A 52,815-nucleotide genomic window follows, 5' to 3' on the forward strand; every position below is an offset into this window, starting at 1 on the left:
TCGTATAAGGAGGTGATCCAGCGCCAGGTTCCCCTAGCGCTACCTTGTTACGACTTCACCCCAGTCATGAACCACAAAGTGGTAAGCGTCCCCCCGAAGGTTAAACTACCTACTTCTTTTGCAGCCCACTCCCATGGTGTGACGGGCGGTGTGTACAAGGCCCGGGAACGTATTCACCGTGGCATTCTGATCCACGATTACTAGCGATTCCGACTTCATGGAGTCGAGTTGCAGACTCCAATCCGGACTACGACGCACTTTTTGGGATTCGCTCACTTTCGCAAGTTGGCCGCCCTCTGTATGCGCCATTGTAGCACGTGTGTAGCCCTACTCGTAAGGGCCATGATGACTTGACGTCGTCCCCACCTTCCTCCGGTTTATCACCGGCAGTCTCCCTGGAGTTCCCGACATTACTCGCTGGCAAACAAGGATAAGGGTTGCGCTCGTTGCGGGACTTAACCCAACATTTCACAACACGAGCTGACGACAGCCATGCAGCACCTGTCTCAGAGTTCCCGAAGGCACTCTAGCGTCTCCGCCAGATTCTCTGGATGTCAAGAGTAGGTAAGGTTCTTCGCGTTGCATCGAATTAAACCACATGCTCCACCGCTTGTGCGGGCCCCCGTCAATTCATTTGAGTTTTAATCTTGCGACCGTACTCCCCAGGCGGTCTACTTAACGCGTTAGCTCCGAAAGCCACGGCTCAAGGCCACAACCTCCAAGTAGACATCGTTTACGGCGTGGACTACCAGGGTATCTAATCCTGTTTGCTCCCCACGCTTTCGCATCTGAGTGTCAGTATCTGTCCAGGGGGCCGCCTTCGCCACCGGTATTCCTTCAGATCTCTACGCATTTCACCGCTACACCTGAAATTCTACCCCCCTCTACAGTACTCTAGTCTGCCAGTTTCAAATGCTATTCCGAGGTTGAGCCCCGGGCTTTCACATCTGACTTAACAAACCACCTGCATGCGCTTTACGCCCAGTAATTCCGATTAACGCTCGCACCCTCCGTATTACCGCGGCTGCTGGCACGGAGTTAGCCGGTGCTTCTTCTGTCGCTAACGTCAAATAATGCATCTATTAAACACACTACCTTCCTCACGACTGAAAGTGCTTTACAACCCGAAGGCCTTCTTCACACACGCGGCATGGCTGCATCAGGCTTGCGCCCATTGTGCAATATTCCCCACTGCTGCCTCCCGTAGGAGTCTGGACCGTGTCTCAGTTCCAGTGTGGCTGATCATCCTCTCAGACCAGCTAGGGATCGTCGCCTTGGTGAGCCCTTACCTCACCAACTAGCTAATCCCACCTAGGCATATCCTGACGCGAGAGGCCCGAAGGTCCCCCTCTTTGGCCCGAAGGCATCATGCGGTATTAGCCATCGTTTCCAATGGTTATCCCCCACATCAGGGCAATTTCCTAGGCATTACTCACCCGTCCGCCGCTCGCCGCCCAACAAATCCCCCGAAGGTTCAATGTTGTCGCTGCCGCTCGACTTGCATGTGTTAGGCCTGCCGCCAGCGTTCAATCTGAGCCATGATCAAACTCTTCAATTTAAGATTTTGTCGGCTCAATGAATACTGAACATTACATAAGTAATGTTTGAATTGACTGTGCTCCTTATTGGTTTTTACTTTTGAAAAAGTAAAACAAAACAGCTCAAGGCTGCTTTCCAATTTGGAATGGTCACTTCGTATCATTGAAACCTAATTTGATACCGAGGTATCGAATTGGATTATCATCAACGAGTGCCCACACAGATTGATAGGTCTATATTGTTAAAGAGCTAATCTTCCTTGCGATTCGTATCACTTCGGAAGAGGCGGCCATTCTAGCGAGATAATTTTTTGTGTCAAACACTTTTTTCAAATTATTTTGCTTTTCTTTTTGACCTTGCCAACTTGACTTGGAACCCTTGTGAGCTCTGCCCTGTCGACGAGGTGGCATTATAGAGATCGCGCTCACATTGGCAAGCGTTATTTTTCAAAAAATGCAAAAACAATGGTTAAACGGTGACTTTTCGATCAAACCCTTATTTATCCAACTTTACCCCTAGTAATCGAACAGCTTATCCACAGAGTTATCCTAAAACTAGCCATTTTCATTCGCGTATAAATAAAGAAAGCTGCTTAATAGCAGCTTTCTTTCATTTGGGACTCTATCCCTACATCTATATACCCGAGCCATCTTGCTCAGAACCATCGTCCTCATGAAGGCCACATTCTCGTTTCAATCCAAAGAATCTGGTTTCCTCTTCTGACATTCCTGGCTCCCACTTACGTGTGGTATGAGTATCACCAACAGAGAGGTAACCTTCATCCCATAGCGGATGGTATTTGAGACCATGCTGTTCCAAGTAATAATGAACGTCTTTATTAGTCCAATCTATTACAGGCAAAAACTTAAACACGCCGTTCTGAATAGACAATATAGGTAAACCTGATCGAGATTTACTTTGTTCTCTGCGCAAACCAGAAAACCAAGTACCTACATTCAACTCTTTCAATGCACGACGCATTGGCTCTACTTTATTTATTTTGTTGTACTTCTCAATTCCCTCAACGCCTTGCTCCCATAACTTGCCATAGCGAGCTTCTTGCCAATGAGCACTTTCTTTGGCTTGGTACACTTTGAGGTTGAGGTTGAGTTGTTCCGTTAATTCATCAATAAAGCGATACGTTTCTGCAAACAAATACCCGGTATCCGTGAGGATAATTGGGATATCAGGTTTTTCTTGAGTCACAAGATGAAGCATGACTGCAGCTTGGATACCAAAGCTAGACGAAACCGCGAACTCTCCGTCTAGGTTTTCCAAAGCCCACTTTACACGCTCTTGTGCCGACAGCTGTTCAAGTTCGACATTGATTTGAGCAAGACGGAGAATTTGCTCCGTCTTAGTTAATGTCAGTAACTCTGCCAGCTCCGGTTTGGAAGCCACAGAATCAAGCATAGAAGTCCCTCTTTGATACGAGCACTTCCTGGATAATGCCAGCTCGAATCGTGAAGTCGCCAAACGCTTCTCCGTCTTCACGCTCTTCAGCCCATCGAGCCACCAGCAAATCAATCTCTTCTAAGATCTGCTTATCCGTGATGTTCTCTTTATACATTTTAGGTACTCGGGTACCCGCACGGTTACCACCTAGATGTAAGTTGTAACGACCAGGTGCTTTACCAACCAAACCAATTTCAGCCAACATTGCACGGCCACAGCCATTCGGACAACCAGTCACTCGTAAGATGATGTTGTCATCTTCCGGCAAACCGTGTTTTTCCAGGATGCCTTCCACATCTGTCACGAATTGAGGTAGGAAACGTTCAGCTTCTGCCATCGCAAGCGGACAAGTTGGGAATGCCACACACGCCATTGAGTTTTTACGTTGCTCACTAACGCTATCATCCATTAGGCCATGGTCACGAGCGATCTTCTCGATTACCTCTTTTTGATCAGCAGGCACGCCCGCTACAATCAAGTTTTGGTTGGCTGTCATGCGGAAATCACCTTTATGGATCTTCGCGATTTCAGCAACGCCAGTTTTCAGTGGCTTACCTGGGTAATCTAGTAGTCGGCCATTCTCAATAAATAGCGCTAAATGGAACTTACCATCAATGCCTTCTACCCAACCGATTCTGTCACCACGCTCAGTAAACTCGTATGGGCGGCTTTCTTCAAACTGAATGCCCGCACGTTTTTCTACTTCTGCTTTAAATACATCAGTACCTACGCGATCAAGCGTGTATTTGGTTTTTGCGTTTTTACGGTTTGAACGGTTACCCCAATCGCGTTGAGTCGTTACTACCGCCGCCGCCACATCTAGCGTTTTCTCCAGAGGGATGAAACCAAAGTCGTCAGCTCGACGCGGGTAAGTCGATGTATCACCGTGAGTCATCGCCAGACCACCACCCACAAGTACGTTAAAGCCAACCAGCTTGCCGTTGTCTGCAATCGCTACGAAGTTCAGATCGTTCGCATGCACATCAACGTCATTTTGCGGTGGAATTACGACTGTAGTTTTAAACTTACGTGGTAAGTAAGTTTTACCCAGAATCGGCTCGTCTTCTTCTGTTGATTCGACTTTCTCACCGTCTAGCCAGATTTCTGCATAAGCGCGAGTTTTTGGTAGAAGATGTTCACTGATTTTCTTCGCCCACTCGTACGCTTCCTGATGTAATTCAGATTCTACCGGGTTAGTCGTACACAATACGTTTCGGTTAACGTCACCCGCAGTTGCGATCGAATCAATACCAATGCTGTTCAGCGTTTGGTGCATCAACTTGATGTTTGGCTTCAGCACGCCGTGGAACTGGAACGTTTGACGCGTAGTCAGACGAATACTTCCGTATAGCGAGTGCTCGGTAGCAAACTTATCAATCGCCAACCATTGTGTAGGCGTGATAATACCGCCAGGCATACGTGCACGAAGCATCACGTTATGTAGAGGCTCAAGCTTTTGCTTTGCACGCTCGTTACGGATATCGCGATCATCTTGCTGGTACATGCCGTGGAAGCGAATCAACTGGAAGTTGTCTGCGGTAAAACCGCCAGTAATGCGATCCTGCAGGTCTTGCTCAATCGTGCCGCGTAATAAGTTACTTTCTCTTTTCAGGCGTTCGTTATCAGATAGTGGTCCTAACTCTTCGCCTAATACAACCTGCTTATTATTCTCAGTAGAAAAAGTCATTAGTACACATCCCTCTGATAACGTTTCGCTTTACGTAAGTCATTGATAAATTGTTCTGCATCATTACGAGACAGTTTGCCTTCTTGCTCAGCTACGATGACAAGTGCGTCATGTACATCTTTCGCCATGCGAGTTGCATCACCGCACACGTAGATGTAAGCGCCATCTTGAATCCACTGCCATACTTGAGCTGCGTTTTCCAAGATGCGATGTTGTACGTAAACCTTTTCAACCTGGTCACGGCTAAAGGCAACATCCAAACGACTTAGCGCACCTGACTTAAGGTATTTTTGCCATTCAACTTGGTACAAGAAGTCTTGCGTGAATGTACGGTCACCAAAGAACAACCAGTTTTTGCCCTCTGCATCTCGATTTTCGCGCTCTTGAATAAAGCTACGGAATGGAGCAATACCTGTACCTGGTCCCACCATGATGATCGGCGTATTGTCGTCTTCTGGTAGTTTGAAGTTATTGTTGTGTTCAACAAAGACTTTCACTTCACCACCTTCTTCAAGGCGCTGTGCCAAGAAGCTGGATGCACCACCGAAACGTTTCTCTTCGTTGTGATCGTACTCGACCAAACCAACCGTCAAGTGTACTTCTTGGTCCACTTCAGCCTGGCTTGAAGCAATAGAGTACAGTCTAGGTGTCAAACGACGAAGTAAACCAACCAATTCGTCGGCAGTTAACTTAGTCTTCTTCTCCGCTAGCACGTCGACGATTTGTGTGTTCGCTGCGTATTCACGAAGTTTATCTTTATCTTCGACCAGCTTTTGTAGCTTCTTACTACCAGACAGCTCTGCAAACTTTGTCACCAACTGTGGGTTAGACGTCGTGATTTCGTATTTACTTACTAGAGCGCTATGGATTGAAAGACTCTCACCATCGACTTCTACAGTTTCAACGCCTGATAAACCAACTTTGCCTAGAATCGCGTTAGCAAGTTCAGAGCTGTTTTCATACCACACACCCAGAGCATCACCTGGTTGGTAAGTCAGACCCGAACCATCCAAATCGATCTCGATATGGCGAACGTCTTTGCCTGAATCACGGCCAGTGATCTTTTGACTGGTCAGTAGTGTCGCTGCGTAAGGATTCTGTTTGCTGTATTGGGAATGTGCAGCTGCAGCCTGCCCAACAGGAAGTTGAACTACTTGAGCTTCGCTACCCGAAGAGAGCGTCTCTTTTACTTTCTCAAGTGCAATCTTACGCCACTCTGCTGCAGGCGCATCGTAGTCAACATCACAGTCGATACGATCAATAAAAGGCTTCGCACCCAACTTTGATAGGTAGGTATCAAAATCTTTACCTGTCTGGCAGAAGAACTCATAGCTCGAGTCGCCAAGAGCGATAACACCATACTGCAGGTTAGGCAGCTTAGGCGCTTTCTTCGATTGCAGGAACTCATGCAGCTCGATGGCATTGTCTGGAGCTTCACCTTCGCCATTTGTAGAAGCCACGATAATAACGTGCGTTTCTTTGGCTAAGTTTTTGCCCTTGTAATCGCTGGCATCAAATAGCTCAACCGCAATTCCATTTGCTTTTGCTTCCTGCTCTAAGGCTTCAGCAACACCTTTGGCATTACCGGTTTGAGAAGCAAAAATAATCGTCAGTTTACCTGCTGGCTTTGCTGATACTGCAGCCGCAGCTTGAGCGATTGGTGCCGCCGCTGCACTTGGTTGATGTTGAGCTAAACCCCAAAAGTAGCCACTGACCCAAGCGAGTTGTTGTGAAGACAACTCCGAGACAGTTTGTTGGAGTGAATTAAATTGTTGGTCATTCAGCGGGCTAGCGATTGGTGGATTTCCACCTTGCCCGTTATTATCTTCAGACACATTATTGTGTGAATACTCATTCTTTTGAAAAGACATTATCACGACATCCCTATTCATTGCGTGACGATAGAGTACCCACTCTCCTTAATAACAAGAAAGAATAGAAGTGAATGTTTTATAACTTTTTGGAAGTAAGAACGGCTTACTTTTTGCTCAGCGATCTTCAATGCGGACCTGCTGAAAGCCTACAGCCATTGCCGATTTTGATGCTGCGTCCAAATCTTCATAAAGACATTCTTCACCATGATTGTCTGTCAGAAACACGAATCCACCCCGTGCATGCCTAAACTCTACGACCCAACCACCCTCTTGGATAGACGGTTCGATAATGGCTTCCACAAGCTGGTTTTCACGAAATAGATGTCTTAATTCATTTATTGTCATCGCTATCCCTGCTCCAACTTTTCACATTGATCCTAGGTAAGCATGGTCTAACTGAGGAAAATAGGGAGAAAATTTCGATTACATATAATGAAGAGATATAAAAAAACGTCGCTTATAACGCGACGTCTTAAGGAAAGAGGAGTTAAAACAATTTAAAACGAGTATGCAGCACCCAAGAAGAAGCCATCAGCGAAAATGTATTCTTTACCGAGGCTAGAGGTAAACTGATCCGATTCAAGATCAATCACTCGGTAACCACCGCGAAATGCCAGTTGATTCTCTTGTAAAGGCAGCGTGTATTGAATGCCAGCCATTAGGTCAGTGCTTTTAATTCCTTTACTGTCACCAAAATTCATTTCACCAATCACATCGAAGTTTGTGTTCGGTACCATGATTTCTGCGTAGCCGTACCAAGCCCAAATGAGATCATCAAAATCTTCAGTACGAGTTGACGTGCCTGCATCGATGTACTTAGTGTCGCTTAAATTACTCAAAGTAATCCCAGCATCAAAGTGCAGTAAATCATGCTCTAGAATTTGGTAATAAAGCGTCAAATCGAGCTTATCGAACCCCATGTAATCAGCATCAACACTAGAATAACGCAAGCGCGCATTTGGTACGTACTTGACGTCATGCTCAAGCGCCGCATAGAAAGAGCCGGTAGTACTACTATCTCTTCTTACTTCGTTAACTTTGGTATCTGCAGCCCATACTTCCGCGCCCACCTTTGTGGAAAAAGAAGACTCTGCAAAAATAGGAAAAGAGACTGTCAACGATAGTGCCGTTAAAGCGATGCTCGCTTTATTTGTCATGTAGTGGGTACTCCGAGATAGCTGATATTCAACAATAAGGGTATGAAGGGGAAATATACCATATTCTCATACCCCTCAATCAACTAAATCTCGGAGACCCGCTATTTATAACGAGGTTGGGAAACGAAGTTTTTAAAAAACCAAATACCTAATGCGATAACGATTAGCCAAGGTAATAATTTAAGCACAGCGCCCACCATACCTAGTAAAAACATCACAACCAGAGCAATACCTGCTGCCGCGAATACCGTCATCATCGTGATGCCCGTTACTAATAGCATCGCCGCAAATACTAAAATAAAGATCAGCTCTAACATAATTACTTCTCCATATGTTTTTACTGTACTACAGCAGTTTCCATACCAACTTATAAAAACAGCAACAAGGCTTTGATCTTTAATAAAAAACAAAGCCAGACCGTTGAAACGCGTCTGGCTTTGTATCTGTTAATTGGCGATTATTACCAACCAGTGGTGAATTTTACACATTCAGTTCTTTAGGAATTTTAGCGAGTGCATCTTGCAGCACTTCTAAGCCTGAGCCCGGCTTATGCGCATTTTCACTGATATGACGACGCCACTGACGAGCTCCGGGCATGTTTTGAAATAGCCCCAGCATATGGCGTGTGATATGCCCCAGGTACGCACCTTTTGCAAGTTGCGCTTCTATGTATGGGTACATCTCTTCCACAATCTCACTGCGCTTTTTCACTGCCGTATTCGAGCCAAACAACTCTTGGTCTACAGACGCAAGGATGTATGGACTTTGATATGCCTCGCGACCGATCATCACACCATCAAGATACTGTAGATGTTCTTTTGCTTCTTCTAACGATTTTACGCCACCATTAATTGCGATGGTCAAATGAGAGAAGTCCTTCTTCAATTGATATGCACGTGGGTAATCCAATGGTGGAATTTCACGGTTTTCTTTCGGGCTAAGACCACTTAACCAAGCTTTACGCGCGTGAATGGTGAACTGCTCACAACCACCTTTCTCAGATACGGTAGAAACGAAGTCCGTCAGAAACTCGTAAGAGTCTTGATCATCAATACCGATACGAGTTTTCACTGTAACAGGGATATCAACCACATCTTTCATTGCCGTCACACAATCTGCGACCAGCTGAGGTTCCGCCATTAAACATGCGCCAAAGCGACCATTTTGCACACGGTCAGATGGGCAACCCACGTTCAGGTTGATCTCATCATAGCCACGCTCCTCGGCAAGTTTGGCACACTTGGCTAAATCTGCTGGATTTGAGCCACCCAGTTGAAGCGCTAACGGATGCTCCTCTTCGTTATAAGCAAGGAAATCTCCTTTTCCATGAATGATCGCGCCTGTGGTCACCATTTCAGTGTACAGCAGGGTTTCTTTGGTCATTAAGCGATGGAAGTAGCGACAATGACGATCGGTCCAATCTAACATTGGTGCTACAGAGAGCCTGCAAGAATGAGTCATGATTTCAACACCCGTTTTTATGTTACCAAGGTCGAGCGCAGCAGTACGCTCAAAAAATAAGTCGGGTATTGTATACCTACAACCCAATGGATGCGAGTATTGTCGGCCCATCGAATAAAAGTGTTCGCTAAAACAATTTGACGACCGTTATCTCATTCTGTGATGACCATTACGTATTCATGCGATAACCAATCGGCTTTATTTCATGATTTTCGTAGTGATAGTGGGTAAAATGAAGCATTTCTAAACGAAGTTCGTATAGAAACAATTTATAATAGAGTACGTCCAATAGTTATGGTGAAACGTTTGAACCCAACAATCATTGAACAAGTTGAAAGTATCTGCGCTGAGCGTGGAGTAAGATTGACTCCTCAACGCAGACGTGTGTTTGAACTCATCTGTTCGAATCGCAGCGCATCAAGTGCGTATGAACTATTGGAGCAACTAAAAGAGAGTGAGCCACAGGCTAAACCTCCAACAGTTTACCGGGCACTAGATTTTCTCCTGGAACAAGGCTTTATCCACCGGGTGGAATCAACCAATAGCTTTATAACTTGTTGTTCTTTCAATACTCAGCAGCACTTTTTTCAATTATTAATATGTGATAAATGTGGTGCTGTCGTAGAACTCGAAGACGACACTTTGATGGCCTTGTTAGCTAAGAATGCCGAGAAGCATGGATTCAAACTAACCAATCAAGTCATCGAAACGCATGGTGAATGCCAGGCATGTTCCTCCGAAAAGAAAGAAAAAGTATAGAAGAACAATATGCGTGCTGAATTTGTAAACCCGTTTTTAGCCTCTTTAATGAATGTGCTAAAAACCATGGCTTCGCTGGATCTGAAACCACAAAAGCCTCGAATAAAGAAAGATGAAGTCGCACGGGGTGATGTTTCTGGTCTGATTGGCATGATTGGCCCACAAACTCGTGGCTCGATGTCGATTACCTTTGATGAAGCGCTAGCACTTGAAATCATGCAAAACATGCTTGGTGAGCGCCCAAACGGACTCAATGAAGAAGTCACCGACATGGTCGGTGAAATCACCAACATGGTAACAGGCGGCGCGAAGCGCATTCTGGCCGATAGCGGATTTGACTTTGATATGGCGACGCCTGTGGTCGTTTCAGGCCGAGGCCATACGATTCGACACAAGTGTGAAGGCTCAATCATCATCATGCCTTTCTCATCCCAATGGGGAAATGCCTTTATCGAGATTTGTTTCGAATAGAATGTCTAACGGTTGATGTTCACAAGTCAACTCAGTTCAAGAGATATAAAAAAGGTCAGCCGTTGCTGACCTTTTCGTTTCCTAATCACACATTATGCTTTGAATGCTTTGAATGCTTTGAATGCGTTGATCAGACCATTAGTAGAGCTGTCGTGAGAACTGATTTGAGACTCATCAGCCAGCTCAGGCAGGATTTGGTTTGCTAGTTGTTTACCTAGCTCAACACCCCACTGGTCAAAGCTGAAGATGTTCCAGATGACGCCTTGTACGAAGATCTTGTGTTCGTACATCGCGATCAGGTTACCTAGCGTACGAGGTGTGATTTGCTTAACTAAGATTGAGTTAGTTGGGCGGTTACCTTCAAACACTTTGAATGGTGCAATTGCCGCTACTTCTTCTACATTTTTACCAGATAATACCAACTCTTCTTTTACTGTCTCTACACACTTACCAAAAGCAAGCGCTTCTGTTTGAGCAAAGAAGTTCGACATCAGTTTCTGATGATGATCGCTCGCAGGGTTGTGGCTGATTGCAGGTGCAATGAAGTCACATGGGATCAGCTTAGTGCCTTGGTGGATTAGCTGATAGAACGCGTGCTGACCATTAGTACCAGGTTCGCCCCAGATGATTGGGCCAGTTTGGTAAGTCACTGCATTACCATCACGGTCAACGTACTTACCATTTGATTCCATGTTACCTTGCTGGAAGTACGCTGCGAAACGGTGCATGTACTGGTCGTAAGGTAAGATAGCTTCAGACTCTGCACCGTGGAAGTTGTTGTACCAGATACCGATTAGCGCAAGGATAACAGGGATGTTGCTTTCAAGGTCTGTTGATACAAAGTGCTTATCCATCTCGTGAGCACCGTCAAGCAGCTCAACGAAGTTGTCAAAGCCAACCGCCAATGCGATTGAAAGACCGATTGCAGACCATAGAGAGTAACGACCACCGACCCAGTCCCAGAATTCGAACATGTTATCTGTATCGATACCGAACTCAGAAACAGCAGAAGCATTAGTTGAAAGCGCTGCGAAATGCTTAGCAACGTGTGCTTGGTCGCCAGCAGTCTCAAGGAACCAATCACGAGCAGAGTGCGCGTTAGTCATCGTTTCTTGAGTGGTGAACGTCTTAGAAGCGATCAGGAATAGCGTCGTTTCTGGATTCACTTTCTTCAATGTTTCAACGATATGAGTACCATCAACGTTAGACACAAAGTGAAGGTTTAGATGGTTTTTGTATGGCGCCAGTGCTTCAGTCACCATGTAAGGACCCAGATCAGAACCGCCGATACCGATGTTTACGATATCTGTAATTGCTTTACCTGTGTAACCTTTCCATTCACCGCCGATTACGCGCTCAGTGAAAGACTTAATTTTTTCCAGAACGGCATTCACAGCAGGCATTACGTCTTCGCCATCAACCATTACAGGTGTGTTAGTGCGGTTACGTAGTGCAGTGTGAAGAACAGCGCGACCTTCTGTTTGGTTGATCGCTTCACCACTGAACATCGCTTCAATTGCAGATTTCAGCTCAGTCTCTTTAGCAAGAGAGAACAGGTGCTTCAGAGTTTCCTCGTTAATGAGGTTCTTTGAGTAGTCGACTAGGATATCTGAGCCGAAACGTGCAGAGTATTTGTCAAAACGAGCTGCGTCTTGAGCAAATAGCTCTTTAAGATCCATATCTTGTGCAGATTCGAAATGCGCCGTTAACGCTTTCCAAGCTTGTGTTTGCGTTGGATTGATATTTTTCAACATGGTCTTTATCCCGATGTTACAGTAGGTTCCATTCCTTACAGTCTAGCGAAAACTGTGGAATCCCCGATTTAGCAATAAGAATTTAAATTGAGATGTTTGGGCGTTTTGCCACAAAACAAGTCTTTGTAATTTTTTTTCAGGCAACAATTATGAACGAGAGCTTTTACCCTCACATTGAGTTAGGTCACGTTCGCCGTCCTGAATTTGAACAATTCATTCATAGGTATAGAATAATATCATCAACTAATGACAGGCTCTAATTGGATTAGAATAGACGCCAAATTAGAAATGTCCAAAGGAACACTTATGTGGACACAAAAAACACTACAATTACAAGCAAGAAATCGTGGTTTTCACCTGATTACTGATGAAATTGAACAACAATTACCGCAAATTAGCTCTCTTTCGGTAGGTTTGTTACACCTATTTATTCAGCATACCTCCGCCAGTCTCACCTTGAATGAGAATGCCGATCCGACCGTTCGCATGGATATGGAGGCGCATTTTAATAAGTATGTTCCCGAGCGTGCGCCCTATTATCAGCATACCTATGAAGGGGATGACGATATGCCAGCGCACATTAAAGCATCACTACTTGGCAGCAGTGTGACGATACCGATTCAGAATGGTCGCCTAGCGTTAGGCACGTGGCAGGGTATTTACTTAGGTGAACACCGCGACTTTGGTGGTAGCCGTCGCCTCATCGCAACGATAAATGGCGAGTAAATAAAAAAGGCTAACCACAAGAAGGTTAGCCTTTATCGTTTACTTGTTGTATTCCATTTCAACGCGCGGCGTAAGTTTGGTTACTAACTCATACGCGATAGTGCCAATGTGGCTCGCGACTTCTTCTACAGGTAACTCCTTACCCCAAAGAATCGCTTCATCACTGACTTTATCTGTGGCGTCAGGGCCAAGATCTACGGTCAGCATATCCATCGATACCCGACCTGCGATTGGTACTTTACGTCCGTTGACCCATACCGGTGTACCATTTGGCGCACTTCTTGGGTAGCCATCACCATAGCCAACCGCAATCACACCGATTTTAGTGTCTCGTTCACTGGTCCAGATACCGCCATAACCCACGCTCTCACCTTTTTTCACTTCACGAACCGCGATCAGGTGAGACTTAAGGGTCATAACAGGCTCGTAGCCTAACTCTTGCGCCGTATTATCACTAAACGGAGACACGCCATACATAATGATACCTGGTCGAACCCAATCGAGCTGACTTTGTGGCCACGCCAGTAACCCTGCCGATGCCGCAAGCGAGCGTTCACCATGACAGCCTGCCGTCAATGACAGAAACAGCTCTATCTGTTGCGGTGTGATATTGCTATTCAATTCGTCCGCACAACCGAAGTGACTCATGTAGCGCAGCGGTTTAGCCACATTCGGGCAATCTTTAAGACGCGCAACCAATTCATCATATTGTTCTGGACGCACGCCCAGACGATGCATTCCGCTATCAATTTTGAGCCAGACCACCACAGGAGTTTCTAGTTCAGCTTGCTCAAGCGCAACCAACTGCTCTTCGCAGTGCACGACAGTCTGGATGTTATTAGTCACCAAAACAGGTAAATCACCAGGCGAATAAAAACCTTCTAACAGCAAGATCGGCTTCACCACACCACAAGCTCGTAGTTGCAGAGCTTCTTCGATACGCGCAACACCAAAGGCATCAGCATCCTCAGCGTGTTTTGCAACGTGACGCAGACCATGGCCATAACCATTGGCTTTTACGACAGCCATCACTTTACTGTCAGGCGCTTGAGCTTTGACTCGACGTAAATTGTGTTGCAACGCAGACAGATCAATGCACGCCTTCGCGGCTTTCATGTAGCTCATTATATTACTCATCATCAATGTCGAATGCTGGACCCGCGTAATTGTCAAAGCGCGAATGCTGGCCTTGGAATGTCAAACGTACCGAACCGATCGGACCGTTACGCTGCTTACCGATAATAATTTCTGCCGTGCCTTTATATGCGCTGTCTGGGTGATAAACCTCGTCACGGTAGATAAACATGATCAAGTCCGCATCCTGCTCGATAGAGCCCGATTCACGCAAGTCCGAGTTTACCGGGCGTTTATCCGCACGCTGCTCCAAAGAACGGTTTAGCTGTGATAGCGCCACGACGGGAACATTTAACTCTTTGGCTAGTGCTTTTAACGAGCGAGAGATCTCAGCGATTTCCAGCGTACGGTTATCCGTTAATGAAGGAACACGCATCAACTGAAGGTAGTCGACCATGATCATCGATAATCCACCATGTTCGCGTGCAACACGACGAGCACGGGAACGTACTTCAGTTGGCGTCAGACCTGAGCTGTCATCAATGTACATGTTTTTCTTCTGCATCAGGATACCCATGGTAGAAGAAATACGCGCCCAGTCTTCATCATCTAATTGACCCGTACGAATTTTGGTTTGGTCAACACGCGACAAGGAAGCCAACATACGCATCATCAACTGTTCTGCAGGCATCTCTAACGAAAAAATCAGCACCGGCTTATCTTGCTGCATCGCGGCGTTTTCACACAGGTTCATCGCAAAGGTGGTTTTACCCATCGATGGACGCGCCGCCACGATAACTAAATCAGAACCTTGCAGACCCGCGGTCTTCTTGTTGAGGTCAGTAAACCCGGTATCCACACCTGTCACACCGTCTTGCGGCGTTTTGTATAACAGCTCAATTCGCTCGAGTGTTTTTTCCAGAATATTGTCTACGTTTTGTGGACCTTCATTTTCACTGGTACGTGACTCCGCAATCGCGAACACTTTACTCTCAGCCAAGTCGATCAGGTCTTCAGAACTGCGACCCTGAGGATCGTAACCAGCATCGGCAATCTCGTTAGCAACGCCAATCAAACCACGCACGATCGCTCGCTCAGCCACGATGTCCGCATAAGCGTTAATGTTGGCTGCACTCGGTGTATTTTTTGCCAAATCGGCTAAGTAAGCAAAACCACCCACATCTTCTAATTGCTCGTGACGTTCGAGGTATTCCGACAAGGTGATAAGGTCGAGCGGTTTCCCCGCTTCGAGAATGGTTTTCACACCTTCAAAAATCAAACGGTGTGGACGGCTATAGAAATCGCTGGCGACAACACGCTCAGCAACGGTATCCCAACGTTCATTGTCCAGTAAGAGACCACCAATCACTGATTGTTCAGCTTCCAGTGAATGAGGTGGCACTTTGATTGCGTCGACCTGAATGTCTGAAGGTTTGCGATTTCTGTTTTCCGCCATGACTTTGCTCAATAACTACGAATGACCCAAGATTATAACCTTAACCTCACTGAGATGCTTCACTGAAGAGAAAATTACTTGTTAAGAATCAGAACGCAGACGAAAGACAAAAATTTTATTATCAGGCTATCCTGATAATTCGGGGAATAAGATAACCCCCTACTTTATCGCACTTTTTTAAGCATATTTTCGCATTAATATCGGTCATTTTATTGGCGAAGTTAATCCAACTGGCTCTAATAAAATTTAACCTACCATTGACCAAAGCGAGCAACTGTATCAGTATCATGCACCTCCTATTAATGACGTTCGAGGTTTATGTGTCCCGATACTGGTTACTAAGCATGAGCATACTGTGCATGGGAGCATCGTACGCTGATGAATCAGTACAACCAGAGCAAGACATTGATGTGCCTGATCCACTACAAACAGAAGTAGAATTTGGCTATCAAGCTCACACAGGTAACACGGACTCTCGTTCCCTGAATGCTCGTTTGAGTGCTGAATATATATCTGGCCGACATCGTTCATATGGTGAGTGGAAATTCTACAACCTATATAAAGACGGTGAAGAAGATAAACGTTCTTCTACTTACGCAATGCAGAGCGACTACAAATTAGGTCCTAAAACCTATTTGTATAGCAGCTTTAAAGGCGTAGATTCACGCTACAGCGCTTACTTTAAAGATTACACCCTTTCTGGCGGTCTGGGTTACCAGTTCGCTTACACAGAAGATTTCGTTTTAGAAGTCGAGGTTGGTCCTGGTTATCGTTACCAAGAGCCTAACTTAGATGAGATAGACGACGATGATATTGTTTTTCCGGACATCGTCCGTGAAGGCATTTTTCGTGGCAACCTCAACACTACATGGCACGTGTTGGACAATTTAAGTCTGGCGGCAGATATTACGCTGGTTTCAGGACAGAGCAACACCAGTATGGATAGCGAACTGAGTGCCACCAATGCCATCACTGAAGACATTGCATTGAAACTGACCCATTCTCGTCAGTACCACGACAAAGTACCGGAAGGGTTAAGCAAAGCAGACAGTGTTTTCTCTGTGAACCTGCTTTTTGTTTTCTAATCTCACTAAAACTCTTCTTTGAAATTCAGCCATAAAAAAAGCACCTCCGAAGAGGTGCTTTTTATATTTCGTCTTGATACTGAATTACTCAGCAGCAACAACTTGTACGTTCACAGTTGCGAAAACTTCAGAGTGAAGTTGAACGCTGATCTCGAACTCACCAGTTGTACGTAGAGCACCTTCAGGAAGGCGAACTTCGCTCTTAGCAACTTCAACGCCTGCAGCTGTGATAGCGTCAGCGATGTCACGAGTACCGATAGAACCGAATAGTTTGCCTTCGTCACCAGCTTTAGAAGCGATAACAACTGCTTCTAGAGCGTTAACTTTCTCAGCGCGAGCTTCTGCAGCAGTTAGTTGCTCAGCAACTTTAGCTTCTAGTTCAGCACGACGTGCTTCGAACATTTCAACGTTGCCTTTAGTAGCCATAACTGCTTTACCCTGAGGGATAAGGAAGTTACGAGCGTAACCAGATTTAACGTTAACTGTATCGCCAAGACCACCTAGGTTACCGATTTTATCAAGTAGAATAACTTGCATTGCTTAATCCTCTTTCTTAATAAACGGAACCGATTACTGATGCTTGTCAGTGTACGGTAGTAGAGCTAGGTAGCGTGAACGCTTGATAGCACGTGCTAGTTGACGCTGGTACTTAGCGCTTGTACCAGTGATACGGCTAGGTACGATTTTACCAGCTTCAGTGATGTAGTTTTTAAGAGTTGCTACGTCTTTGTAATCAATCTCTTGTACGCCTTCTGCAGTGAAACGGCAGAATTTACGACGACGGAAGAAACGAGCCATGGGCTATCTCCTGATCTTAAATTTGAGTAATATTGTCGGCATGTAACACTAATTTCCCAACGCCATTTCGGCCGGTCTGATAAGCAACAAATCCACTTACCTTAATGTTACTACCTTGTACTAAATTCTGAGTTTGTGTTTGTGACCTAAGCCCGCTGATCACTACCGGCATACGACAATAAACTTGTCTCGGTAAATCAGCTTCGATAATAGTAGAGCGATGCTCCAGCCAAAATCGACAGTGTTCAATCCCACCAGGGCTTTTACTACGAATGGGCGGTTTGGCAATGGTGCCACTCAGCTCCATTCGGTTGGTCATAACAAGACTTACTCAGCAGCTTCTGATTTAGCTTCAGGCTTAGCTTCAGAACGCTCTTCACGACGTGGAGCACGCTCTTCTCTTTGCTTAAGCATGATAGATTGCTCAGTGATCGCTGCTTTAGTACGCATGATCATGTTACGTAGAACTGCATCGTTGAAACGGAAAGCAGTTTCTAGCTCATCAATTACAGCTTGGTCAGCTTCAACGTTCATTAGAACGTAGTGAGCTTTGTGAAGCTTGTTGATTGGGTAAGCCAGTTGACGACGACCCCAGTCTTCTAGACGGTGGATTTTACCGCCAGCTTCAGTGATAGAACCAGTGTAACGCTCGATCATGCCAGCAACTTGCTCGCTTTGATCTGGGTGCACCATGAATACGATTTCGTAATGACGCATGGGTTGCTCCTTACGGATTATTCAGCTTCCACAATTGGCTCAGTCGTCCAGAGGAAGCAAGGAACTAAAGATAATTGACTGAGTTTTAAGGAGCACGAATAGTACAGAAAGGGCGCAAAATAGGCAAGTGATTATTTACTCTGCACGATGGATATTTTATTTCCGACAATCCCAGAAACAACAAAGGCCGCCACTCAAGTGACAGCCTTGCAAATCAGCAGGTTAAATTGCTTATCTTACCTGAGATAGCTCTTCACGCATTTGGTCAATAACCGCTTTGTAATCTGGCTGACCAAAAATTGCTGAACCAGCAACAAACATGTCTGCGCCCGCTTCGGCAATTTCGCGAATGTTGTCCACTTTAACGCCACCATCGATTTCCAGGCGAATGTCACGGCCAGACTCATCGATCATTTTACGTACTGCTCGCAGTTTATCCATAGTATGTGGAATGAAAGACTGACCACCAAATCCTGGGTTTACCGACATCAGAAGAATCATGTCGACTTTATCCATGATGTACTGCAGATGTGCCAGAGGCGTTACTGGATTTAGTACCACGCCCGCTTTACAGCCGTGCTCTTTGATTAGCTGTAAAGTACGGTCAACATGTTCAGAAGCTTCAACATGGAAAGTGATCATCGAAGCTCCAGCATTAGCAAAATCAGGAATGATGCGGTCAACTGGCTTCACCATCAGATGAACATCGATTGGCGCAGTGATACCGTAATCACGTAGCGCTTTGCACACTGACGCACCAAAAGTCAGGTTTGGCACATAGTGGTTATCCATAACATCAAAATGCACCACATCCGCACCCGCTGCGAGTACTTTTTCTACGTCTTCACCTAGACGCGCAAAATCAGCCGATAAAATGGATGGAGCAATAAGAAAATCTTTCATACCTGACCTCAGTAGTGACGAGCAAACAGCAAACCAATTTGTGCGCAATTCTACCGAAGCCAGTGGGGAGATCCACTATTTAGAGAAAATAGTGTAAGAACTATGAAGCAGCGCTGTCTGAATCCGGTACTTTAAAAAGTGCCAGCAGTTCATCGACTTTATTGCGCCCACTGCCATTGCGACTGATAGTGCGCTTCACTTTCACTACACTCAAATCCGCACCATGGTATAAGCGGCGTGTGAGTGTCGTATCGTGGTTTGAAATCAGAACCGGAATACCGCGCTCTGTTGCGGTTTTTTCCGCGATATCAGCCAATGCCGCCTGATCATCTAGCGTAAAACCGTTACCAGCATACGAGGTAAAGTTCGCGGTATTTGACAGTGGTGCATACGGTGGATCGCAGTAGACTACGCTGCCTTTACGAGCGCGACGAAAGGTCTCTGGATACCCTTCGCAAACAAAAGTCGCTTTCTTGGCTTTCTCCGCGAAGAACTCCAGTTCCGCTTCTGGGAAGTAAGGCTTTTTGTATGACCCAAACGGTACATTGAAACCGCCTTTTTTGTTGTAGCGGCACAGGCCGTTAAAACCAAAACGGTTCATATATAAGAATGCCAGAGAGCGATACATCACATCATCAGTATTATTAAACTGTGAGCGAATACTCAGGTAAGCTTCTTTACGATTATTCTCTGCGACAAACCAACGCTTTGCTTCAGAGATATACTCTTCCGGGTGCTCTTTAAGCAGGTTGTAGAGATTGATCAAATCCGGGTTGATGTCCGCCAGTAAATACTGATCGTAGTCGGTATTAAGGAAAACAGAGCCAGCGCCAACAAAAGGTTCAACTAGCTTTCGAGCCGGTGGTAAATGACGTTGGATGTCTTCAACCAGTCCGTATTTTCCTCCAGCCCACTTTAGAAAGGCTCGTTGCTTTTTCATCTACTGCTCTATCTATCGACCCAAAATTAAGGTTGCGGAATGTAACATATTTTTCGGCGAAGCTCAGGTTTATTTCACGCGATCGATTTCGCGCTGAACTTGGCCTAAAGATTTTGCCCATGGACTGAGCGACTTAAGTGATGTTGGCAACGCGTCGACCGCATCTCGAGCCTCTTGAATCGTTGGGTAATCACGGTAAGTAATAATATACCATTCGGTTCCGCTACGAACCGTCGGATAGATACGAACTTTGTTATTCAGCTGATGCTGATCAAGGAATGCTTGCACATCTTCCATTGAGGTCATCGCGCCGAGTTGCAAGGTATAGGCTCGGGGTGATAACGCTTTCAGTTCTTCCCGTGCAAATGAAAACTTCACTACGGGCTTACTCGCGATGGTTTGCGATTCAGTACGGTTCGCAGAAGCAGCATCTGGCTTCACTACTTTGATCAACGACGAACTCGTCTCTCCTTGAACTGGAGACACTGGCTCTTCTTCTGCGGCTGGGCTGCTTTCACTATCCGATGTTTTTTCCTTTCCTTTCAACAAGGCGTCAACGACATCCGATTCAATCACAACACGCTTATGCTTGTCATCAATACCAACACTCGCCACTTCATCCGTCACCGATGGAGGCAGTGAGCCAGAATCATCACTTGCGTCTGATGAGCCTAGACCTGTTGAGCCGCCAGTCACTGAAGTCAATCTGGAGTCACTTCCTGAGCCATTTAAAGTAGGAATAGCCGTTTGCTCTAAATCGCCAGTAATTTTCTGCGCTTTATCATCAGGACTTGGTTGACTGAACATCCACCAATAACCACCAACGACCAGCAATAACAGCACCAAAACCACCAGCGCAATATTGAGAGGCTTTCCGACAATAGAGCGGATGATGACCCGTTTTTCCACTTTCATATCTCCTAATGCCATGATGTCACCCGGTATCGGATCGACTTTTTTAAATGCATCCCGAACACGCTTTTCAGAATCATCGTCCACATATCGAGCGACCAAAGACTCGAAGAAACGACGCGCTTCTACTTCAGATAACATATCGATATCTAATTCCACAGGCTTTAACTCTTGCCCATAGCTAATACGCGATAATAATCCTTCTAACCGACCAGATTGTGTGAACATTAAAACGTTGATAACCCAATTTGGTTTTTCCTGCACATGTAACACCAGTGCCCATAATTCGGAAACCAAGGTCTCACTCAACAACTGTGCATCATCAACCACGAGCGCGATATCACACGGTTCATCACCCAAGATGCGTTCCAGCGTATCGACTAAAGGCTCTTGTTGATTAAACAACGCCCCTGAAACTAATTGACTCAGAATGAGGATGCGATGCTGAAGATCATCTTGATTTCTATGACAAAGTAACAAACATTGATTTTTGTTACTTGCACCCACTTCAAGATATCGCTGTGCTAACCAAGTTTTTCCGAATCCATTGCCGCCATTAATCACAATCAGATTCGAACCAAAGTTGGTTAACAATCTCAGTCGATCTAATAACTCGGTTTGAGAGTCTAATTCCAGGACATGAGCAAAACTCATCTAGTAACCTTTAGTAACCTGTACTACACAAGAATGACGCCCAAAGGCGCCATTTCAAGGTTAAATATTCCGACCAAAATCGATAGCTTGCTTGAGCACATCCTGTGTCGTATCAGCGATGACTTCAGCTGTACCGATACCGGTAGGCAAGACTAATCTTAGCTGACCAGAAAGGACTTTTTTGTCACGCATCATGTGCTTGATAAAATCATCAAAGCTCATGCTATCCGGTGTATGCACTGGCAATTTAGCGCGGCGTAAGAGCGCCAAGATACGTTCAAACTGCTCCTCAGAAATGAGACCACGCAGGTGAGAGGTTTTAGCCGCCATCACTGTGCCAGATGACACCGCTTCGCCATGCAGCCAATTGCCATATCCAAGTTCAGCTTCAATCGCATGACCAAAGGTGTGGCCAAGGTTTAACAACGCGCGAATTCCGGACTCTTTCTCGTCCTGAGCAACAACTTCAGCTTTAATCTGACAGCAACGTGCAATGGCATAAGTCAGCGCTTCTTCATCCAGAGCGTACAGTCGGTCTAAGTTTTCTTCCAACCAAGCAAAGAACTCAGCGTCATAAATGATGCCGTACTTAATGACTTCGGCAATACCAGCCGCAAACTCACGTTCAGGTAGAGTCGACAAACAGTTGGTGTCGATGATCACTGCTTTAGGTTGGTAAAAAGCACCAATCATGTTTTTACCCAATGGGTGATTCACCGCTGTTTTACCACCAACAGAAGAGTCCACTTGAGAAAGTAAGGTCGTCGGAATCTGAATAAAGTCAACACCTCGCTGATAACACGCGGAAGCGAAACCAACCAAATCACCAATAACACCACCACCGAGTGCAATGATAACCACATCACGAGCATAACTTCCTTCTAGCAGAAAGTTCATCACTTGGTTGAACACATCCAAGTTTTTATATTGCTCGCCATCAGGCAGTTCCAATAACGATGCATTGCATCCGAGCTGCTCGAGTTGATTAAGAATTTTGTCTGCATACAAAGGCGCTACCGTGACATTGCTGATCACGACAACTTTTTGCTTTGCATTCTTGTTTGAGAGAACTTGAGAAAGGTACGCCGGGTCCTCAAATAACCCGGCGCCTATAGAGATTGGGTAGCTACGCTCTGCTAGATTGACCGTAATCCGTTCCATCGGTGTGCTCCAATTTATAAAAAGATAAAAACTTATCTCTCTTCTAGCATTTTTACGATCTGATTGGCTACCACTTTTGCACTCTGATCGTCAGTGCGAACAGTGTAATCCGCTACTTCTTCGTATAGTGGGTTACGTTCTTTAGCTAATTGCTCCAATACTTCACGAGGACTATCCGTTTGAAGTAGAGGACGCTTCTTGTCACGGTTAGTACGTGCAAGTTGCTTTTCAATTGTCGTTTCTAGGTAGACAACAATACCGCGTGCAGAAAGGCGATTACGGTTTTCTTTGCTCTTCACAGAGCCACCGCCAGTTGCGAGCACGATACCTTGCTCAAGAGTCAGGTCTTCAAGCACCGCTTCTTCACGCTTGCGGAAGCCTTCTTCACCTTCTACATCAAAAACCCAAGAGATGTCTGCACCAGTGCGTTCTTCGATCACTGTATCGGAGTCAACAAACTCCATATGCAGTTGCTGTGCTAGATGTCTACCAATTGTACTTTTGCCGGCGCCCATTGGGCCAACAAGGAAAATATTACGTTTCTCAGCCATGTTTAGCAGTAATTTACAACATTGATTCAATAAGATCGCCACAAGAAAACACAGCTAAGCCGCTGTTCTACAAGGCTTGTGGCACCAATTCCTCACAGATAATTCGTGATAAGACCCGAAATTATCCAAGCATGGTGCCACTAATGCAACTTTATTTTTGATCTAATCGTCTTTTTGCTCACTTATGGCTATTGAATAACAACCTTAGGAGTGACGAAAATTAGCAGTTCACTTTTACCAACATTTTCATAACTTCTGCGGAAAAGTGCACCCAACAACGGCAAATCACCCAACAAAGGGACTTTGTCGACTGAATTGGTAATGCTGTGTTGAAAAATGCCACCAAGTACTACTGTCTCACCGTTATTCACTAATACTTGCGTACCGATTCTCTGCGTGTCTATCGCAACCGCTTCGCCTGTGCCCGTTTTCACCACTTGCCCAGGTCTGTCCTGAGTAACGCTTAAATCCAGTACCAAACGGTTGTCAGGGGTAATCTGTGGCGTTACTTTTAAACTCAGCACCGCTTTCTTGAAGGTTATCGCTGTAGCACCACTCGACGAAGACTCTAAATAAGGTATTTCAGTACCTTGTTCTATATACGCTGGCTTTTTGTTGGTCGTAATTAAACGAGGGCTGGAGATAATCTCGGCTTTTGACTCCTGCTGTAACGCAGACAGTTCCAGATCAAGTAATGTGTCGCTACCCAGCTTAGCCACCTGGAAAGCGATGCTGGTAGCGCTTGGATTGGTGGCAGCCAGATTCACATTAAGGAAGTCATCAATACCGACACTGCTACCGTCACCACCATCTCCCTCGCCTTCATAAAGACCGATCGTTGCTAAGTTATTTTCGATCGAGCCACTAAGCGTATTATTGCCGTTGATAGAAGAGAATCCCCAGCGAATACCTAACTCATCCATATTACCTTCACGGATGGTGACAATTCGCGCCTCTATCTGAACCTGCTTAACAGGAATATCAAGTGACTCGACAATGTCTCGTATGATGTTAATGTTTTCTGGTAATTCTCGAATCAACAACGAGTTGGTACGCTCATCAATGGTCATACTTCCCCGCTCAGACAACATACTGATATTGCCTTCACCATTAATCATCTCCGCAATCTCAGACGCTTTGGCAAAATTCACTTTGATAATTTCTGACGACAGCTCCCCCATCTCCTCTTCGAGCTTTTGTTTCTCTAACTGTTGTTTTTCTCGAAGATCAAGCTCGTCCGTTGGCGCGACAAGAATAACATTGCCATCGACACGCTTATCCAGCCCTTTCACTTGCAAAATAATATCCAGAACCTGCTGCCAAGGGACGCCATCAAGACGCAGCGTCAAATTACCCTCGACCGAATCTGAGACTACTAAGTTGAACTGGTTGTAGTCGGCAATCAGCTGTAATACGTTGCGCACAGGGATATCTTGGAAGTTAATTGAAATCAGCTTACCTTCTTTCTCCAAAATGCTCTGATCAGGCACCTTATCATTTGGCTTGAGTTTACTCACTGTAATTTCAAGATAGCGTCCTGTCAGACGGTAATTATGAGTGTAGTCCTCGGTGATATGCGACACTAAACGTGTGGTTGAGGTATCGCGAAAAACTTCAATACTTTCCACTACCGTAGAAAAGTCCTTCACATCAAGCAGGTACAGCTGTTCATCTGTCACTGAGGTGTTCAGCAAGTCAATGCTTAAGCCTTCCTGCACCCGTTTAATATCGACAATCGCGGCCGGTGAAGTGAGCTCAACAACAATAACAGCATCTTTTTCTTTATTGGTGCGAAAGTCGATGCTCTTCAGAGCATTAGATGACATATCTTCTGCCGCAGCCAAAGGGGCTAAAAATAAAAACAACCATAAGGATAAAAGCCCAGTTAGCATCCTTGGTGTACGTGTTAATCCTTGTCTCATTTTCATTACTCAATATCAAAAATAAATGCAGGTATATCTATCTCAAAGCCAGCTTAACTTTACGTTTTTGCCAACACCCCAAACCATCAGGTAGGGTTTCATTGATCAGTAAATAGGAATGGGTAACCTGAGTGACTTTGCCGTTGTTTCGTCCCAGATACTGTCCTGGAGCTACTTTGTATACCGTACCGTTCGGGGCTTGCACCAGACCAGCAACAGTACTGCCAATACCCATTACCCCTTTCAGGCGCAGTTGGCTTAACGGGAAGTGCTCTAGCTTGCCTGAACGCGCTCTGCTGGGTGGCTGCCAACAATCTGTCCTCGCAATAGGCTGAGTGGCTATCGTCGCTTCTTGGGGCAGTTCAAAAGGTGCGCGCATTACTTTCGGAGCATAAGTGACCGCGATGTAATCATCGGCTGGTTTAAGTTTCTCTACATCGCGCCTTGCCTGATTTTCGATATCACGAATATAGTCAGACAGCGAGTCATCATTAGCCTGACATCCCACCAGCAATGACCCGATCAAAACCATCAGCAAAGATTTACTTTTCATCTTTCTTTTCCTCTGGTTTGAACTGGTAAGTATTCGCTCTTACACGAAAGTGCAACGTTTCACTTTCTTGACTGACACGCTGCCAAGTAACGTCTTTAAACGTGATAATGCGTGGCAAGGTGGCAATCGCTTGCGAGAAACGGCCAATATCATGAAAATCACCCGTTAACTCGATGTTAAGTGGCAATCGATATAAGAAATGCTCAGACTGCTTTTCTCCCCAGTCAATTCGGGTAAAAGTTAACTTGTTATCGATACCCAACTCATTCACTGATGCCAACATCGTCGCTAACTCTTTCTGAGCAGGCAGTTGCTGCAGCAGCAACTCGTAGCGTGTTGTCAGTTCATCCAACTGGGATTGAAGCTGAGGCAATGCGGCGACCTTATTCGCTTTAATCCGCAATGCGACTTTCAATGTTTCCTCTTGTTGAATAAGTTCATTCAGGCGCTCTCCTTTAGGTACCAAATAAAACCAGTAACCCAGCCCCTGAAGCAGAAGAACTAACAAACCAATGGTGATCAACTGAGGGAGTAAAGGCCACTCAGCGATTTCATCCATTTCCAGCTCTTGCCAATTAACCATTCTCGCCTCCCTCTACCTTCTCTATCGCCTTGAATATGAAGGACACCTTAAAGGTCTGAAATTCTTTGCCGAAACGCGCTTTACCATGAACAATGGAGTGCATTTCTACGTCCAGTAGTTTTGCTGAACGCTCCATGTTATCGAGCATAGTTGCCAGACGAGGTGTGCTATCTGAAATGCCTGATATTTCAATTTCCAGATCATTCATTTCGATCTTGTCGACATACACGCCTTCTGGAATGACGGAAGGCATCAGGTTCATAAACTCGGTGGTTTTGTTGCGTCCATTTTGCAACCCTTCAACCACCTTCAGACGCTCTAAGATCTTGCTGTGCTCTTGCTCTGCAATTTTCATTGCTTCGATACGTTGATCGAGCTCAGCGATATAATGAGTGAGATAATCAAGCCTCGCTTGCTGCTGGTCTTGCTGGTATTCATAGAACTTGCCAATGCTCCACTGAACACCTACCGCGACAAACAAACCTAAAACGATCAGTCCTACAAAGCGACGACGATGTTCTTCCCTTTGATTGTCCCGCCAAGGTAATAGGTTAATGCGATACAGCACGTAGACCTCCTAGCCATTGAATACCCCGCACCGCAAGTCCGGCGGCAGTGGAAAAGTGATGCCAATCTGCCGCCCGACGCTTACGTTTGGAAACGTTCATGTCAAACAGCCCTAGCGGATTGAGTAACTCGCACTCCAACGCTAATTGATGAGATAGCTCCTCCGCGAGCATGGGAGTCGCAGCTCCGTCTCCAGACAACCAGATTCCTTTGATATTTTGTGAGCCATTAATGGAGGTGTAGAGTTGTATCTGACGCTTCACGCGCTCGACCATCTGACGGTTGAACTGATCCGTTTGGGAGTGAGCGTCATCAGAAAGTAATGCTTGTTGAGGGGAAGCTGTTGTAGAGCCCGTTCCACAGGCAAACTCTTTGTGAAACAATTCACCTTGCTCGGTAAACATGGTGAACGAGCTCGCCTGCGTACCAATGTCCAGCAATCCGTATTTGTTCTTATCCGGAAAACGTTCCGCCGCCAGCTTCCATATCTGACCTAAACTTTGCGAATGGACGTCTACAAGGACAGGTTTAAGGCCAGATTTACGCAGTGCGTCGACGCGACTCTCGACGACATCTTTACGGGTAGCAAACACCTGATAACTGTCTGCCCCTCGTAAACTTTCTTCGGAGTTGAGGCGGACAAAATCAAGGCTCAGCTCTTCCACAGGGAAAGGAGACTGGTGAGAAAATGCCTGTACCACGGCATACTCAACCTCGTTTTCTTCGATGCTTTTCTCAATGTGCAGCTTCTTGCTGATCACCGCATTGTCAGGCACTGAAATTGCCACTTTTCTCGCCCCGAAAGGCAGCTCTTTTTTTATCTGCTTTAGGGTATTTACAATTTCTTGATGATTTATGGTGTTATTTTCAGCGACAATACCATCCTTTAGTAATATTTCTTTGTAACCCAATAAGGCGTATTGATCGCCACTGGGTTTAAGTACTACGGCTTTGAGGCTGTTATGGCCAATATCTATGCCGGTAACGATTAGCTTATCCATCTCTACTCTCGCTCCGAATTTTATTCGCGCAAAGGTTGTTATTAGCACCCAAATAAGAGTTAATATCTCTACGTGCTAAATTTTTGACCTAAGAGTACAAGGGTTTGCCGTTACACAGCCTCAACCAATCAGGGATTCTCCGGTGAAGTTCATAAAGCGTTTATTTTTATTAACATTGATTTGCATAATTCTTGGAGTCACCACTATTTTTGGCTTCTATCAGTACGTGAAGCCTGAATTGCCAGATGTTGCAACTCTAAAAGACGTTGAATTACAAACACCTATGCAAGTGTTTAGTCAAGACGGGAAGCTGATCGCACAGTTCGGCGAAAAGCGTCGTATTCCTGTCACTTACGATGAAATTCCTCAGGATTTAATTCATGCGTTAATCGCAACCGAAGACAGCCGTTTTTACGAGCACCCTGGTATCGACCCAATCGGTATCACTCGCGCTGCCGTCGTGGTTGCCATTTCAGGTTCAGCCAAGCAAGGTGCAAGTACGATCACACAGCAACTTGCACGTAATTTCTTCTTATCGAATGAGAAGAAGCTGATGCGTAAAATTAAAGAAATTTTTATCGCGATTCATATTGAACAGCTTCTGAGCAAGCAAGAGATCATGGAACTTTACGTTAACAAGATCTTCCTTGGCTATCGCTCATATGGTTTTGGCGCAGCAGCACAAGTCTACTTTGGTAAAAGCCTCAACGAGCTGACTCTAAGTGAAATTGCAACGCTTGCTGGTATGCCAAAAGCACCATCAACTATGAACCCAATCTACTCGTTAGAGCGTGCAACTAACCGTCGTAATGTCGTGCTAATGCGTATGCTTGACGAGAAGTACATTACCCAAGAGCAATACGACGAAGCACGTAACGAGCCTATCGAATCACGCTACCACAGTGCAGAAATCGAATTGTCTGCACCTTACGTAGCTGAGTTAGCTCGCGTATGGGCAGTCAAAGAATACGGTGAAGAAAAAGCTTACACGTCTGGCCTGAACATCTACATGACAGTAGGTTCTAAACTGCAAAGTGCAGCCAATGCTGCAGCAATAAATAACCTTCTTGCATACGATGAACGCCATGGCTATCGCGGTGCAGACAAAGTGTTGTGGAAACAAGACGAAAGCGCTTGGAGCACTGAGCAAATTGAACAACACCTTCAGAAGCAACCAACATATGGCGATCTTTCTCCAGCTGTCGTTATCAAAGTCGAGGGCCAAACTGCTCAGATTTTGGTGAAAGACAACCATGAGCAGACTATCCCATGGTCAGGTATGAGCTGGGCGCGTAAATATCTGACCGATAACCGTCAAGGCTCAGCACCAAAATCCGCGCAAGACATTCTTGCTGTGGGTCAACAAGTGTGGGTTCGTGAAGTGAACTCAGGCAAAGACGACGGTAATACTGCTCATAAGTGGAAGCTGAGTCAGGTCCCGAGTGCCAATACGGCGTTTGTGGCGATGGACCCTGAAAATGGTGCCATCCTGTCACTGGTAGGTGGTTTCAACTTTGTTCACAGCAAATTTAACCGTGCGACCATGTCTGTACGCCAGGTTGGATCGAGTATCAAACCCTTCATTTACTCTGCAGCACTGGATAAAGGTCTGACACTGGCGACGCTGGTCAACGACGCGCCGATCAACAAATGGGACGCAGGTTCAGGCTCTGCGTGGCGACCAAAGAACTCTCCACCAACATACAGTGGCCCTACTCGTCTTCGCATTGGATTAGCCCAATCTAAGAACGTGATGGCAGTCCGTACCTTGCGCGAAGTAGGTTTGGATGAAACTCGTCAATACCTTACTCGTTTTGGTTTTGATATTAATGAAGTACCTCGATCAGAAACTATTGCTCTCGGCGCTGGCAGTTTGACGCCAATGAAAGTCGCGCAAGGCTATTCAGTATTTGCAAACGGTGGTTACTATGTCGAGCCGTACTACATCGACCACGTTGAAGATGCATTCGGCGAAGTGCTGTTTAAATCGAATCCTAAGAGTGTCTGCCATCAAAATTGCCCGCAAATGCTAGAGCAATTTACTCAAGATCGATACGCCGATGAGTTTGGTGAGCAAGATGTCGCTATTGAAGGTTTCAACAACAATGGTACATCTGACGCTGACAGTGATGAGCCACAATATGCTCCTCAGGTCATTTCTGAGCAGAATGCATTCCTGATGCGTGAAATGATGTACAGCAATATTTGGGGTGGCGGTAGCTGGCGTGATGGTACTGGCTGGAATGGTACTGGCTGGCGTGCCCAATCACTGGAACGCAGGGACATTGGCGGTAAGACCGGTACAACCAATGACTCCAAAGATGCCTGGTACAACGGTTATGGACCTGGTGTTGTAGCTGTTGCCTGGGTTGGCTTTGATGATCACTCACGAGCTCTGGGTCGTACTACGGTGAACGGTAATCTCGGTCAAGGCCAAGTTTCTGGCGCTGAAGCTGGCGGTAAAACAGCCGAGCCAGCTTGGATCGACTTTATGCGTGTTGCGCTTGAAAACACACCGGAGCAGAGTAAACAGGTTCCAGACAACGTTGTGCAAGTACGTATCGATCGTAGCAGCGGTATGTTGACCGACAACGCAGATGGCAGCTCTATGATGGAGTACTTCGAGAAAGGTACAGAGCCAACCCAATACGCAGGTAGCTTACTGGAAGACAGTATTTACTCCAGCGGAGGCGGAACAACAGAAGAGTTATTCTAGTCTGCAATACAAATAATATAGGGGAGCCAGCGGCTCCCCTATTTGCTTTCTAAAACGGGTTGTTTCAATTAAGCGGCAATGCTTGATGGATAGTTTGCCAAAATATCTTTTATCTTTTTCGCTAATGCTTCAAAACGGGCGCGCAATGGCGATCCTGGGCGGTATACCAAGACAATCTTACGCGACGGTGTCGGATTCACCGCTGGGATGTAACAGACGCCATCTTTTTGCTTTTCATTAGGAAGCGATAACTGAGGTAATAACGTTATCCCACCGCCAGCCGCTACCATATTACGCAACGTCTCCAAACTTGTTGCTTTGAACCGCTCGTCGTCTTTTGCGCCAGCAGCAAAACAGAAACCTAATGCCTGATCACGTAAGCAGTGGCCATCACCCAGCGCTAATACTGTCTTACCTTTTAGGGACATCATATCGACACACTCCAACGATGCCCACTCATGATCACACGGCACTGCCACACTTAACGGCTCGTTATACACTTCAATTTCTTTAAACGGAGCCGTTTCTGCTACCGAAGCCAATACCAAACAATCCAGCTTACCGTCTTCCAACTGATGCACCAACTGCTGGGTCTGAGCTTCATGCAGGAACAACTCCAGCTCCGGAAATTCTACTTTTAGATCTGGAAGAATCTTAGGCAGTAAGTAAGGGCCAACGGTTGGTATAAAACCAATGTGTAATGGTCCGGTCATCGCACCGTTTTGACCACTGGCCATGTCCTTAAACATCTTCACTTCAATTAAAATACGTTTTGCTTGATCCACCAGTTGCAATCCGGAGTCGGTAAACAGCACACGACGACTGCTACGCTCCAGAAGCGTTGTTCCCAGTTCGTCTTCTAACTTACGTATTTGTCCACTGAGTGTCGGTTGGCTTACAAAACAAGCTTCTGCAGCTTTGCGGAAGTGTTTGTGCTCCGCTAGCGCGACTAGGTACTCAAAATCCCGAATATTCATAACACACGATTCGCTTATATCTAGTGATAGTTAACACCTATCAAAACCATAACACTAAACGATTACAGCTATCAAAATATTTTTACAATAATAACCCCAACCAAACAGGAAAATATAAGTCTGACACTCGTTTATTTAAAAGAATTTTAAGGGATAATATGTTGATATCTAAAGAAGGTCAAAACGTACCACAAGTAACTCTACCTACACGTCAAGGTAATACCTGGCTTAACCTAACCTCTGATGAACTCTTCAAAGATAAAACGGTTATCGTATTTAGCTTGCCGGGTGCCTTTACTCCGACTTGCTCTTCAAGTCATCTGCCGCGCTACAACGAACTTTTTCCAGTCTTCAAAGAGTTTGGTGTAGATGAAATTCTATGTGTATCGGTCAATGATGCTTTTGTCATGAACGCATGGAAGCAAGAACAAGAAGCCGACAACATTACCTTTATTCCAGACGGCAATGGTGAATTTACGGATGGTATGGGTATGCTGGTTGATAAAAGCGAACTGGGCTTTGGCAAGCGTTCTTGGCGTTACAGTATGCTGGTGAAAAACGGCGTGGTAGAAAAAATGTTCATAGAGCCAAACGAGCCAGGTGACCCGTTTAAAGTTTCTGATGCCGATACAATGCTCAACTACATTGCCCCTGATTACAAAACTCAGGAATCCATTACGGTATTCACCAAACCCGGTTGCCCTTTCTGTGTGAAAGCAAAACAGAATCTTATTGATAAAGGCCTTCAGTATGAAGAAGTCATTCTGGGTAAAGATGCGACGACGGTAAGCCTGCGTGCTATTTCTGGCCGTACCACCGTTCCTCAGGTATTTATTGGTGGCCGCCTCATCGGTGGCAGTGAAGAGCTTGAAACCTACTTAGGCTAAATTTCGTTGGGGAAGGCTTAGCGCATCCCTGAAAGTTAATAAGTGAAAAGCCTCGTCATCGGACGAGGCTTTTCACTTTACGCGGCCATCATGGCATAACGACTTACCAGGACAATAGCTGTCAGTCCAATCGTAAAAAAGCCACCAGCAACACCCAGCGCCATCTTGAATTCTGTCGACATGATTCCTTTCCTATTTTGAGTCTGATGACAAATCATACATTAATTACGTGCCACAACACTAGAGCAAATCAAATTTTGCATTTTTGCAGATATAATCTCAGCAACTAAGATTAAGCACGAAAAAACGAAATGATAGGCTTTGAATAACCTGAGTGCAGGTGATGAAAACGTGGAGATGTCTAATGAATTGTCATCGTTGCCAAACTCACTGGTTTTGGCAAAAGCTCGGTCGCTGTCAGCGCTGTATGGATCAACTGACTGTACTTTCTGTCTTATGTTGGATTATTTGGTGGTTTGTATTTAAAGATGATCCACAAAGCATTGAATCGATCGCGTTGATCTTTGCTGGATTCGCGTTCAATGGATTGCTGTTTCTACACTTATGGATGCGCTTTGTCATCTTGCCGTGGCAGCGTCGACGAGACAAACAGAATAAAGACAATCGTCACTCAGACGGCAGATAGAAAAAAGCCCCAAAATCAATCTCGATTCTGGGGCTCTCTTAGATTCTTCTAAGAAAAAGCAGTGGTACTTTAATAGACCCTGCTTCCTCTCGAAGGTTCCATATTTTTTCGATTTTTTTAGCAAATACTTATGTAACAATCCCTGAATTAAGGTATGTCATTGAATGCTAATAGAATCGAATATCTATGCTACATGACTTTTCTGGATCAACTGCTCCATCAGATTGATCTCTAGAGCCACTTCATCACAAGCATGCTGACGAGGGCACTGGTCACAATCTTTCAACACTTTCTCCGGTAAAAGTGATTTAGATGTTGGTAGGAATTTCTGCTTCATAAAGAACTCAGGCGTACGAGTTAGCACAAATACCTTTTTGATTGCCATTTGGCGGGCTTTATCCACCAAGTAGTTCACTATCGCACTACCCTGCCCCTGACCTTGCCAGCCAGCTTCAATGCCTAAAGAGCGAATTTCAGCCAGACCAGAATCATAAACGTAGAGTGATGCACAGCCTGTGACCTCACCATGATGCTCTGCGACCGCAAATGAGCCGATATCGCGAACCAATTCATTACGTGATCTTGGGAGATTTTCACCCAGATTAGCCCAGTAAGTAATCATACCTTCAAGGGTTTCAATGTCAGTCAAACGTGCAGGACGTACTTTTACAGCTGAGTTATCACGTTGGCTTAGACGTTTATCTGCCTGATCAACCGCATAGGCTACTTGCTGTGGTGATACACCACCAAGAGCACAACGTTTTTCCAGACAGGACTCAATGGTCAGAATCTCGTATACGTCGTCTTCAATTACCTCTGAGAATACTTTCAGCTCTTGCAGAGAAAGTTCTTCAAGCGCGCAACCTTTCTCAATAGCACCCACAACTGCCACACCGACGATATGGTGTGCTTCACGGAATGGAATACCTTTAGCTACCAAGTAGTCTGCCAGTTCTGTCGCGTTTGCATAGCCCTGCTTCGCAGCTTCCAGCGTTCTTTCTCCATTGACTTTGATACCGTCGAAACACAACGCTGCCATTTCCATACAGTCGTTCCAGGTATCTAACGCATCAAACAAGCCTTCTTTGTCTTCCTGCATGTCTTTGTTGTATGCCAGTGGTAGCGCTTTTACTGTCATCATCATGCCAGCCAGAGCACCGTATACACGACCTGTCTTACCACGAATTAGCTCAAGAGCGTCTGGGTTTTTCTTCTGTGGCATCAGTGATGAGCCAGAAGTGACCGTATCCGCCAGTTCAATAAAGTTAGATTCGCCTGAGTTGTAGAAAATCATATCTTCAGCCAGACGTGAAAGGTGCAGCATTGAGATAGAAGCCACTGACATCAGTTCCATCACATGGTCACGGTCTGATACTGAATCTAGCGAGTTACGTGTCGCACGATGGAAACCAAGATTATGAGCCAACTGCTCACGATCGATTGGATATGCAGTACCAGCAAGTGCACCAGAGCCCAGTGGGCAGGTATCTAAACGCTGAAGAGCGTCGCTTAAACGTGAGTGGTCACGCTCAAACATTTCCACATATGCCAGACACCAATGCGCAAACGTCACAGGTTGTGCACGCTGAAGGTGAGTGTAGCCGGGTAAAACGGTTCCTTGGTGCTGCTTTGCGACATGTACCATTTGTGATTGCAGACGGTCTAAAGCAATCAATAACTGCTGACCTTGCTGACGACACCAAAGCTTAAGATCGGTAGCCACCTGATCGTTACGAGAGCGGCCAGTGTGAAGCTTCTTACCCAGATCGCCTACTTTACCGATAAGTTGCTGCTCAACCCAAGAATGGATGTCTTCTGCATCAGAGCCTAGGATCTGATGAGGGTCTTCCATCACCTCAAGTTTCAATTCGTTTAAAGCGAGTTCAAGCTTCTTTTGCTCTTCTGCAGATAAGACTCCAACAGAAAGCAGTGCTTTAGACCATGCAATTGAGCCTACAATATCTTGCTCAGCTAATCGGTAGTCGAAACGCAACGAATCGTTGAATTCTTTGAATCTGGTATCTGCTGCTTGGGTAAATCTTCCGCCCCATAATGCCATTGCGTCTCTCCTGGTGACTATTGCTTACTCTAACGTGCTCTAATTAGTGATGACTAAATTGATGGTCATTTACTCACTTTTTCTTATAGGCCAACGTTACGACAACTTGGACAAAAAATAAAGTATAAATTCAATATTTTTACATATATATTCACTAAAAACTGATTTCATAGTGATTACAGTTGCTAAATACAAAAAAAAGACCTGCCACTCAGTGACAGGTCTTTTCCTTCAGCAATGAAATATAATTATTTCTTCTGGCTGTTCAACGCACGGATACGGCTTGATAATGAGTAAAGACGGATGAAACCACCAGCATGGCTTTGGTCGTAAACCTCATCTGCACCAAACGTTGCAAACTCTTCTGAGTACAAGCTATTGTCAGAACGTTTTTGAGTAGCAGTTGCCTGACCTTTGTAAAGCTTAATAACAACTTCACCGTTCACATCTTTAGCAAGCTCTTCAGAAGCTGCAAGGATAGATTTACATAGTGGAGTAAACCAACGGCCATCGTACACAAGGTGAGAAGCCTTAAGACCTAGTTCCTCACGGAATTCAAATGATGTCTTATCAAGCACAAGTTGCTCTACAGCACGCAGCGCTTCCATCATGATAGTGCCCCCTGGAGTTTCGTAACAACCACGAGACTTCATGCCTACCAGACGGTTCTCAACGATATCGATACGACCAACACCGTGTTTTGCACCTTTCTCGTTTAGGTAAACCAGAGCGTTGTAAGGCGTCATTTCTTGACCATCGACAGCAACAACCGCACCTTTTTCAACTTTCAGTGTTACGTATTCTGCTTCGTTTGGTGCTTGCTCAGGATCAACGGTCCATACCCAGCAATCTTCGTTTGGAGCATTCCAAGTACTTTCTAGCACACCACCTTCTGTAGAAATGTGCCATGCGTTTGCATCGCGAGAGTAGATCTTGGTAAGAGACGCTGAACAAGGAATGTTACGTTCAGCCAGGTAATCCAGACATTGCTCACGGCTAACCAGATCCCATTCACGCCAAGGAGCAATAACATGCAGATCAGGAGCTAGTGCAGCAAACGCACCCTCAAAGCGAACCTGGTCGTTACCTTTACCAGTACAACCGTGACACAGCGCATCTGCACCTACTTTACGAGCTACTTCTACCTGCGCTTTTGCGATGATTGGACGCGCCATTGAAGTACCTAGTAGGTATTTACCTTCGTAGTATGCGCCTGTTTTTAGTGTTGGGTAGATGTAGTCCGCAACCATTTCTTCTTTAAGGTCAGCGATGTAACACTCTGATGCACCAGATGCTTTCGCTTTCGCTTCAATGCCTTCTAGCTCTTCTGCGCCTTGGCCCACATCAGCGACAAACGCAACTACTTCACAGTCGTAGTTCTCTTTTAGCCACGGGATGATTACTGAAGTATCTAGACCGCCTGAGTATGCGACTACTACTTTTTTAACGTTCACTTTGCTCATTTTTTTCTCCAAATTTAACTGGCTCTGCACTCGGCGGTCAGTGCCAACTACTTCCTAATGTTTAATTCTTTAAATTTTTTGCTGCGACTTTATTGAGGCAGAAATTGCGTACCAATACTTTGACCAGCAAATAGCTGTGTCAGTTTCTCTGGGTAGCGCCAGGTTGCAACTTCGATAGGACGACCAAGATCATTGGCAGCCTCCAAAGCGGCTTTAACTTTGACGATCATTCCGTCGGTGATGACATGACCTTCGATCAATGCATCAGCTTCTTTCTCTGATAAGCTCTTGATCAAATGACCTTTACCATCCAAAACACCACTCACATCAGACAGCAGAACTAACTCCGCATCTAATGCACCAGCGACAGCAACAGCAGCTTGATCCGCATTGACGTTCATCATCTGACCTTCTTTTGTCAGACCAATTGAGCTGATGATTGGTAGTGCACCCGAGTTTAAGATCGCTTGGATCAGTGTTGAATCACCCGGAGAGGCTTTACCTACTGCACCCAGTTCAGGATCGAGTTCCTCAACCTGACATAAGCCGCCGTCCGCTAAACTCAGACCTACTGCGTTTAAACCGTCAGCAATAGCCTGACCTTGAAGCAGCTTGTTTGCCGTGCCAGCTAGTGCACCAGCGATGATAGGAATCTGGTCATACGGTGTAACTCGTAAGCCGTGCTTCTTTACGGTTTTGAGTTGCAACTTACTCATCAACTCATCCACTAAGTAGCCACCGCCGTGAACGATGGCGATTTGTCGCTGTGCCGAATTTTGGTAAGCCGCGATGGCACCAAAAAGTTGGCTCAAGGTTTTTGTGCAAGATAAAGCTGCACCGCCTAGCTTAATGACTAATGGAGCTTGATTGGTTTGCGTCATTGCTTTTCCCTCTATCAACGACTACAGCAACGCTGTCAGTTCTGGGTAACCGTAATGAATATTTAAACATTGCATCGCTTGACTCGATGCACCTTTGAGTAGGTTGTCGATGGCAGAAATCACGATTACGTGCTCGCCCTGCACCTTCCAGCCGATATCGCAGAAAGGTGTATTTTCAACATCCTGAATACGTGGAATGCCATCCCCTTTCAGACGTACTGCTGGTTTCCCTTGATACGCTTGCTCGAATGCCTGAGTGACTTGTTCCGCAGTGACGCCTTGTGCCAACTTCATGGTAACTGTAGCAAGAATCCCACGTTTAAAGTTGCCAAGATGAGGAGTAAAAATCACATCACAACCCAAGTGTTGAGCAATCTCTGGTTGATGACGATGATTGAAAACCCCATAAGGTTGCAGGCTAACTTCGCAGAAACTGTTTGTCATGGATGCTTTTCTACCTGCACCTGACACACCGCTCGTCGCATTGATTACCGGCCACTGTTGTGTATCAATGAGGCCACCTTCTAGCAGAGGTTTAATAGCAAGTTGCGATGCTGTTGGGTAGCAGCCTGCTACCGCAACTAAAGGAGTGTTTTTAATTGCTTTAAAGTTCCACTCCGCTAAGCCATACACCGCTTTGTCTAGCCAGTTGTTAAATTGATGCTTGAAGCCATAAAAGGTTTCGTAAAAGCCTTCACTCTGAACACGGAATGCGCCTGATAAATCGAAAACCTTACATCCTGCTTCGAGGAAAATTGGGGCGAGGTCATGGCTGACTTCATGTGCTGTGGCCAAAAACACCACATCTGACTCAACTGCCACTTTTTTTGGATCGGTTAACGGATGAACAGGCATATCGATAACGCCAGCTAACTTGCCGTGCAACTGGGCAAGGCTCTTTCCTGCATCTACACTGTTGGCGGAAACGTATAAACCTGATAGCGTGAGTTCCGGGTGTTTGTTAACCATTAAAGCTAACTCTGCGCCGGTGTAACCGCTGGCTCCGATAATCGTGGTTTTTAGCATTCTATGACATCCGTAAATTTAAAGACTCAAATGACTATTCATATTTAATTTTTGCTATATTTTGATTTTTTATTCATTAAATATGATTTAATATGTGTTTTACATTTTTGTGCTCTGTCTGTCAATAGGAGATTTGAAGAATCCATGCAATTACCAACTTTTCTAGAGGTCTATGAAGGACTCATCAGCACCTCTTCAATCAGCTCCACTGACCCAAAATGGGATCAAGGTAATGCGAAAGTCATTGAGAAACTCGCGACCTGGTTCAAAGATCTGGGGTTCAGTGTTGAGGTGGTCGAAGTCGAACCAGGCAAACACAATATGATCGCACGTATGGGTGAGGGCGAAGGTGGCCTTCTCCTTGCTGGCCACAGTGACACCGTTCCATTTGATGAAGGACGCTGGAACTTCGACCCACACAAACTCACTGAAAAAGACAACCGTTTTTACGGCCTGGGTACTGCGGACATGAAAGGCTTCTTTGCTTTCATTTATGAGGCAGTCAAAAAAGTCGACTGGAGTAAACAGAAGAAGCCGCTTTATGTATTAGCGACCTGTGATGAAGAAACCACCATGCTAGGTGCCAGACACTTCACTGCTAACGCACCGTTCAAACCGGACTACTGCATTATTGGCGAGCCTACCAGCTTGGTACCAATTCGCGGTCATAAAGGTCATGTTGCTAATGCCATTCGTGTTACAGGTAAATCTGGACACTCGTCGGATCCCGCTCTTGGTGTCAATGCCATTGAGATCATGTATGAAGTGATGTTCGCTCTGATGAAATTACGCGACAAGCTAATTAAAGAGTATCACCACCCAGGGTTTGCGATACCAAATCCAACACTGAATCTCGGTCATATTCATGGCGGTGACAGTGCCAACCGTATTTGTGGCTGTTGTGAATTGCATTACGACGTCCGCCCATTGCCTGGCATCAGCCTAGATGGTTTAGAGAATATGCTGCGTGGTGCTCTTAAAGAAGTGGAAGCGAAATGGCCGGGACGTATTGAAATCATTCCGCTGCATGACTCGATTCCAGGCTATGAGTGTCCACATGATCACCCATTCATTGGCGGTGTAGAAGAGTTGTGTCAAACCAGCTCGCAAACCGTCAACTACTGCACCGAAGCACCGTTTTTACAAGAACTGTGTCCAACCTTGGTACTTGGACCGGGCTCTATCGATCAGGCACATCAACCGGACGAGTTTCTGGCTTTGGATTTTATTGACCCAACTATAGATGTGCTCTCCAAGGCAATGATCAAATACTGCTGTTAGTTGCAAGTACAAAAAACCGATCTGTGCAGCTCCGATGAGCTGCGCATGCTATCTTTTTTATACTCTGTTATTAATACATAACAATTATTTAACCAGTTATTTTGTAATTAATTTTCACTTTTATTTGATATGCGTCTTAATATTGCTCTAAATCAGGAGATAAGCGGAATAATTACAAACATAGTCGGCTTTATTTGACTACAACTGGTGCTTTTCGCTAGATTGGTGTCCTAACAAGGACAATGGATGTAGTTTTTTTACGAGGCAGGACGACAATGAACGAGAAATACGCCGCACTCAAAAGCAATGTGCGCATGTTAGGCCACTTACTGGGTAATACTATTCGCGACGCCCATGGCGAAGAAATTTTCGAAAAAGTGGAAACAATTCGTAAATTATCCAAATCAGCCCAAGCAGGAAACCAAGCAGACAAAGAAAGTTTGATCGAAGAAATCAAACACCTTCCTGATGAGCAGTTAACGCCAGTAACCCGTGCGTTTAACCAATTTCTAAACCTGACGAATATTGCTGAGCAATACCACACCATTTCACGTCACTGTGAAGATCATATCTGCGAACCTGACGCGATCAACTCGCTATTTTCTAAACTGGTGCAAAACAATGTCAGTAAACTTGATACGGCGCAGGCTGTTCGTGATCTGAACATTGAACTGGTATTGACCGCGCACCCAACAGAAATCACTCGTCGCACCATGATCAACAAACTAGTGAAGATCAATGAGTGTTTATCAAAGCTAGAATTAAGCGATCTGTCATCTAAAGAGCGTAAAAAAACCGAGCGTCGTCTAGAACAGCTGATCGTACAAAGCTGGCACTCAGATGTGATCCGCCAGCAACGCCCTACACCACTTGATGAAGCGAAATGGGGCTTTGCCGTTGTAGAAAATTCACTGTGGGAAGCGGTACCTGATTTCCTACGTGAAATGAATGACCGCTTGAAAACTTATTTGGGCGAAGGTTTGCCAATTGATGCACGTCCGGTTCACTTCTCATCATGGATGGGTGGTGACCGTGATGGTAACCCATTCGTGACGCACAGCGTGACACGTGAAGTTCTGCTTCTTTCACGTTGGAAAGCGGCGGATCTTTACCTTAACGATATCAATGAACTGATCAGCGAACTGTCTATGACAGTATGTAACGATCAGGTACGCGCATTGGCAGGCGAAGATCAGCACGAACCGTACCGTGCAATCCTAAAACAACTGCGTGCGCTGCTTAATGAAACCAAAGATATTCTGGACGCAAAAGTTCATGGCCAAAAACTGGCTGTAAAAGCACCGCTACAAACCGTAGAGCAGCTTTGGGATCCTCTTTACGCGTGTTACCAATCGCTACATGAATGTGGAATGGGTGTCATCGCAGACGGCTCACTACTTGATACTCTGCGCCGCGTGAAAGCGTTTGGCGTACACTTGGTTCGTCTGGACATTCGTCAAGAAAGTACTCGCCATGCGAATGCACTGTCTGAATTAACTCGCTATCTGGGCATCGGTGACTACGAGCAGTGGAGCGAGCAAGACAAAATCGCATTCCTGACCAACGAACTGGCTTCCAAGCGTCCACTTCTGCCTCGTGACTGGCAGCCATCAGAACCTGTTCAGGAGGTTTTGGACACCTGTAAGATTATTGCAGCGCAATCACGTGATGCGTTCGGTGCGTATGTCATTTCGATGGCTCGTACCGCTTCTGACGTTCTGGCCGTTCACCTATTGCTACAAGAGTCTGGCTGTCCTTACCGCATGGATGTTTGTCCGCTGTTCGAAACTCTGGACGACTTAAACAATGCTGAATCGGTTATCAAGCAGTTGATGAGTATCGATTTATACCGTGGCTTCATTCAAAACCATCAGATGGTCATGATTGGCTACTCTGATTCAGCGAAAGATGCGGGTGTAATGTCAGCTGGCTGGGCTCAGTACGATGCGATGGAATCTTTGGTCAAAGTTGCTGAAGACGAAGGCGTTGAACTAACGCTATTCCACGGCCGTGGAGGCACGGTAGGTCGCGGTGGTGCGCCTGCACATGCAGCGTTGCTATCTCAGCCACCGAAGAGCCTTAAAGGTGGCCTGCGTGTTACTGAGCAGGGTGAGATGATCCGCTTTAAACTTGGCCTGCCAGATGTTGCAGTAAACAGCTTCAACCTGTACGCAAGTGCAATTCTGGAAGCGAACCTACTGCCACCACCAGAGCCAAAACAAGAGTGGCGTGATCTAATGGAAGTGCTGTCTCAAGTGAGTTGTGAAGCTTACCGCAGCGTTGTACGTGGCGAACCAGACTTTGTACCTTACTTCCGTCAGGCGACACCAGAACTTGAGCTAGGTAAATTGCCACTAGGTTCTCGTCCTGCGAAACGTAACCCGAACGGTGGCGTAGAAAGTTTACGCGCGATTCCTTGGATTTTCTCGTGGAGCCAGAACCGCTTAGTATTACCAGCCTGGTTAGGTGCGGGTGAAGCAATCCAGTACTCTATCGACAAAGGTCACCAAGAGCTGTTAGAAGAAATGTGTCGTGAATGGCCTTTCTTCTCTACACGCCTTGGCATGCTAGAGATGGTGTACTCGAAATGTAATATCGATATCTCGCGTTACTACGACTTACGTCTTGTGGATGAATCACTACGTCCGTTGGGTGAGAGACTTCGAACTCAACTACAGAAAGACATCAAAGCCGTACTGAACGTAGAAAACAACGAAAACTTGATGCAACACGACCCATGGGGTCTGGAATCCATTCGCTTGCGTAATATCTACGTAGAGCCATTGAACATGCTTCAAGCTGAGTTGCTGTACCGTACGCGCCAAAATGAAGAAGCCTCAGCAAATCTTGAAGAGGCGTTGATGGTGACCATCGCTGGTATCGCAGCTGGTATGCGTAACACAGGTTAATACCATCGATTATGAACTGAAAGGCTGAGCAACTGCTCAGCCTTTTTTATACCCACCAACTTGAACAGCAATCAACCAGTTAATCGAGCCAATTAAACCCTACCTACAACCACAAAAGCAGCATAATTAACCAATAAAACAAACTATTGAGTATTATATTAGTTTTTTAGCGTAATTTTTTCCTACTATTCCACTTCATGCTTATTATTTATATACTACCTACCCTGCCGAGAGCACATAAATCCAATCAAATCTGCTCCGGTCATGATGGGAATTCCCATCTCTAGGTGATAAACGGCTTTAAGGTGACAGGACCAACAATGTTGGTGCTACTTATACACAAAAAACTCAAACGCCATTAAGAGCGCAGCTGAAAGTGTAAGTAGCTTGTTTACAAGTTTATTGACCATTTGGATTGAAGACATGTCATTACCACACGTAATCTTAACTGTTCTTAGCACACGCGATGCAACCGGTTACGATATCACAAAAGAATTCTCAGCAAGCATCGGTTACTTCTGGAAAGCAAGTCACCAGCAGGTTTACCGTGAGCTAAACAAAATGGCTGAGAAGGAACTGGTTACTTGCGTGCTAGAGCCTCAGGAAGGCAAACCAGACCGTAAAGTTTACTCCATCACTGATGCTGGACGTAGCGCACTTGGTGAATGGTTTGACCAACCAACCGCACACCCAACCGTTCGTGATGAGTTCTCAGCGAAGCTGATGGCTTGCGCGGTGCAACCTGCTGCACCTTTCCGTGAGCAACTGTCTGAACTGGTAGAAGAGTCACGTAAACTGGTTTCTCACTACAAAGAAATTGAAGCGGCATACTACGCTACGCCGTCAACGTTGGACAAACAAGCACGCCTAGAACGCCTGACTCTACGCCGCAACCTACTGTTGCGTGAAACGTGGATTACGTGGGCAGAGGAAGTGCTAACTGAACTTGAAGTTATCGGTTAAATCTTAAACCAGCCCATAACTCGAATAAGTAAAAGGCTTGCCATATGGCAAGCCTTTTTGCTTTCAAACTAGATAGTCGCCTTAGGGCGAACTCCCAGCGTGTGGCACAATGCGTATGTCATTTCTGCACGGTTTAGCGTGTAGAAGTGGAAATCTTTCACACCTTCACGGCTCAGTACACGAACCATATCAATCGCCTGACTTGCACCTACTAATTGACGAGTTACTGGGTCATCATCCAAGCCATCAAACTGTCGACTCATCCAGCCAGGGATTTTAACGTTGTTCTGCGCAGCAAAACGGGATGCCTGTTTAAAGTTAGAGACTGGCAAAATACCCGGTACGATTTCGACATCAATGCCAGCGACAACACAGCGGTCACGAAAACGCAGGTAAGACTCAACATCGAAAAAGAACTGGGTAATCGCACGGTTCGCACCTGCATCAACCTTACGTTTAAGGTTAAGCAAATCAGCCTGCGCACTTTTCGCTTCAGGGTGAACTTCAGGGAAAGCTGCAACCGAAATATCGAAATCATGGCGAGACTTCAGCAACTCAACCAGATCAGATGCGTACATATCAGGAGCGCCACCACCAGGGGGAATATCACCACGCAGTGCTACGATATTTTCTATACCGTTATTCCAGTAATCATCCGCGATCTCAATCAACTCATCACGAGTCGCGTCAATACAAGTTAAGTGCGGTGCCGCCACCAAGCCTGTTTTCGCTTTGATTTCTTTAATGATTGAGTGTGTTCTGTCACGCTCACCTGAGTTAGCTCCGTAAGTAACAGAAACAAACTTTGGTTGAAGAGTTTTTAGACGGTGCACAGAGTTCCACAGTGTCTCTTCCATTTTTTCATTGCTTGGCGGAAAAAACTCAAACGAAACATTAATGTTATCTGACAGCTCAGCGATATTCTGGTTTAAGGCATCAATGTGGCCTGCGTGCGTGTAACCCATCTTACTCTCCCTGTGACAATCCGCCACGAAATCAAATTCTGCAAATCGACGTTTAGACGTCTATATGTCCACAGAATGAATTGAATACGATTTAATGTCAACCTTGTGATTATGAATTTTTTTCACGTTAACAATGAGAATAGTTCAAGTTCATTCTTGTCAGATAGTTAACCATAAAAACCATGGTAATTTTCCGGCTCTGGAACTAAGTATGGCACTGAGAAAGGAATAAAAAACCCCGGATTATCCCCGGGGTTTGAGAACTAACACCAATTTAAAACAGCCCAGCAAGACGGTTTAGATCGGATTGAATCGCACCAGCCGTCACTTCTCGTCCAGCACCCGGACCACGAATCACTAACGGGTTGTCTTTGTACCACTTGCTTTCGATTGCGAAGATATTGTCACACGGAAGCAAGTTCGCAAGCGCATGTTCTCGGGATAAGGCTTCGATGCCTACGGTCGCTTTGCCATCTTTTTCTAGACGTGCGACGTAGCGTAGAACCTGATCGTTTTTCTGCGCTTTTATCAAACGCTCTTGCAGAGTCTGGCTCAGTAACGTGCTGTTATCAAAGAACTCATCTAAACTCAGATCACGCAGCTCCTCTGGAACAAGCGACTCGACTTTTACACTTCCCGGTTCGATATCCAAACCAGACTCACGCGCCAGAATCACCAGTTTACGCATCACATCTGAACCATCTAAGTCAGAGCGAGGGTCTGGTTCCGTTAGACCTTGCTGCCAGGCCAAATCGACCAGTTCACTAAATGAAACCGTGCCATCGAACTGCTGGAACAACCACGAAAGCGTACCGGAAAAAATGCCTGAGAGCGCCACAATCTCATCACCACTCTCACGCAGGTCACGAACCGTATGATTGATTGGTAACCCGGCTCCTACAGTCGCGTTGTAGAGCCAGTGACGCCCAATTTTTGCAAAGGCATCTTGCACCTGATGGTAATACTGGCTATTCGCCGAGCCCGCCACTTTATTCGCGGAGATCAAGTGGATACCTTGCTGAGCAATATCGATGTAACTCTGAGCCAGCTCTTTACTTGCGGTGACATCAAGCACAACGGCCTCATCGTAATCCTGCAGCGCACCAAGGCGAGTCAGCCAAGAATCATCGTTCTCAACACTTTCATCGTTAAATAGTGCTGACACTTTGGTGGCGTCGATACCCTGTTCATCAAACCAGAACTTCTGGCTATCAACCACAGCAACTAAGTCAAAGCTCATGCCATGACGTTTCTCTAGTTCATTCTTCTGTGTTGCGAATAAATTCAGCCAGCTCGAGCCAATATTACCTTTACCGCATAATGCGACAGCAACTCGCTTCTGTGCCTGAAACAACTGGGTGTGAATCGATTGAACCAACTCTTCTGTATTCGAGCTGCGTAATACCGCCACCAGACTCAATCCAGATTCAGTTTCAGAGATAAACTCCACTGGTGAGTGTTTTAACTTTTGATGGAAACCAAAACAGTGGCTAGGATTTGTCGTTACTCCAGCCCCCACAGCAGCAAGCAGAGAATATCCCGCTTGAAGCGTGATTTCTGCCTCAAACGCCGACGCTTGTAAGAACTTCAGCGCACCACCAGCAATTTCGGCGGTATAGGCTAATCGCAAAATCTGCTGTTCTGGCTGGAGTTCAAAAGTCAGAGGCTCTAACTGGGCACGCAGAAGTGAATTAAGCACATCACTTTGCGTTTTATTGAAGTCATGACCAGGTTTGAATGACAACTGCACTAACAGCACATCATCCAATGAAGTAATAATTTTTGCCCCACGTCCAGAAGCAAGTACGCGTTCGATGCGAGTCGAACCTGATTCAGGTTGATAACTGCATTTGAGGCTCAAATCCATAGTACTTTGCGCCACAGGCTGAAGCGTTCGGCTGTGTAGCACAGGCGCTGCCAGACGTGCAAGCTCACTGGCTTCATCCAATCTCAACAGCGGCAGTAAACACGCATCCGCAACTAAACGCGGATCAGCACTATAAACACCCGCCACATCACTCCAGATAGTGACCGTAATGACTTCCGCAAGCGCACCTATCACTGTCGCAGAATAGTCAGAACCATTACGCCCAAGAAGAACGGTTTCACCATGGTCATTCTGCGCCATGAAACCGGTAATAATCACTCGTTTATGACTATGCTGGGCCAGTGCTTCTTTAATAAGCGGGTATGAGCGAGCGCGGTCGACTTCTGGCTGCGTCCCGGCTTCAGCTCGTAAAAATGCTCTCGCATCTTGCGCGACGGCGGGTAACCCCTGCTGAGTCAATAATGCCGCAAGCAAACGAGAAGACCACACTTCCCCATGTCCTAGGACTGCCGCTTTTTTCGCGTCGGTAAGCGGAGATGTCAGTTCAGCCAACGTACTGAACTCATCTTGTAAAGTGGCCAACACGTGTGTTTGAGCTTCACCTTCTAACAATTCTTCGACGAGACCAGTTTGAAACTGTCTTAATCCTTGTAACGCTTCGTGAGCAATTCGACCATCTTTCTCTAAGCCTTCGAGAAACTCAATCAGGCGGTTCGTAGTTTTGCCTGCAGCGGATACCACGACCAGGTCATTTTCTGCTGAATATTCTTTAAGGATACCCGCGACACGCAAGTAACATTCAGGATTAGCTAAGCTGCTACCACCAAATTTATGTAGCTGACGTTGTACAGTCATTATTATTGTTTCCTATTGCTGTGCCGATTTAGTGAAAGCTTGCTCTAGGTCAGCAATCAGATCTTGTGCATCTTCGAGACCGACAGAAAGGCGCAGTAATTGCTGTGATACACCAGCCTCTGCCAGCGCGGCTTCACCCATCGCACGATGTGTCATAGACGCAGGGTGACAAATCAAACTCTCTACACCACCTAGTGATTCAGCAAGAGAGAACAACTGCAGCTCTTTAACGAACACTTTGAGCTGTTCAAATGAGCCAGCAAACTCAAAACTCAGCATCGAGCCAAAACCTGATTGCTGCTTTTTCGCAATCTCGTGTCCTGGGTGCTCAGGCAGACTTGGGTGATAAATTTTCGCTACTAACGATTGTTGCTTCAGATATGCAAGTACCTGCTTTGAGCTCTCTTCATGCACTCGCATACGAGCGCCTAACGTACGAATACCTCTCAACGTCATGTAACTATCGAATGGCGTGCCTGTCGCACCAATGCAGTTACCCCACCACGCCAGCTCTTCTGCATGCGCTTCCGTCTTAGTGATCACCACACCACCAATGACGTCCGAGTGGCCATTGATGTATTTCGTTGTAGAGTGAATAACGAAGTCAGCACCCAGATCTAATGGCTTTTGGTACACAGGTGTCAAAAAGGTATTGTCTACGGCAACCAAGGCTCCGACTTGCTTGGCCTTTTCACATACAGCAGCAATATCCACGACGCGAACAAGAGGGTTTGACGGTGTTTCTATCAAGATAAGCTTTGGCTTTTGCGCTAAAGCTGCATCAAGCGCCTGCTCGTCTGATTGATCAACAAACAGCACTTTGAAGTCACCTTTGTTGGCGCGAGTATTGAAAAGACGGTAAGTACCACCATAGCAGTCATGTGGTGCAACAATCAGATCGTCAGGACCGATGAAAGCAGAGACCCACAAGTTCAGCGCAGACGTACCGCAGTTGGTTACCACCGCTCCTTTTCCTGATTCCAGCTCAGACAGAGCGCTTTCTAACAAGCCACGGTTTGGGTTACCTGAGCGCGTGTAGTCGTACTTAGGCACTTCTCCAAATGCAGGAAAGCCATAGTTTGTCGATAGATAAATTGGTGGAACGACAGCATGGTATTGAGTGTCGGATTCGATACCAGTGCGTACAGCAATGGTCGCAGGCTTGCGGATGCTCATGGGTGTATCCTTTCACAGGTGGTGACTTCTAAATAGGAATGCGCTATATCTAAATTTCAGATTCAATGAATTGCACACTCCCTTACTGTTCCTGTCACTTTACTCGTCAAATTTTGAGACGTCAACACTTCTAGACGTCTATATGTCTTTGCTTATGGCAGTAAATGCAGCTAAAATCAGCACCTCTATTATTTTTAACCTATTACAAATATGAAGGTACGCAATGGCTGACTGGAATGGCGAATACATTAGCCCGTATGCTGAGCATGGAAAGAAAAGCGAACAAGTAAAAAAAATCACTGTATCTATCCCGCTGAAAGTTTTAAAAGTGCTAACTGATGAGCGTACTCGCCGTCAGATCAATAATTTACGCCACGCTACCAACAGCGAACTCCTATGTGAAGCATTCCTGCACGCGTACACAGGACAACCGCTTCCTACGGATGAAGACCTTCGTAAAGATCGCCCTGACGATATTCCGACAGAAGCAAAAGCGCTGATGACAGCAATGGGTATCGAGTTCGAGTCGTTTGATGACGAGTAATTATGGTTGAATTGAATACACCGCTCGGTTGTTCAGCTTCCAGTACTAAAAGAATGACATAAAAAATGGGACGCGATAGCGTCCCATTTTTTGTACATCATTTACGACGGAAGAATTACTCTGCCATGTAGTTTTCTGGCATCTCAATGCGAGCAACACCAGAGTCAACGGCAGCTTGAGCCACTGCTTTTGCAACACGAGGCAACAGACGCGCGTCCATTGGCTTAGGAATAATGTAGTCAGTACCAAACTCAAGCTTATCCACACCAGCAGCTTTAAGTACTGCTTCTGGCACTGGTTCCTTCGCCAGTTCACGAATTGCTTCGACAGCAGCAAGCTTCATTTCATCATTAATTTCACTTGCACGTACATCCAGAGCACCACGGAAGATGAATGGGAAGCAAAGCACGTTGTTTACCTGGTTCGGGTAATCACTGCGTCCAGTACCCATGATCAAGTCACTACGAACGTCGTGTGCAAGCTCTGGCTTGATTTCTGGATCAGGGTTAGAGCACGCAAAAACAATTGGCTTATCAGCCATCAGTTTCAGAGCTTCTGCAGGAAGTAGGTTCGGACCTGAAACACCAAGGAACAGATCGGCACCTTCGATAACATCTTCCAGGGTACGCTTATCCGTGTTATTCGCGAATAGCTGTTTGTACTCATTGAGATCATCACGACGAGTATGAATCACACCCTTACGATCCAGCATGTAAATCTTTTCACGCATTGCGCCACATTTGATCAGTAGCTCCATACATGCTACTGCCGCAGCACCAGCACCAAGACAAACGATTGTGGAATCTTCTAGTTTCTTGCCTTGTAGCTCGATCGCATTCAGCATACCTGCGGCCGTTACGATTGCTGTGCCGTGCTGATCATCATGGAAAACAGGAACGTCACAACGTTCGATAAGGCGCTTTTCAATCTCAAAACAATCCGGTGCTTTGATGTCTTCTAGGTTGATACCACCGAATGTGTCAGCAATGCTCGCAACGGTATTAACGAACTCGTCGATCGTGCGGTGTTTTACTTCGATATCAATTGAATCAAGGCCAGCAAAACGCTTAAACAATAACGCTTTACCTTCCATTACTGGTTTAGAAGCAAGAGGGCCAAGGTTACCCAGACCAAGAATAGCGGTACCGTTAGAAATTACGGCAACCATGTTACCTTTCGCTGTGTACTTATACACATTGTCAGGATTTTGCGCGATTTCACGCACAGGCTCAGCAACACCAGGGCTGTAAGCTAAAGCTAGATCGCCTGCGGTTTCTGCCGGTTTTGTTAGCTCGACTGCAATTTTCCCTGGGGTCGGGTAAGCATGGTAGTCAAGAGCTCGTTGGCGCTGTTCTTCTTCTCTAGTTGCTGCTTGGCGATTGTCTTCAGACATGGGGGGTCTCTTTTTTTATATTTAGGTAAGGGGGAATAAATTCTAAAGGATAGAAGTCAATCTTCAAAGGTAAGATTGCGAGCAAAATCCTTAAAATAGTGATAATAAAATGAGATTAGACCAGATAATGATGAAAAGCACCTAACTTTTAAGTCAGGTGCTCTGCTATAAGGTTAAGATTTATAAATACAATCTTGAGACGCCCAAGATTATTCTTCATCTACGTACTGTGCTTGTAGATAATTTTCAATACCCGACATTTCAATCAGGCCAAGCTGAGTTTCAAGCCAATCGACATGCTCTTCTTCATCCTCGAGAATATCTTGGAAAAGATCGCGAGAGACGTAGTCCCTGATATCTTCCGCATACGCGATGGCATCTTTTAAATCCGGAATAGCGGCCATTTCCAATTTGAGATCGCATTCGAGCATTTCTTTGGTATCTTCGCCGATCATCAACTTGCCGAGATCTTGCAGATTAGGTAAACCTTCCAAAAACAAAATACGTTCGATGAGATGATCTGCATGCTTCATTTCATCAATTGACTCGTGGTATTCCTTATCGGCCAGATGCTTTAAGCCCCAGTCTTTGTACATACGAGCATGGAGAAAATATTGATTGATAGCGACGAGCTCGTTGCCGAGCACTTTATTGAGATGTTGAATTATGATTGGATCGCCTTTCATGGACGCACCCCTCCTCTTTTTTAGGCTTCATTTAAATGTAGAAGCAAATGAGAAGGTGTCAAAAGGCTGATAGCTCTTTCACCGTATCATCACGATGATCAGCTGGCTTGTTTTAGTTCAGTGTAGTGTTCAGCTAAAATTTCTTTGGCTTGTTTGATGCATTTACCACATTGACTCCCCAATGCTGTGCATCGCTTAATCCCTCTGATATCCGTGATGCCTTCATCTATCGCTAACTTTCTAATTTTTTTGTCAGAAACACCATGACAAAGACAAACGAACATATTCAAAAACCTATAGAAATAAACCCGAGATGGTCAATATAAACAAGAATGGTTCTTGTTACCAGTCGTATTGGGATTCTATTCAGAACATTTGGTTATATTGATTTTAATGAACTAACTAAAGATCAATCACTTAGCCGTGAGCAATAGACTGAAGCTATAAGTAACTTGGTAAGGTTATGTATTAACGAGGAAAAAATAGAAACGTTTTATGTCGGCTTATAACTAAATGAAACTCTAGATATGAAAAAGGGAAGCCTAAGCTTCCCTTTCTCTAGATGCGTTTTCTTCAAATTGAAGAAAGTGCAAGATTTCGTTTAATTCGTTATGAATTAGTCGAAGATCTTAGCAACAACACCAGCACCTACTGTACGGCCACCTTCACGGATCGCGAAACGTAGACCTTCGTCCATTGCGATTGGTGCGATTAGCTCAACAGTCATCTGAATGTTGTCACCTGGCATTACCATTTCTACGCCTTCTGGTAGAGAGATATCACCAGTTACGTCAGTTGTACGGAAGTAGAACTGTGGACGGTAGCCTTTGAAGAATGGAGTGTGACGACCACCTTCATCTTTAGACAGTACGTATACTTCTGATTCAAACTTAGTGTGTGGAGTGATTGAACCTGGTTTAGCTAGTACTTGACCACGTTCTACTTCGTCACGCTTAGTACCACGTAGAAGTGCACCAACGTTCTCACCCGCACGACCTTCGTCTAGAAGTTTACGGAACATTTCAACACCAGTACATGTAGTTGTAATAGTGTCTTTGATACCGATGATAGCAACTTCGTCACCAACTTTTAGGATACCGCGCTCGATACGGCCAGTTACTACTGTACCACGACCTTGGATTGAGAATACGTCTTCGATAGGCATTAGGAATGGCATATCGATCGCACGCTCTGGCTCTGGGATGTAAGAATCTAGAGCTTCAGCTAGTTCGATGATTTTCGCTTCCCATTGCTCTTCGCCGTTTAGTGCGCCTAGAGCTGAACCTTGGATAACTGGTAGGTCATCACCTGGGAAATCGTACTCAGATAGAAGTTCACGAACTTCCATTTCTACTAGTTCTAGTAGCTCTTCATCGTCAACCATGTCACATTTGTTCATGAATACGATGATGTAAGGGATACCAACCTGACGGCCTAGTAGGATGTGCTCACGAGTTTGTGGCATTGGGCCATCTGTTGCAGCAACAACTAGGATACCACCGTCCATTTGCGCAGCACCAGTGATCATGTTTTTAACATAGTCAGCGTGTCCTGGGCAGTCTACGTGTGCGTAGTGACGAGTTGGAGTGTCGTACTCTACGTGAGAAGTAGAGATTGTGATACCACGCTCGCGCTCTTCTGGAGCGTTATCGATAGATGCGAAGTCACGAGCAGCACCGCCGTAAACTTTAGCAAGAGTAGTACAGATAGCTGCAGTTAGAGTTGTTTTACCGTGGTCAACGTGGCCGATAGTACCAACGTTTACGTGCGGTTTTACACGTTCAAATTTTTCTTTAGACA

At 45.6% G+C, this 52,815-nt stretch carries 47 protein-coding genes and 1 rRNA gene; 11 read left to right on the top strand and 37 right to left on the bottom strand.

Features of this window, described 5'->3' with window-relative positions; genetic code table 11:
* Positions 1-5 precede the first annotated feature (5 nt).
* The 8 genes from WJM94_RS22485 to dusA form a co-directional block, all read right to left on the bottom strand.
* Positions 6-1,558: ribosomal RNA gene (locus WJM94_RS22485) — 16S ribosomal RNA — on the bottom strand.
* 614 nt (positions 1,559-2,172) lie between these two features.
* Entirely contained in the window at positions 2,173-2,952 is a 780-nt protein-coding gene (locus WJM94_RS22490; RefSeq protein WP_444496402.1) for a phosphoadenylyl-sulfate reductase, read from the bottom strand.
* Complete coding sequence (gene cysI / locus WJM94_RS22495; protein ID WP_444496403.1) at positions 2,945-4,681, bottom strand: assimilatory sulfite reductase (NADPH) hemoprotein subunit; 1,737 nt, start codon at positions 4,679-4,681, stop codon at positions 2,945-2,947. The genes WJM94_RS22490 and cysI overlap by 8 nt, the downstream gene beginning before the upstream one ends.
* On the bottom strand, positions 4,681-6,552 hold the full coding sequence (locus WJM94_RS22500) for an assimilatory sulfite reductase (NADPH) flavoprotein subunit (protein ID WP_444496404.1): 1,872 nt from the start codon (positions 6,550-6,552) through the stop codon (positions 4,681-4,683). Before WJM94_RS22500 ends, cysI begins: the two co-directional genes overlap by 1 nt.
* A gap of 117 nt (positions 6,553-6,669) precedes the next feature.
* Entirely contained in the window at positions 6,670-6,900 is a 231-nt protein-coding gene (locus tag WJM94_RS22505) for a hypothetical protein (RefSeq protein WP_014233130.1), read from the bottom strand.
* Between the two features lie 152 nt (positions 6,901-7,052).
* Positions 7,053-7,712 (bottom strand): TIGR04219 family outer membrane beta-barrel protein, encoded by a 660-nt coding sequence (locus WJM94_RS22510; RefSeq protein WP_444496405.1) that lies wholly within the window; start codon positions 7,710-7,712, stop codon positions 7,053-7,055.
* Positions 7,713-7,813: 101 nt separating this feature from the next.
* Entirely contained in the window at positions 7,814-8,029 is a 216-nt protein-coding gene (pspG, locus tag WJM94_RS22515; RefSeq protein WP_444496406.1) for an envelope stress response protein PspG, read from the bottom strand.
* Positions 8,030-8,192: 163 nt separating this feature from the next.
* A complete protein-coding gene (gene dusA / locus WJM94_RS22520; RefSeq protein ID WP_444496407.1) occupies positions 8,193-9,173 on the bottom strand; it encodes a tRNA dihydrouridine(20/20a) synthase DusA in 981 nt (326 codons plus the stop codon).
* Positions 9,174-9,467: 294 nt separating this feature from the next.
* On the opposite strand from dusA, the gene zur reads away from it, so the two are divergent.
* Both zur and WJM94_RS22530 read left to right on the top strand, forming a co-directional pair.
* Positions 9,468-9,932: a zinc uptake transcriptional repressor Zur gene (gene zur / locus WJM94_RS22525; protein WP_444496408.1), complete on the top strand. Its 465-nt coding sequence runs from the start codon at positions 9,468-9,470 to the stop codon at positions 9,930-9,932.
* A gap of 9 nt (positions 9,933-9,941) precedes the next feature.
* Complete coding sequence (locus WJM94_RS22530; RefSeq protein WP_444496409.1) at positions 9,942-10,403, top strand: chemotaxis protein CheX; 462 nt, start codon at positions 9,942-9,944, stop codon at positions 10,401-10,403.
* Between the two features lie 92 nt (positions 10,404-10,495).
* Here WJM94_RS22530 and pgi read toward each other — a convergent pair whose 3' ends face one another.
* On the bottom strand, positions 10,496-12,157 hold the full coding sequence (gene pgi / locus WJM94_RS22535) for a glucose-6-phosphate isomerase (protein WP_444496410.1): 1,662 nt from the start codon (positions 12,155-12,157) through the stop codon (positions 10,496-10,498).
* A gap of 306 nt (positions 12,158-12,463) precedes the next feature.
* Here pgi and WJM94_RS22540 point away from each other — a divergent pair, with 306 nt between their 5' ends.
* A complete protein-coding gene (locus WJM94_RS22540; RefSeq protein ID WP_444496411.1) occupies positions 12,464-12,883 on the top strand; it encodes a secondary thiamine-phosphate synthase enzyme YjbQ in 420 nt (139 codons plus the stop codon).
* Between the two features lie 39 nt (positions 12,884-12,922).
* Here WJM94_RS22540 and alr read toward each other — a convergent pair whose 3' ends face one another.
* A complete protein-coding gene (gene alr, locus WJM94_RS22545; protein WP_444496443.1) occupies positions 12,923-13,999 on the bottom strand; it encodes an alanine racemase in 1,077 nt (358 codons plus the stop codon).
* Between the two features lie 13 nt (positions 14,000-14,012).
* Entirely contained in the window at positions 14,013-15,413 is a 1,401-nt protein-coding gene (locus WJM94_RS22550) for a replicative DNA helicase (RefSeq protein WP_444496412.1), read from the bottom strand.
* A 320-nt stretch (positions 15,414-15,733) separates the two neighbouring features.
* On the opposite strand from WJM94_RS22550, the gene WJM94_RS22555 reads away from it, so the two are divergent.
* Positions 15,734-16,498, top strand: a complete 765-nt coding sequence (locus WJM94_RS22555) for a DUF481 domain-containing protein (RefSeq protein ID WP_444496444.1) — start codon at positions 15,734-15,736, stop codon at positions 16,496-16,498.
* An 84-nt stretch (positions 16,499-16,582) separates the two neighbouring features.
* On the opposite strand, the gene rplI is transcribed toward WJM94_RS22555, so the two are convergent.
* The 14 genes from rplI to pilM form a co-directional block, all read right to left on the bottom strand.
* Positions 16,583-17,035, bottom strand: coding sequence for a 50S ribosomal protein L9 (gene rplI / locus WJM94_RS22560; protein ID WP_444496413.1), 453 nt, complete (start codon positions 17,033-17,035; stop codon positions 16,583-16,585).
* A 33-nt stretch (positions 17,036-17,068) separates the two neighbouring features.
* Complete coding sequence (gene rpsR, locus WJM94_RS22565; protein WP_000090472.1) at positions 17,069-17,296, bottom strand: 30S ribosomal protein S18; 228 nt, start codon at positions 17,294-17,296, stop codon at positions 17,069-17,071.
* A 16-nt stretch (positions 17,297-17,312) separates the two neighbouring features.
* A complete protein-coding gene (gene priB / locus WJM94_RS22570; protein WP_444496414.1) occupies positions 17,313-17,615 on the bottom strand; it encodes a primosomal replication protein N in 303 nt (100 codons plus the stop codon).
* Between the two features lie 8 nt (positions 17,616-17,623).
* On the bottom strand, positions 17,624-18,013 hold the full coding sequence (gene rpsF / locus WJM94_RS22575; RefSeq protein ID WP_444496415.1) for a 30S ribosomal protein S6: 390 nt from the start codon (positions 18,011-18,013) through the stop codon (positions 17,624-17,626).
* 231 nt (positions 18,014-18,244) lie between these two features.
* Positions 18,245-18,916: a ribulose-phosphate 3-epimerase gene (rpe, locus tag WJM94_RS22580; RefSeq protein WP_444496416.1), complete on the bottom strand. Its 672-nt coding sequence runs from the start codon at positions 18,914-18,916 to the stop codon at positions 18,245-18,247.
* A gap of 100 nt (positions 18,917-19,016) precedes the next feature.
* Complete coding sequence (locus tag WJM94_RS22585) at positions 19,017-19,856, bottom strand: Dam family site-specific DNA-(adenine-N6)-methyltransferase (protein WP_444496417.1); 840 nt, start codon at positions 19,854-19,856, stop codon at positions 19,017-19,019.
* A 69-nt stretch (positions 19,857-19,925) separates the two neighbouring features.
* A complete protein-coding gene (locus WJM94_RS22590; RefSeq protein WP_444496418.1) occupies positions 19,926-21,422 on the bottom strand; it encodes an SPOR domain-containing protein in 1,497 nt (498 codons plus the stop codon).
* Between the two features lie 60 nt (positions 21,423-21,482).
* Positions 21,483-22,583 carry a 3-dehydroquinate synthase gene (gene aroB / locus WJM94_RS22595; protein WP_444496419.1) on the bottom strand — a complete coding sequence of 367 codons (1,101 nt, stop codon included), beginning with the start codon at positions 22,581-22,583 and terminating at the stop codon, positions 21,483-21,485.
* 32 nt (positions 22,584-22,615) lie between these two features.
* On the bottom strand, positions 22,616-23,134 hold the full coding sequence (aroK, locus tag WJM94_RS22600; protein WP_444496420.1) for a shikimate kinase AroK: 519 nt from the start codon (positions 23,132-23,134) through the stop codon (positions 22,616-22,618).
* A 188-nt stretch (positions 23,135-23,322) separates the two neighbouring features.
* Positions 23,323-25,062: a type IV pilus secretin PilQ gene (locus WJM94_RS22605; RefSeq protein ID WP_444496421.1), complete on the bottom strand. Its 1,740-nt coding sequence runs from the start codon at positions 25,060-25,062 to the stop codon at positions 23,323-23,325.
* 31 nt (positions 25,063-25,093) lie between these two features.
* A complete protein-coding gene (locus WJM94_RS22610; protein ID WP_444496422.1) occupies positions 25,094-25,609 on the bottom strand; it encodes a pilus assembly protein PilP in 516 nt (171 codons plus the stop codon).
* Positions 25,599-26,192: a type 4a pilus biogenesis protein PilO gene (locus WJM94_RS22615; protein WP_444496423.1), complete on the bottom strand. Its 594-nt coding sequence runs from the start codon at positions 26,190-26,192 to the stop codon at positions 25,599-25,601. The genes WJM94_RS22610 and WJM94_RS22615 overlap by 11 nt, the downstream gene beginning before the upstream one ends.
* Positions 26,185-26,760: a PilN domain-containing protein gene (locus WJM94_RS22620; RefSeq protein ID WP_444496424.1), complete on the bottom strand. Its 576-nt coding sequence runs from the start codon at positions 26,758-26,760 to the stop codon at positions 26,185-26,187. Before WJM94_RS22620 ends, WJM94_RS22615 begins: the two co-directional genes overlap by 8 nt.
* Complete coding sequence (gene pilM, locus WJM94_RS22625; protein WP_444496425.1) at positions 26,744-27,760, bottom strand: type IV pilus biogenesis protein PilM; 1,017 nt, start codon at positions 27,758-27,760, stop codon at positions 26,744-26,746. The genes WJM94_RS22620 and pilM overlap by 17 nt, the downstream gene beginning before the upstream one ends.
* A 142-nt stretch (positions 27,761-27,902) precedes the next feature.
* On the opposite strand from pilM, the gene WJM94_RS22630 reads away from it, so the two are divergent.
* The gene (locus WJM94_RS22630) at positions 27,903-30,476 is read left to right on the top strand and encodes a penicillin-binding protein 1A (RefSeq protein WP_444496426.1); all 2,574 of its coding nucleotides are present in this window, start codon (positions 27,903-27,905) and stop codon (positions 30,474-30,476) included.
* A 68-nt stretch (positions 30,477-30,544) separates the two neighbouring features.
* Here WJM94_RS22630 and oxyR read toward each other — a convergent pair whose 3' ends face one another.
* On the bottom strand, positions 30,545-31,453 hold the full coding sequence (oxyR, locus tag WJM94_RS22635) for a DNA-binding transcriptional regulator OxyR (RefSeq protein ID WP_444496427.1): 909 nt from the start codon (positions 31,451-31,453) through the stop codon (positions 30,545-30,547).
* Between the two features lie 158 nt (positions 31,454-31,611).
* On the opposite strand from oxyR, the gene WJM94_RS22640 reads away from it, so the two are divergent.
* Entirely contained in the window at positions 31,612-32,340 is a 729-nt protein-coding gene (locus WJM94_RS22640) for a redoxin family protein (RefSeq protein WP_444496428.1), read from the top strand.
* Positions 32,341-32,704: 364 nt separating this feature from the next.
* A complete protein-coding gene (locus WJM94_RS22645; RefSeq protein WP_444496429.1) occupies positions 32,705-32,986 on the top strand; it encodes a DUF3624 domain-containing protein in 282 nt (93 codons plus the stop codon).
* Positions 32,987-33,170: 184 nt separating this feature from the next.
* Here WJM94_RS22645 and argH read toward each other — a convergent pair whose 3' ends face one another.
* The 4 genes from argH to argC all read right to left on the bottom strand — a co-directional run bounded on the left by argH (position 33,171) and on the right by argC (position 38,415).
* Positions 33,171-35,045, bottom strand: a complete 1,875-nt coding sequence (gene argH / locus WJM94_RS22650; protein ID WP_444496430.1) for an argininosuccinate lyase — start codon at positions 35,043-35,045, stop codon at positions 33,171-33,173.
* 248 nt (positions 35,046-35,293) lie between these two features.
* A complete protein-coding gene (locus WJM94_RS22655; RefSeq protein ID WP_444496431.1) occupies positions 35,294-36,508 on the bottom strand; it encodes an argininosuccinate synthase in 1,215 nt (404 codons plus the stop codon).
* Between the two features lie 89 nt (positions 36,509-36,597).
* Positions 36,598-37,389: an acetylglutamate kinase gene (gene argB, locus WJM94_RS22660; RefSeq protein WP_444496432.1), complete on the bottom strand. Its 792-nt coding sequence runs from the start codon at positions 37,387-37,389 to the stop codon at positions 36,598-36,600.
* A 21-nt stretch (positions 37,390-37,410) separates the two neighbouring features.
* Complete coding sequence (argC, locus tag WJM94_RS22665; protein ID WP_444496433.1) at positions 37,411-38,415, bottom strand: N-acetyl-gamma-glutamyl-phosphate reductase; 1,005 nt, start codon at positions 38,413-38,415, stop codon at positions 37,411-37,413.
* 144 nt (positions 38,416-38,559) lie between these two features.
* Between argC and argE the strand changes: the two genes are divergently transcribed.
* The 3 genes from argE to WJM94_RS22680 all read left to right on the top strand — a co-directional run bounded on the left by argE (position 38,560) and on the right by WJM94_RS22680 (position 43,568).
* A complete protein-coding gene (gene argE, locus WJM94_RS22670; protein WP_444496434.1) occupies positions 38,560-39,696 on the top strand; it encodes an acetylornithine deacetylase in 1,137 nt (378 codons plus the stop codon).
* 275 nt (positions 39,697-39,971) lie between these two features.
* Positions 39,972-42,605: a phosphoenolpyruvate carboxylase gene (ppc, locus tag WJM94_RS22675; protein WP_444496435.1), complete on the top strand. Its 2,634-nt coding sequence runs from the start codon at positions 39,972-39,974 to the stop codon at positions 42,603-42,605.
* A gap of 423 nt (positions 42,606-43,028) precedes the next feature.
* Positions 43,029-43,568, top strand: coding sequence for a PadR family transcriptional regulator (locus WJM94_RS22680; protein ID WP_182011520.1), 540 nt, complete (start codon positions 43,029-43,031; stop codon positions 43,566-43,568).
* Positions 43,569-43,636: 68 nt separating this feature from the next.
* On the opposite strand, the gene metF is transcribed toward WJM94_RS22680, so the two are convergent.
* The 3 genes from metF to WJM94_RS22695 all read right to left on the bottom strand — a co-directional run bounded on the left by metF (position 43,637) and on the right by WJM94_RS22695 (position 48,392).
* On the bottom strand, positions 43,637-44,533 hold the full coding sequence (metF, locus tag WJM94_RS22685) for a methylenetetrahydrofolate reductase (protein ID WP_444496436.1): 897 nt from the start codon (positions 44,531-44,533) through the stop codon (positions 43,637-43,639).
* Between the two features lie 274 nt (positions 44,534-44,807).
* A complete protein-coding gene (locus WJM94_RS22690) occupies positions 44,808-47,216 on the bottom strand; it encodes a bifunctional aspartate kinase/homoserine dehydrogenase II (RefSeq protein WP_444496437.1) in 2,409 nt (802 codons plus the stop codon).
* 12 nt (positions 47,217-47,228) lie between these two features.
* Positions 47,229-48,392, bottom strand: coding sequence for an O-succinylhomoserine (thiol)-lyase (locus tag WJM94_RS22695; RefSeq protein WP_444496438.1), 1,164 nt, complete (start codon positions 48,390-48,392; stop codon positions 47,229-47,231).
* Positions 48,393-48,615: 223 nt separating this feature from the next.
* On the opposite strand from WJM94_RS22695, the gene metJ reads away from it, so the two are divergent.
* Positions 48,616-48,936, top strand: coding sequence for a met regulon transcriptional regulator MetJ (gene metJ, locus WJM94_RS22700; protein WP_444496439.1), 321 nt, complete (start codon positions 48,616-48,618; stop codon positions 48,934-48,936).
* 115 nt (positions 48,937-49,051) lie between these two features.
* Here the strand turns inward: metJ and WJM94_RS22705 are convergent, their stop codons facing one another.
* From WJM94_RS22705 to tuf, 4 genes are all read right to left on the bottom strand, one after another.
* Positions 49,052-50,329, bottom strand: a complete 1,278-nt coding sequence (locus WJM94_RS22705; RefSeq protein WP_444496440.1) for a malic enzyme-like NAD(P)-binding protein — start codon at positions 50,327-50,329, stop codon at positions 49,052-49,054.
* A gap of 209 nt (positions 50,330-50,538) precedes the next feature.
* Positions 50,539-51,015, bottom strand: coding sequence for a bacterioferritin (gene bfr / locus WJM94_RS22710; RefSeq protein ID WP_005381359.1), 477 nt, complete (start codon positions 51,013-51,015; stop codon positions 50,539-50,541).
* 98 nt (positions 51,016-51,113) lie between these two features.
* A complete protein-coding gene (locus WJM94_RS22715) occupies positions 51,114-51,299 on the bottom strand; it encodes a (2Fe-2S)-binding protein (RefSeq protein ID WP_444496441.1) in 186 nt (61 codons plus the stop codon).
* Positions 51,300-51,631: 332 nt separating this feature from the next.
* The coding region (gene tuf / locus WJM94_RS22720; RefSeq protein WP_444496442.1) for an elongation factor Tu at positions 51,632-52,815 on the bottom strand (1,184 nt) is incomplete at its 5' end.

Source organism: Vibrio sp. YIC-376 (genome assembly GCF_052353105.1).
Lineage (GTDB): Bacteria > Pseudomonadota > Gammaproteobacteria > Enterobacterales > Vibrionaceae > Vibrio.

Bases quoted from the DNA above. Each gene is read 5' to 3' on its own strand.
- WJM94_RS22585 (WP_444496417.1), bottom strand. From the start codon at position 19,856: ATGAAAAAGCAACGAGCCTTTCTAAAGTGGGCTGGAGGAAAATACGGA.
- pspG (WP_444496406.1), bottom strand. From the start codon at position 8,029: ATGTTAGAGCTGATCTTTATTTTAGTATTTGCGGCGATGCTATTAGTA.
- cysI (WP_444496403.1), bottom strand. From the start codon at position 4,681: ATGACTTTTTCTACTGAGAATAATAAGCAGGTTGTATTAGGCGAAGAG.
- WJM94_RS22540 (WP_444496411.1), top strand. From the start codon at position 12,464: ATGTGGACACAAAAAACACTACAATTACAAGCAAGAAATCGTGGTTTT.
- WJM94_RS22500 (WP_444496404.1), bottom strand. From the start codon at position 6,552: ATGTCTTTTCAAAAGAATGAGTATTCACACAATAATGTGTCTGAAGAT.
- WJM94_RS22715 (WP_444496441.1), bottom strand. From the start codon at position 51,299: ATGTTCGTTTGTCTTTGTCATGGTGTTTCTGACAAAAAAATTAGAAAG.
- WJM94_RS22490 (WP_444496402.1), bottom strand. From the start codon at position 2,952: ATGCTTGATTCTGTGGCTTCCAAACCGGAGCTGGCAGAGTTACTGACA.
- pilM (WP_444496425.1), bottom strand. From the start codon at position 27,760: ATGGATAAGCTAATCGTTACCGGCATAGATATTGGCCATAACAGCCTC.
- aroK (WP_444496420.1), bottom strand. From the start codon at position 23,134: ATGGCTGAGAAACGTAATATTTTCCTTGTTGGCCCAATGGGCGCCGGC.
- priB (WP_444496414.1), bottom strand. From the start codon at position 17,615: ATGACCAACCGAATGGAGCTGAGTGGCACCATTGCCAAACCGCCCATT.
- WJM94_RS22690 (WP_444496437.1), bottom strand. From the start codon at position 47,216: ATGACTGTACAACGTCAGCTACATAAATTTGGTGGTAGCAGCTTAGCT.
- ppc (WP_444496435.1), top strand. From the start codon at position 39,972: ATGAACGAGAAATACGCCGCACTCAAAAGCAATGTGCGCATGTTAGGC.
- WJM94_RS22590 (WP_444496418.1), bottom strand. From the start codon at position 21,422: ATGAGTTTTGCTCATGTCCTGGAATTAGACTCTCAAACCGAGTTATTA.
- rpsR (WP_000090472.1), bottom strand. From the start codon at position 17,296: ATGGCTCGTTTCTTCCGTCGTCGTAAATTCTGCCGTTTCACTGCAGAA.
- argE (WP_444496434.1), top strand. From the start codon at position 38,560: ATGCAATTACCAACTTTTCTAGAGGTCTATGAAGGACTCATCAGCACC.
- metJ (WP_444496439.1), top strand. From the start codon at position 48,616: ATGGCTGACTGGAATGGCGAATACATTAGCCCGTATGCTGAGCATGGA.
- WJM94_RS22530 (WP_444496409.1), top strand. From the start codon at position 9,942: ATGCGTGCTGAATTTGTAAACCCGTTTTTAGCCTCTTTAATGAATGTG.
- dusA (WP_444496407.1), bottom strand. From the start codon at position 9,173: ATGACTCATTCTTGCAGGCTCTCTGTAGCACCAATGTTAGATTGGACC.
- metF (WP_444496436.1), bottom strand. From the start codon at position 44,533: ATGGGTTACACGCACGCAGGCCACATTGATGCCTTAAACCAGAATATC.
- WJM94_RS22505 (WP_014233130.1), bottom strand. From the start codon at position 6,900: ATGACAATAAATGAATTAAGACATCTATTTCGTGAAAACCAGCTTGTG.
- argB (WP_444496432.1), bottom strand. From the start codon at position 37,389: ATGACGCAAACCAATCAAGCTCCATTAGTCATTAAGCTAGGCGGTGCA.
- argH (WP_444496430.1), bottom strand. From the start codon at position 35,045: ATGGCATTATGGGGCGGAAGATTTACCCAAGCAGCAGATACCAGATTC.
- rpe (WP_444496416.1), bottom strand. From the start codon at position 18,916: ATGAAAGATTTTCTTATTGCTCCATCCATTTTATCGGCTGATTTTGCG.
- zur (WP_444496408.1), top strand. From the start codon at position 9,468: ATGGTGAAACGTTTGAACCCAACAATCATTGAACAAGTTGAAAGTATC.
- argC (WP_444496433.1), bottom strand. From the start codon at position 38,415: ATGCTAAAAACCACGATTATCGGAGCCAGCGGTTACACCGGCGCAGAG.
- WJM94_RS22615 (WP_444496423.1), bottom strand. From the start codon at position 26,192: ATGGTTAATTGGCAAGAGCTGGAAATGGATGAAATCGCTGAGTGGCCT.
- WJM94_RS22655 (WP_444496431.1), bottom strand. From the start codon at position 36,508: ATGAGCAAAGTGAACGTTAAAAAAGTAGTAGTCGCATACTCAGGCGGT.
- bfr (WP_005381359.1), bottom strand. From the start codon at position 51,015: ATGAAAGGCGATCCAATCATAATTCAACATCTCAATAAAGTGCTCGGC.
- aroB (WP_444496419.1), bottom strand. From the start codon at position 22,583: ATGGAACGGATTACGGTCAATCTAGCAGAGCGTAGCTACCCAATCTCT.
- WJM94_RS22705 (WP_444496440.1), bottom strand. From the start codon at position 50,329: ATGTCTGAAGACAATCGCCAAGCAGCAACTAGAGAAGAAGAACAGCGC.
- WJM94_RS22610 (WP_444496422.1), bottom strand. From the start codon at position 25,609: ATGAAAAGTAAATCTTTGCTGATGGTTTTGATCGGGTCATTGCTGGTG.
- WJM94_RS22680 (WP_182011520.1), top strand. From the start codon at position 43,029: ATGTCATTACCACACGTAATCTTAACTGTTCTTAGCACACGCGATGCA.
- WJM94_RS22550 (WP_444496412.1), bottom strand. From the start codon at position 15,413: ATGGCGGAAAACAGAAATCGCAAACCTTCAGACATTCAGGTCGACGCA.
- WJM94_RS22605 (WP_444496421.1), bottom strand. From the start codon at position 25,062: ATGAAAATGAGACAAGGATTAACACGTACACCAAGGATGCTAACTGGG.
- pgi (WP_444496410.1), bottom strand. From the start codon at position 12,157: ATGTTGAAAAATATCAATCCAACGCAAACACAAGCTTGGAAAGCGTTA.
- WJM94_RS22510 (WP_444496405.1), bottom strand. From the start codon at position 7,712: ATGACAAATAAAGCGAGCATCGCTTTAACGGCACTATCGTTGACAGTC.
- WJM94_RS22695 (WP_444496438.1), bottom strand. From the start codon at position 48,392: ATGAGCATCCGCAAGCCTGCGACCATTGCTGTACGCACTGGTATCGAA.
- WJM94_RS22645 (WP_444496429.1), top strand. From the start codon at position 32,705: ATGAATTGTCATCGTTGCCAAACTCACTGGTTTTGGCAAAAGCTCGGT.
- alr (WP_444496443.1), bottom strand. From the start codon at position 13,999: ATGAAAGCCGCGAAGGCGTGCATTGATCTGTCTGCGTTGCAACACAAT.
- WJM94_RS22640 (WP_444496428.1), top strand. From the start codon at position 31,612: ATGTTGATATCTAAAGAAGGTCAAAACGTACCACAAGTAACTCTACCT.
- rpsF (WP_444496415.1), bottom strand. From the start codon at position 18,013: ATGCGTCATTACGAAATCGTATTCATGGTGCACCCAGATCAAAGCGAG.
- oxyR (WP_444496427.1), bottom strand. From the start codon at position 31,453: ATGAATATTCGGGATTTTGAGTACCTAGTCGCGCTAGCGGAGCACAAA.
- rplI (WP_444496413.1), bottom strand. From the start codon at position 17,035: ATGCAAGTTATTCTACTTGATAAAATCGGTAACCTAGGTGGTCTTGGC.